Source organism: Pseudoalteromonas sp. AWH4_217, from assembly GCF_056161105.1.
Genome location: NZ_JBSWYM010000010.1, coordinates 1 through 57,296 on the forward strand (window position 1 = coordinate 1; position 57,296 = coordinate 57,296).

Sequence of the window (57,296 nt, forward strand, 5' to 3'; positions counted from 1 at the left end):
AGATCTACACTACCGTCATCCCGCACTTGATGCGGGATCTACCAACAGACCACATCGCAGGCATGACAAATACATCGAAGCAAACCTACTCCTTGCTTTCATGATGTATAGAGCTATTTCTGATGAAGTGTCACTATTTCTCCATTCATACAAGCCCTCACTATCTTCATCCCACATTAACTTCGAATGAATAGCAAAGACTATACGCCGTGTCCTTATGTTAGGTCTGACTCCATACTGTCATCTCACGTAACGACCCAGAAAATGATGGGAGCGCCAACACTGGAGCTATTCTTCGTCACACTTACACCTTTGGACAATAGGTCACTCGATCAATACTCATTTTAGGATGTTAAGCAATTACGGAGCGTGAAATGAAATATTCAACCCGCGTACTTAACATGAAAATATGGTGAGCTAAAGTTCCCCAGTATAGGGAAGTTCTGTAATGGAAGTAATATTTAAATTATAAAAATCAACAGTGTACCGATTAAATCATGAATATGAAAAATATTAATGTAAATTTAAATTTACATTAATTGTAAAGATAGTTAAATAAATGTTCCATTTTGTGTTTATTTTCTCTGCAATTGAGCTACATTTTGATTGGAAATTAACCAAACAACAAAAAAGGAACAAGTATGCGTAAACTAAACACACTCGCTTTTGCCATTCTGGCAGGCATTTCTGGACAGTCGATGGCTCAGGCTGAGTTACTGACTACAGACCAGAGCAAGGCCATTCCAGGCAAATATATCGTCGTGTTTAAAACGCCAACTGTACTTAATACACAAAGTGCAATGGCTATCTCAGACTATGCTACAACGCAGGCACAGGCATTAAGCAATGCTTACAATGTAAACGTTGCTAAAAGCTTCAATGGTGTGCTTAACGGTGTTGTGGTAAACGCGTCTGCAGGTGATGTAAAAGCAATGCTGAAAGACCCTAACATTGCCTACATTGAACAAGATCAAATAGTCACAGTGACGCCTCAGGCTTCAGGCGATCAGAGCAACGCGATTTGGGGTCTTGACCGTGTAGATCAGCGCGCATTGCCTCTGAATTCAAACTATCACTACGACTTTGATGGTTCAGGCGTTACGGCTTATGTTATTGATACTGGTGTTCGTATCTCGCATAGTGAATTCGGTAACCGTGCAAGCCACGGTTATGACTTTGTCGACAATGATGCAGACTCTTCTGACTGTAACGGTCACGGTACGCACGTTGCTGGTACCATCGGCGGTTCACAGTACGGTGTTGCGAAAAATGTTAATGTTGTCGGTGTTCGCGTATTGGGTTGTAATGGCTCCGGTTCATATTCTGGTGTGATTTCAGGAATTGACTGGGTTAAGAACAACGCTTCAGGCCCGTCTGTTGCGAACATGAGCTTAGGTGGTGGCGTGTCTCAGGCTGTTGATGATGCCGTTAATGCTGCCGTTGCTTCTGGTGTTACTTTCGTTGTAGCTGCTGGTAATGATAATAGCGATGCTTGTAACTACTCTCCAGCTCGAGCTGCCGATGCAATAACTGTTGGCTCGACAACTAGCAGCGATGGCCGTTCAAGCTTCTCAAACTATGGTTCTTGTCTTGATATTTATGCGCCAGGTTCCAGTATTAAGTCTGCGTGGTATAATTCTGACAGTTCTACCAACACAATCAGTGGTACCTCAATGGCTGCACCACATGTAGCAGGTGCGGTAGCATTGTATCTCGACCAGGATCCATCGCTTACTCCAGCGCAGATTGATTCACTGCTTAGTAGCAGAAGTACTAAAGGTGCGGTATCCGATGCCAAAGCAAGTTCACCGAATGAACTGCTTTATACGCTTGAAGGTGATGCGCCGCCTCCACCACCACCGCCAGGCCCTACTGAGCTTGTTTCAGGTGTAGGTGTGTCTGCGTCAGGTGCGTCAGGTTCAGAGACTTTCTATAAGCTTGCTGTTCCAGCTGGTGCAGCGTCGGTTTCGTTCACTCTGGCTGGCGGCTCGGGTGATGCGGATCTGTATGTTCAACAGGGTTCTCAACCGACTCAAAGCAGTTACGCGTGTCGTCCATATAAAAACGGCAACAACGAGTCTTGTGAATTTTCTAACCCAGCTGCAGGTGACTGGTACGTGATGCTACATGGCTATAGCCAGTATTCAGGCGCTACGCTGACAGGTACTTTTGGTGATGCTTCAGGCTGTGGTGCAAACTGCCTTGAAAACGGAGTGCCAGTAACAGGGCTGTCTGGTGGTACCAACACAGATACCCGTTACACCATCGAAGTGCCAGCAAATGTGACGCTGAATGTGAGTATTTCAGGTGGTTCAGGTGATGCTGACCTGTATGTACGCAAAGGGACTCAGCCAACGACAAACAACTATGATTGTCGTCCATATCGCTCTGGTAACAATGAAACTTGTACTCTGAGTTCAGGTACGGATGGTGGTACTTACCACATCATGGTTCGAGGCTACAGCAGCTATTCAGGCCTTACTTTGCAAGGCAGTTTCTAAATATAGTAAGTTAGAAATACGAGAAAGGCCGGTTTATACCGGCCTTTCTACTTTAATGATGACGATTAATACACTTTACAGATCAGGCCTTTTAGGTAAAACCCCTCCGGGTAACAGCCTGCTATAGGGTGGTCTGCTGCCTGATTAAGGCGCTCCATAATTAACAAGTCTTTACCTGCATCTAGAGCCGCATCAGCCACTACTTTTTGGAACAAATTCTGTTCCATAAGGCCTGAGCAAGAGAAGGTTAGCAAAGTACCACCTGGCTTAAGTAACTGCATAGCCAGCATATTAATGTCTTTATAGCCGCGGCAGGCACCATTGAGCTGTGCTTTACTCTCGGCAAATTTAGGCGGATCCATGACAATGGTGTCAAACTGACGGCCTTCCTCACGGTATTGTCTTAGCAACTTGAACACATCCTGCTTAACAAACTGAGCCCGCGACAAATCTAGTTCATTGTGTTCTACATTACGCTTAGCTGTATCCAGAGCAGGCTGAGAGACGTCGACATTGATGACTTCTTCACACTCACCACGGAGCGCATACAGACCAAACGTGCCTGTATAGCAAAAACAGTTAAGCACTGACTTACCTTTTGAGAAGCGTTCGAGTGCCGCACGGCTGTCTCTTTGGTCTAGGTAGAAGCCGGTTTTGTGACCAGATTTAATATCGACTTCAATTTTCAAGCCGTTTTCCATGATCACAACTGGCGCTTCAGGTTCGTCTCCCCACAATACACCGGTGGTTTTCTCAAGCCCTTCCTTTTTCCGTACATCTACATCAGAGCGCTCATAGATATGGCACTCGGGAAACAGAGTTCTGAGAGCTTGTACGATTTCGCCTTTGTGGCGCTCTGCGCCGGCACTTAACAGCTGACAAACCAAATAGTTGTCAAACTTATCAATCGTTATGCCGGGCAAACCATCTGACTCGGCAGCACATAGCCTGAAGCCGGTTAACTGTCCTTCTTCAATGACCTGCTCGCGCGCTGAGAGTGCTCGCGCTAGTCGTCGTTCGAAAAATGACTGATCGATTTGTTCAGACTGATCAAAGCTCCAGATCCGCGCTCGGATCTGAGAGTCTGGACTATATGCGGCTGTAGCCAGGTATTGACCGTCGTGACTATAAATGGTCACTGTATCGCCAAGTGCAGGTTTACCTTTGACTTTTTTGATCGCCTTAGAAAAGATCCAAGGGTGCTTTCTTTTTAAAGATTTTTCACGGCCAGGTTGTAAATACAGCGCGCAAGACATATAAATTCCTTACAGTAGATTATGGTGACATTTTAGTGAAGCCAATAACAACATACAATCAGAACCACGAGGTTAAGGGATAAATGACATTAAATACGATGGAATTTGAGGCTGCATGCAGAGATTTTATGCTAACAACTGAGTTTGCCGATACTGCCCACGATTTATCGCATATCTTGCGGGTAGTTAAAACCGCGAAGCAATTGTGTGCGGCCGAAGGTGCTGACCTTGAAGTCGTCTTGCCCGCAGCCTGGCTGCACGACTGTGTAGCAGTGGCAAAAAACCACCCGGATAGGCCAATTGCCTCTAAACTGGCAGCTGACAGGGCTGTCGCTTTTTTATCAACGCTAGACTACCCTAAAGACAAGTTACCCTCAGTACATCATGCAATTGTCGCACACAGTTTTAGTGCCAATGTGACCCCAGATACTTTGGAAGCTAAGGTTGTTCAGGATGCCGATCGTATGGACGCGTTAGGGGCAATAGGGGTGAGTCGGTGTATGAAAGTTGGCGGCGCGATTGCAAGGCATATGTATCATATCGGTGACCCTTTCTGTCAGGAGCGTGAGCCGGATGATAAAAAATATACGTTAGATCATTTTTACATCAAATTGCTTAATATTGCAGAGCAGATGCATACCCAGTCAGCTAAGAGAGAAGCGCAGAGACGCACTGAATTTATGCGCGGGTTTTTGCAAGAGTTGGGAAGAGAAATTGGTATCTCTGATTAGCGGGTCATGCGTTTTACAAATACGACAACGAACAAGGCCAGAGAAAAGCTGCCGGTAAATGCCTCAACCGTCGCGATTAACCGGGTGATGCCGGTCGGCGTTATGTCGCCATAGCCAAGTGTTGTAAAGGTAACCACACTGAAATAAATACAATTTAGCAACGTGCTTAGGTTTTCCGTCCAGGAGGCTTGGCTGGAAAACTGGATAAGCCCGTCATTGTAATTGATCCCGAACAGGAAGTAGCAGATTGCGCAGGCGATGATCATACCCAAACTGAAACGGATCACATTTTCGGGCTTTTCGCCGTAGCCGCACAACATATCGACAAAAGAGGATACCAAGCGGCGTTTGGAGAATTTGGGGTATTGCGCGTGTCGCATGCGTAGCTCGCTGTAGGTATATTTCCCGGCCATCTCAAATAGACCTTGCTGCTCGGCGCCTTTTCTTAGTAATCGATAGATTTCTTCAGACTGCAAAAATAAGTCGTTTGCTTCTTCCAGATCTTGCTGCTTAAGAGCTTCATTGGCTTGCTTTTCCTGCAAAAGCTTGTCACCGAGATAGAGGTTGTCGATGCGCGTCTTATCGAGCTTCATGCCTAACAGGTTTGTATCTCCAAGCTTGCAGCAGTGCAGATTGGCGTCACGCAAGTCTGCCTTCATTAAAGAAGCATTTTTAATTGTACTATTGAATAAATGAGCACCTTGCAAGTTAGCACGATAAAAGTTGCTGTATGACAAGTCATAGCCTTCGTGGTTGTCAAACTTGACCAGGTTGAGGCCTTCGAGGTTTGCACGTTTTAACTCCAGACCTTGCAAGAGACCACCTCTTTTGGCATATCTCTCCAGCTTTTGTGTCAATTCCAGACCGCTCTTGTCAAATTTGCTATCATGCCAAAAGCAATAGCCTGACCCCATATCTATTTCTTGGCATTTATGGCCATCGGGTGATTCATATTGGCAAAGAGGTTTGTTGTTCATAGTGCGCCAGATCAATCCTTCTTATAAGTAAGGGTAGCAGTATTTTTTCAGGGTAAATAAAAAATTGTATCTATGTCATTCGATTATCAATTAAGCATCAGTAAGCGCAGACAGAGTGTTGCCATTAAAGTAACAGCAGATGGCGTGAAAGTATTCGCGCCCTACGGAATCGACAAGCGTTGGCTGGATACGTGGCTAAAAAGCAAATCACACTGGGTCGAAAGTAAAAAATTGGCGATGTCTGCTCAGCAGCAGATCCAGATACCTTTTGACAGTAAGAAAATTCAGATATTTGGCGAGCAGTATCAGTTTGAGTTGTCACCAAGTTGCTCTTACATTGATCACGATGCGAAATGCATTGGTCTAAAAACGCATGCCAAACCCGACTCTGAAGGGGCGAGAAAAGCGCTGTTTGGGTATTTAAACCAGGTGTTACTTAGTTATGTGACGCCGGTACTGGCGGAGTATTCCGACCTGATGAGAAGTGAGTATCAAGAACTTAAAATCAGGGAATATAAACGTCGTTGGGGCAGCTTGTCATCAAGTGGCACTCTGGCACTCAATAGCTTGCTGGTAGGTGCACCTAAGTGGGTAATTGATTATGTTATTGTGCACGAGTTGGCGCATTTCCATGTCATGGCACACAACCAAGCCTTTTGGAAAATCGTTGCGCATCATTACCCTGAATATAAGAGGGCACAAACTTATTTAAGCCAAAACGCAGTGGTGTTGCAGATTAAAAAGTAGGGGCGTACGGTTTCGGTTGGAATCAATGAATCGAATTTTTCTGCCAGTAGTTATCATTCAAAAGCGTAAGCAAGAACGTATAGGTTTCCAAATGACAGAAGTGCTATCGTTGGGGAATGAGCATTTAAATATGAATGTCTTTTTGATATGAGTGGCTAACCAGACATTATTTTTAAATTGGTTTGATAGGAAAGTGGTGGAGGGGGCTGGATTCGAACCAGCGAAGGCAGTGCCGTCAGATTTACAGTCTGATCCCTTTGGCCGCTCGGGAACCCCTCCTAAGAGAAATACAAATTGTGATGTGGTGGAGGGGGCTGGATTCGAACCAGCGAAGGCAGTGCCGTCAGATTTACAGTCTGATCCCTTTGGCCGCTCGGGAACCCCTCCTCAACATGGGCGCTGATAATATCAAAGTTTTTAGTGAAGTAAAGAAATGTTCTAAAGAAAATTGAAAAAATGCCGATAAATTTTCATATTCCATAAATTGTGGCGATTTTACATGCAGATAGATGGCATTTTGTGCAAAGAGGCCCAGCTTGGTAGTGCGCTTAATCACAGTGTTCATGAAGCCCGGCGCGGTGACTTTGCATTGCTTTTATCTTTGTTGTCTCAGGATGCGTTAGATTTTAGCCAGTTTGACCTGCCCCATACTTCACCCGAGCAGCCGGATAAATCTGAAGCAGCGTTAAAATTGGCATTGCAGTTGGGCCCTCAAAAACCACTTGCACCCGAGCAGTTTAATATGCTCATCGGCCAGGACAATGGTTTTTTGGTTCAAGAGGGGGATCTAGCCAGCCTTCGTCTCAAAGAATGTCTACAGCCAGAGCCCTATGCCGTGCGTAATGACAAAAAGCACATTCCTTTGCATATTGTTGACAATCTTGAGCCAGCAGTAAGACAGAGGCTAGAAAAAACCAGAAACCCTCACATGATTGTTGATAATAAAGACATCGATGCAGCAGGGTTTTATGATCAGATAGCCGGCGGAGAAATGCAATCTATGTTGCAGGTTGCTGTTTAAAGAAGCACACCGACGGCATGGGAATACAAAAAGACGCTTTGGATAGGGCTACATGCTTGTATGCACCAGATGCAAATCTAAATGAGGAGAACATTTAGCTTTTGCTGAGTATCATTCTACGGCACTGATCCTGCTTTACAGAACGCTGCTTTGGCACCTGTAAAACGTAGAAACAAAAAATTAAGAGTAATACTCAAGCGCGGGAACATTACACTTTATGGATTATTGTGCATTCAATAACCCAAAAGTTTAGCCAGCCAACCTAGCCGTGGCATTTTTTGAACTTCTTCCCACTTTGGCAGGGACAAGGATCATTCCTGCTAATTTTTCTCTCAGGGCAGGCAAACAGGTCGCCATCTAGATAACGCCACAGCCCTGCTTCTTTTATAAAGCGAGACCGTTCATGCATTGTGACGCACACGCCGCCATCAAGGTACATCGCTTTAAACTCCACAAAGTGATAATCAGTAGACTCACTGCACTGGATAATCTCTAACCCGATAAAGGTGACCTGCTCGGCAAATGCTCGGATACTGGCTTCACTGTTTTCTGCACGCATGCTTTGTGCGTACGTATTATGTATGTAGCCTGTGTCTTTAAGACAATACGCACTATACCGTGAGCGCATCAGTTGTTGGGCGCTTTCAGGTTGCTTACGTCCTTCTATAAAAGGCAGACAGCACACTTGTGCTTCAGTTTCAGAACCGCAATAACACATATATTCTCATTTGGACTTAATGCGCAACGACGGATGTTCCATGGCCAGTAGAGCGAGTGAAGCAAAACAATTCAGTATCACTGTCTATCAGCTTAAACCGGGCAAGCTGCTGATCAGATACTATGTCTGTCCAGGTAACCACCGCTGCAAAGTTGCCTTTGCATAAAGCGCTGTTAATAACATACTCCAAGTTTATCAAATGTCTCTGTCGCAGCACCAGTAACTTGCTGCTGTCAATTGAGCTGTTATCCAGCAGTGCTTTGCTTGGGATGTTGTCTGGTGCAATGAGCAGTGTCCATTTATGTAACGAGTTACATCGATACAGAATCTTTAATAGTTCCAAACTGCTGACTATGTCATCTTCCGCATACACTAGCTGATAACGTTTATCGGCTGTATTGGTTTGAGATGAAGAAATATTTTGCACTTGAGTATGTAACATGAGCAGACCACTGATTTTCTATACAGTGGTTATACAGTATTTCATACAGTGCTATTTGGCAAGTAAAATATCGCGTATTTTTTGTTCTTTTCTATTAGTGCTTTGATTGTGTTTACTTTTATTATGAGATCGTGTCCTGATTAAAATGCATCATCTGGTGGATTTGCTCATACAGTGTTGCAGCATAACATTGAGCATCGATAAATCGTTTCGCAGTCAGATGTGTACGTACTTGCTCCAGTGTACCAGCTGCTGCCTGATTGCCCTGACTTTGCGCGAGTGACAGCCAGGCAATACCATGAAAAACACTTTTAGGCACACCCTGGCCTTTAATGAACAGCATACCCAGATAGAACTGTGCTTTATTGTCGCCTGACATGGCAGCCAGGCGTAGCCATTTTGCGGCGAGCGGATATTGTTTATTTTTCAGATAATAAAGCCCTTTTTTATAGGCAGCTTTGCTATCCGTGTCTGAGGGCCAGCGGTTTTCAGAGTCTGGTGTTGCGGTCACAAACTCCAATACATTGAGGAGTTGTTGTTCCAAGTCATTGCCGTTTGCAACTGCTAATTGGTTCTTTTTCATACTGATTTCACTTAATACGACCTAGATCAGAGTGTAGTTGATTTTTAACTATTTTGTCCGATTACACCAGAGATTTATGATAAAATCCGGCTTTCGTTTCTATATAAAATACAAAGACATGCTGGAAAAATTATTTTCGCTCCGTGCACAGCAGAGCACAGTCAAAACCGAGTTTATTGCCGGTCTGACGACATTTGTCACTATGGTTTACATCGTGTTTGTTAACCCGGCCATGTTGGCTGAAGCGGGCATCGATCATGGCGCTGCGTTTGTCGCCACCTGTTTAGCGGCAGCCATTGGCTGCTTTATTATGGGCCTGTGGGCCAATTATCCTCTGGCCCTGGCACCAGGGATGGGACTAAATGCCTTTTTTACTTACGGCGTTGTATTAGGTATGGGCCACACCTGGCAAAGCGCATTAGGCGCGGTATTTTTATCAGGCTGCCTGTTTTTACTACTGAGTGTTTTTAAAGTCAGGGAATGGGTGATCCAGGCAATTCCCCTGGTATTAAAACAAGCTATTGCTACGGGCATTGGAGCTTTTCTGGCACTGATTGCGCTGAAAAATGCGCAGATCATTGTCGCCAGTCCAGCTACCTTTGTTCAATTGGGAGACATCACCAGCCCAGGTCCTCTGTTGGCCATTCTGAGTTTTTTTGTGATTGCAGCTTTGATGTATCGTGATATGAAAAGTGGTGTGTTACTGAGTATTTTATTGGTAACGGTTTTGGCTTGGGCCCTTGGCTTGGTTGAATACTCAGGTATTGTGTCAGCACCGCCAAGCATTGCACCCACTTTGGCGCAACTGGATATTGCCAGCGCACTGGAAATTTCAATGCTGAGTGTCGTGTTTGCATTTTTGTTTGTTGATTTGTTCGATACCAGCGGTACTTTGGTTGCTGTTACGCAAAAAGCGGGGATTGCTGATCAGGAGGGGCGGATGCCGCGTCTGGGCAGAGCATTGTCTGCGGATAGTTCGGCGACCATTGCCGGCTCCTTCCTTGGCACGTCTACCACTACCTCTTATATCGAATCTGTGTCGGGTGTATCCGTGGGTGGCCGAACAGGTTTAACTGCTGTGGTCGTTGGGTTGTGTTTCCTGCTTATGATGTTCTTCGCGCCATTGGCCCAGATGGTACCAGCTTATGCTACAGCAGGAGCCATATTGTACGTAGCTGTTTTGATGTTACAAAATCTGAAGCTAGTTAACTGGGATGATATGAGCGATGCGATACCGGTGAGCGTTGTACTGTTAATGACGCCGTTGACTTTTTCCATTGCTCACGGCATCGCACTTGGCTTTATTTCTTACACAGCGGTTAAACTGGCCTGTAATAAGCGAGAGGAAATTTCTATCAGTGTCTGGGTATTAACCCTGCTGTTTATTGTGAAGTTTGCGATCAGCTGACGCTGATCACCACTTTTTCTTGGGTGCGAAAAGGACGTCGAGATCGTCCTTTTCTTTCTCGGCTTTCTTTTTCACCGCAGAGGCGTTAGAGGCTTTGAGCTCTGTGCTGATCTCACTCAAGTATCCTTCTAACAATGTTTTCTTTTCATTAATGTATTCATCTGAATAAGAAACACCGCAAATAATCGCATAGGCTTTTTCAAAGTATTGTCGAGCTGAGCCTACCATGTTGGCGCTTTTAGCAGACAACCCCCGCTTGATTTGGCTTTCAACGTTGATCCTAAGCTGCAACCGCTCCATTTTACGGTCTTCTTGCACGAATACCTGCGTGTCTACCTTGCCTTTACTATGCTCTGAACGCAGCAGGTGGCGTAATTTTTTAATTCCCTGAACCAGTGCAATGAGTTGTTTGTCGTTATCGGGCAGGGCTACTTTATCAGATTCGTTGGCATTTTGGGGCTCATTATTCATACGCTCCTGCGACTCATGCATACGGCTTTTCAATTCGCGAGAGGTAGGAGACAATTCAACCATAGCAACGAGCGCATCATGCACTCGACGTTGAATGATACGGATCATTGCGCCCGACATAGGAATATTGCTGCTGTTGAGGATGACGTCTTCGGCTTCTTCTATGATCCGCTTTTGTTTGGCCAGCTCTTTACGGCGCTCCGCTTCTTGTTTTTCTCTGTGTTGTTGAATAGCACTAACCCACACAGCAATTACAATGAGTGCTACAATCAACAAAATTATTACGGTAACAAACATACCCGGATCTCTTCGTAAATCATACAGCTGATAGTTTTTTTATATTACATCAAATAATTGCGGATTGAACAGTGTTAATAACAAGAGACTTGAAAATCCAGCAAATTCCATCATTTTTTAGTATAGCTTAATGACTGGAAGCTGGCTCTAATAGGCTGGGGAAAGTATTGTCCTATCGGATAGACTAGAATTATGCTAGGCTGAGTCATTATTTGCCTGTATCTAATGATAGCTGGCCTAGTCGTACACCAGATAACAATTAAAACAAACGCTTAGTTATGAAATTACAACAACTGAAATACATAGTTGAAGTTCTGAATCACAACCTCAATGTGTCAGCTACCGCAGAAAGCTTGTATACCTCCCAGCCGGGAATTTCCAAGCAAGTGCGTATGCTGGAAGACGAGCTTGGTGTACAGATCTTTGGCCGCAGTGGTAAACATCTCACGCATGTTACCAGTGCTGGCAATGAAATAATCAATATTGCTCGAGAGATACTGTCAAAGGTTGAGGGCATTAAAGCCGTTGCTAATGAACATACGCTGCCCGACCAGGGTAAACTAAATATTGCAACCACACATACGCAGGCGCGTTATGCACTGCCAAATGTGATCCAGGGGTTTATGCAAAAGTATCCGGCAGTCTCTTTGCATATGCATCAGGGGACGCCGCAACAGATCTCAGATGCTGCTGCCAGGGGCGATGCTGACTTTGCCATCGCAACCGAAGCACTACATTTGTATGGTGATCTGATTATGCTGCCTTGCTATCACTGGAATCGCAGCATTGTCGTCACGAAAGACCACCCGCTGGCTAAAAAGGGCAGCAATATCACGGTGCAGGATGTGGCAAAGTATCCTTTGATCACGTACGTATTTGGTTTTACCGGGCGCTCAGAGCTGGACAAAGCTTTTAATGCACACGGTTTATCACCGCATATAGTTTTCACAGCCACCGATGCGGATGTGATTAAAACTTATGTTCGATTAGGCCTTGGTGTTGGTGTGCTGGCAACCATGGCGGTCGATGAAGTGACAGACAAAGATCTGGTATGTATTGATGCCAGCCATTTGTTTGAGGCAAGTACGACTAAGATAGGCTTCAGAAAGGGCAGTTTCTTGCGCGGCTACATGTATGACTTTATCGAACGCTTTGCGCCTCATCTGACGAAAGACCTGGTCGAGCGGGCCAGCCTGATGCGCAATCAGGAAGATGTCGATGCGTTATTTGAAAACACAGAGCTACCAGTCAAGTAAGAGGTACCAATTTCACTTAATGCCTGTTCAATTTGAAAGAGCAAATATGATGCTAACTGTGTGAAAAATTTCTCATTTAGAGCAACTAAATAGCAAAATCTTTGCCTGGTTATCGACGATATTTTCTCGCCTCAGAATAGAAGACTTAATTAAGCAAATTGGTACGAATAGACAATAAAAAAGCCGCAATTGCGGCTTTTTTACGTACAGACCTTACTGGTTAACACTCGATAATATTAACCGCCAGACCACCACGTGCTGTTTCTTTATATTTTGTTTTCATATCATTACCCGTATCGAGCATGGTTTTGATCACTTTATCTAAAGACACTTTCTGCTCACCACTACCACGCATGGCAAGACGCGAAGCGTTGATGGCTTTTACTGCACCCATGGCATTTCGTTCAATACAAGGCACCTGTACTAACCCGCCAACCGGGTCACAAGTCAGGCCCAGGTTATGCTCCATGCCAATTTCCGCGGCATTCTCTACATGTACGACATTGCCACCCATGATTTCTGTCAGGGCTCCGGCTGCCATAGAGCACGCTACCCCTACTTCTCCCTGACAGCCTACTTCGGCACCAGAGATAGAAGCATTTTTCTTATACAGAATGCCAATCGCGGCAGCTGTTAGCAGGTAGCGTGTGGCAATTTCTGCGTCCACTTCTTTGATGAATGTGTGGTAATACATGAGCACCGCAGGCAAAATCCCGGCTGCGCCATTAGTCGGTGCTGTGACAACCCGACCGCCCGCTGCATTTTCTTCATTCACGGCCAGTGCGAACAGGTCAACCCAGTCCATAGCACGTAGCGGATCATTACTGTTTTCCACATTCAGTTTTAGATACAAGCTTGGAGCGCGACGTTTTACCTTTAATCCTCCAGGTAATATACCCTCAGTACGCATGCCGCGTTCAATACAGGCTTTCATTACTTCCCAGATATGGAACAGTTCAGCTTTTATTTCCTGTTCGCTGCGCAGCGTTTTCTCATTGTGCATCATCAGAGAAGACACACTCAGGCCCGTCTCTTTGCACATTTCCAGCAGCTGCTGGGCATTTTCAAAAGGATAGGGGGCCGGGTTCTGTTCACGTACATCCAACGCCGCTTGCTTTTCGTTGTCAAACTGTTCTTCGGTTACAATAAATCCACCACCGATTGAGTAGTAAACTTGGCTATGTACTAGCTCAGAACCAGAGAAAGCTTGCAGCTCCATCGCATTAGAGTGTTTTGGCAGGGTCTTACGACGATGGAAGACAATCGCCCCTTGTTTAGGGAAAGCGGCTTTGTGAGTCTTGTCCAGATAAATCACTTGCTCGCGCTCAATGGTATCCAGAATTTCTGGCACTTTGTCCGCATCTACTGATTCGGGATCGTATCCAGCTAAGCCCAGGATCACTGCTTTACCAGAGCCGTGGCCTATGCCAGTTTGGCCCAGCGAGCCAAATAGCTCCACTTTTACTGATGTGATCTGATCAATTATGTTGTTGTCCTGCAGGTCTTTCACAAACAGGCGCGAAGCGCGCATAGGTCCGACAGTATGGGAAGATGACGGCCCAATACCAATACTGAACATATCAAATGCACTAATCATAAATTCTACTCAACATTGCCTCTGAACGGGCGCACATCATAACGTTAATTATTGCATAAGTAACCCATTTCACAGCAAAATTGTATACAGTTTTGGTTGGGCTAGAAGTGGATATAGTCAATGAGCGGCAATAAGTACTCGAAAGCGTACAAACTCATTTGGTTATAGCGCAATTTTATGGCAAGTTTTAGACAGGTCAGGCCACTCTGGCAAGTAGCTGCTGAACGATTTTGGCAGTCGCTCCCCAGAGCAACCCGTGCTCTGTCATCAGGCCGTTAAACGTCACTGATTTGCCCCGCAACTGGGTCTGGACTGGCTGCCAGGCGCGTTGTTGTGCAAGCAGAGATAACGGCAGAGTAAATACCTGTTCTACTTCATCACTGTGTGATTCCCAGGTTGCATCGTGATTTAAAACTGCCAGGACAGGCGTTATCCGAAAGCCTGTCAGTGTGGTGTGTAAAGGCAATACGCCAACCGGGTTAACCTGCTGCGGATCAAGGGCAATTTCTTCCTGACTCTCGCGTAGTGCTGTGGTGATCACAGAGGCATCTTGCAATTCAACTTTGCCACCCGGAAAACATAGCTGACTAGGGTGGCTGCGTAGTTGAGCACTGCGTTTGCAAAGTAGCATTGAGGCTTGTCCATTCACCTCTAACAGTGGCACTAAAACGGCACTTTCCTGACCTTGTCCTAAAACAGGTGTCTGGTTTGAGTCGCTCAGGCTAAAGCGACTTATGACGTGTTGTAGATTCATAGGATGGGCAGTATCTTGTTCACCTTGTGATAAGTCTCCTGATACTCTAACTCACAGTCCGAGTCTGCGACAATCCCTCCACCGGCCCAGCAGTAAATTTTTTGCTGATGACACACTAATGTTCGGATGGTAATCGATGTGTCCATCGCACCACAGGCACTAAGATAGCCAACAGATCCACAATAGGCGCTACGTCTGTGCGGCTCTAACTCTTCAATGATTTCCATTGCGCGGATCTTTGGTGCTCCTGTGATAGATCCGCCGGGAAATGCGGCTTTAAGCTGGTCGACTGCGGTTTTACCTTCTGCGAGTTGAGCGGTAACAGTACTGACCAGATGGTGTACGGCAGGGAAGCTTTCAATTTCAAATAGTTTGGGAACCTGCACACTGCCTGGCTTAGCCACTTTGCCAAGGTCGTTGCGCAGCAGATCGACAATCATCACGTTTTCTGCGCGATCTTTGGGGCTGCACTGTAAAGCCGCTGCCTGCTGTGCATCCGCCTGCTGATCTTGTAATCTGGGTAAGGTACCTTTGATTGGTTTGGTCTCTACCTGGCCTTGACGCACTGAGATAAAGCGCTCTGGAGATACCGACACTATGGCATCTTCTCCAAGGTTAATAAACGCAGAGAAAGGTGCCTGGTTCTTAGCTCGCAAGGTTTTATAAGCACACCAGGGTGAGCCCTGGTACTCGGCACTAAACCTTTGTGCCAGGTTTATCTGATAACAATCACCGCTCCTCAGATAAGCATGGATACGGGCAAATTTGGCGGCATATTCGGTCTGAGTCATATTTGCCTGCCAATGACTGGTCAATGTAAATTTATCCCCTTCATGGCGATGTTGTTCAATGAGCGAGCGGTAAGTACTGAGTCGGTTGTAACCTGGCTGAGTAACAAAGTACCAACGATTAAGATGATTATCACGGATCAGTGCATCAGGATAAAGGCCGGCTACCATGTCTGGTATTGCAATGTCCTGTGCTGCACTTTGAGGTATACTTTCTATATACCTGCCAAGGTCGTAACCAAAGTAGCCGAGCCAGCCACCACAAAAGGGGAGGTCTGGGTGTGAAATGGCTTTCAGTTCAGCCAGTTTCTCTTGCATGATAGTGAAGCCGTCTCGTTCAACGCATTTGCCATCGAGATAAAATGCACCTTCTCTGGCTTCGAGTACGCACACCGGGTTGATACTCATGATATCAAACCGGCTATTCTCATGACTGGCATCGCTGGAGTCGAGCAATATTGCCAGTGGCTGAGAGGCAAGGGTGTCGAACACCTCAATGGTTGATAAAGAAATGTCTAGTTCAATGGTGTTACTACCTGGATTTGTCATTAACTGAACCCGAATGCTAGCCCGAAACGGGCGAGGAGGGTATCATAATTGTCATTGAATCCATAGCGTGTTTGATTGCATCCAGCTTGTGAATTTGGATAAGCACAGGACTTTAGTCGCTAATCTGTGATTGCGATACTCACTTTTCGCAAGATGGTATATAATCGCGCCTCTCAATAAACACCGGTTTACCTCGTCACAGACCGGAGAATAAAGGAACCGTCATGAGTACTATTCGTCAGCAAGACTTTATTGACAGCATCGAAGATGCGTTACAATACATTTCTTACTACCACCCATTGGATTTTGTTCAGGCTTTAGAAAAAGCGTACGACAAAGAACAAAGTAAAGCAGCTAAAGATGCGATTGCACAAATCTTGATTAACTCTCGTATGTCCGCAGAGGGCAAGCGTCCGTTATGTCAGGATACGGGGATCGTGACCTGTTTTGTAAAGGTCGGTATGGATGTTAAATGGGACAAGACGGACCTGACTGTACAGCAAATGGTGGACGAAGGTACACGTCGTGCTTACACCAATCCAGATAATCCGTTGCGTGCTTCCATAGTTGCAGACCCTGCTGGTGCGCGTAAAAACACCAAAGACAATACGCCTTCTGTTGTGCACATCGATATGGTACCGGGCGCTGAGGTTGAGGTGATGATCGCAGCCAAGGGTGGTGGGTCAGAGAACAAGACGAAAATGGTGATGCTGAACCCATCAGACGATGTTGCTGCCTGGGTAGAGAAAACGTTACCGACTATGGGTGCTGGCTGGTGTCCACCAGGCATGCTGGGAATAGGTATCGGTGGTACTGCTGAAAAAGCAGCGGTATTGGCAAAAGAGTCTCTGATGGACCCGGTTGATATCCACGAGCTTATGGAGCGTGGTGCTGAAACGGCGGAAGAAAAACTACGCCTGGAAATTTTCGAACGCGCGAACAAACTCGGTATTGGTGCGCAGGGCCTGGGCGGTCTGACTACGGTTGTTGACGTTAAGATCAAGTCTGCCCCAACACACGCTGCTTCTAAACCTGTGGTTATGATACCTAACTGTGCTGCAACTCGTCACGTACACTTTACGCTGGACGGTTCGGGTCCTGCTGATCTTAAAGCGCCGAAACTTGAAGACTGGCCTGAAGTGACCTGGGAAGTGGGTGAAGATACGCGTCGAGTTAACCTGGATGAAATCACCAAAGAAGATATCCAGGACTGGAAAATGGGTGAGACCGTGTTGCTATCCGGTAAGATCCTGACTGGCCGTGATGCAGCACATAAACGTTTGCAGGATATGATTAACTCAGGTGAAGGGCTGCCAGAGGGTGTTGACCTGACTAACAAGTTTATTTACTACGTGGGTCCCGTTGATGCAGTTGGTGATGAAGTAGTGGGTCCTGCTGGCCCAACAACATCGACGCGCATGGATAAGTTTACCGATCTGATGTTAGAGAAGACTGGACTGATCGGCATGATCGGTAAGGCTGAGCGTGGTCCAGCTACGGTCGAGTCTATTAAAGAAAACAAAGCCGTCTATCTGATGGCGGTAGGTGGCGCAGCTTATCTGGTAGCCAAAGCTATTAAGAAAGCCAGAGTGGTTGCGTTTGAAGATCTCGGTATGGAAGCCATCTACGAATTTGAAGTAGAAGACATGCCTGTGACTGTTGCAGTTGACAGTGACGGTGTGAATGCCCATACGCAGGGGCCAGCTATCTGGAAAGCTAAGATAGAAGAGCTGGATAGCAAGCTTAAGTAAGCGGTTATCAAGAGAGATTTAAAAAGAGGGCGCGGCCCTCTTTTTTTGATCTCCCGGCATTGGGACTGGCTACAGATATAGCTCACTTCAGGACGTTGGATATCCGCCACCTGGTCTCATCAGACCTGTTGGATTCGTAAAAATAATAGTACGCAAACAAGCCTGTTGACGTTTACGTAAAGATTAACCACCAGAAATTGTAAAAATTACGAAGAATTAAGCTCATTTGAATCGACTTAATGCATAATTAAGCCAATATATGGCTATTTAATGTATCATGCAGGCAGCTTTAACGCTTTTAGAGTCAATATCAACTCATATTGTGGATTGGATAGAGAGTTAGTGATACAGTTCGATGAATTTCAGCGCTATCTGACTCAAAGTCAGTCTATAACGGAGAACAAACAAAGTGGCTGTATTTAACCAAGTTGAATTTGATAACCACGAACAGGTGGTTTTTTGTTCTGATGAGGCTTCAGGCCTGAAGGCAATCATTGCTGTTCACAACACCAAACTGGGCCCGGCCGTTGGCGGTTGTCGCCTATGGGACTATGCAGACGATGCAGATGCTGTGTACGACGTACTGCGCCTTTCAAAAGGCATGACCTATAAGAATGCGGTTGCACGTTTGCCTTTCGGTGGTGGTAAATCTGTGATCATTGGTGATGCTAAAAAAATCAAATCTGAAGCGTTATTCAGAGCATTTGGCAGACACCTTGAGCGCCTTGGTGGTAGCTACTACTCAGCCGAAGACGTGAACATCACAACTGGTGATGTGATGACAATGCATAAAGAGACTAACTATGTAATGGGTCTTGAGGGCAAAAGTGGCAACCCGTCGCCGTTCACTGCGCTGGGCACATTCTTGGGTATTAAGGCTGCCTATCAGCATAAGCATGGTCATCAGGACCTGTCGGGCATAAAAGTGTCAGTGCAAGGTCTCGGTGCTGTTGCATATACTTTGTGTAAGCATCTGCACGAAGCGGGTGCAGAGTTATTCGTGACTGATATCAATCAGGCATCGATTGACAGAGTCGTGAATGACTTTGGCGCGACTGCCGTGAGCATTGACGAAATCTATGATCTGGATGTGGACGTTTATGCGCCTTGTGCTTTGGGTGCAACGGTTAACGATGAGACGATTCCTCGTATCAAAGCCAACATTATTGCGGGCTGCGCGAACAATCAGCTAGCTGAGTCGAGACATGGTGAAATCTTACGTGAAAAAGGCGTGCTTTATGCCCCTGATTACGTTATCAACGCCGGTGGTATCATCAATGTGTACTACGAAACTAAGCCGGAAGGTTATAGTGAAGAAGCAGCGACCAAGCATGTTGAAGGCATTTACGATACTTTGACAGAAATCTTTGCTCGCTCTGATGCCGAGCAAAAGTCAACTCACCTGATTGCCGACGAGCTTGCACAGGAGATCATCGCAAACGGTTTGTAATCACCGGACGATGTCATCAATATAGAGGGGGTTATCACTCCCTCTATATTAAACTATGAAACACATTACACCTTCAGACTGGCCTCGAGCTGAGCATTTTGATTTCTACCAGGGCTTTGAACAGCCTTACTTCAACATAACGACTCGCCTTAAAACGGGTGACCTTCATGCTTTATGCAAAAAGCGACAGCTTTCATTTACCTTTAGCTACTTATATTGTCTGAGCAAAGCTTGCCAGCATTATGCCCCGATCCGTTATCGGATAGTAAACGCACGTCCTTGCGTTGTTGATCAAGTTGACATGAGCTGCGTATTCTTGCGTGAAGACAGGAGCTTTCGATTTGTGCCTTTGGTTGCTTGTGAAGGTATCCACGACTACATTAAAGAGAATGAAGCACAAAAAAAAGTGTACCTTGAACAACCTTTGGTTAGTGAACACTTTTTGGAAACTTGTGACAATCCTCAACAACTTTATTTATCTATTTTGCCGTGGCTGGATTTTAGTAGTTTTAGTCACGCTCGTAGTGCAAAAGATAACCTGGGTATTCCCAAGTGTGTCTTCGGGCGCCTGGATAAACAAACCGGGGAACTGCCATTTTCAGTTGAGGTACATCATGGGTTGATGGATGGTTTGCATGTCGCTGAGTTTATTCAGCAAATAGAAACACAATGCAAATTACTGTGTGAACAGTTATTAGGCTAAGCATTCCTCCTTCCCTGAATCTGTTGTTGCGCGAAAGTGGATGCTTAGCGTCCAAAGAGAAATTAGCTCATTGATATTAAAAGCGAAATTAACTGCCAAATTGGTCAAGAGAAAGGCAGGGTGGAGGCGCTAAATTGCTGTAATAAAATGTAAATAAAGTTGCTTTGTGTATGAAATATAAGTGCTTAAGGTTTTTATTCTTGGTTTCCTTGTTAATACAATGTTTTTTTTCAATTTATTTCATCGCGACAAGCAAAAATTGTTTTAAACATGAAGTTGACATGGGCAATAGCATTTAGCATTATTGCACGGTTGATACTGCTAAAAGTATCCGGGGTACTCTCTAAGAGAGTGCAAAAATTATAAAAGTAACATTACTTAATTGGTTGGGAACTATGTCTGTTAAAATCAGAAAGAGCCTTGTAGCTTCAGCGCTTTTCGGCGCAGCGGCATTTGCAAGCAGCAATGTGATGGCAGATCCTTTGAATGACATACAAAAAGTAGGTCAGCAAACTCAAACGGCTGCTAAAAAGTCTCAAGACAAGATTGATGGTATCTACGGTCAAACTATCGAAATGGTAGCTGAGTACCGTGGAATTGTTGACGAAACAGAACTTCTGAAAGTTTACAACGACCACGTAGCACGTTTGGTTGCAGACCAAAATGCAAATATCGAATCTCTAGAACGTCAGATCGCGACGGTTGATAAAACTAAGCAAGACGTTGTGCCTTTGATGTATCGCATGATTGATACACTCGAGCAATTCATCAAAGCGGACGTGCCGTTTGATACTGAAAAGCGTCTAGAGCGTATTGAGAGACTACGTGAAACGCTAACTAACGCGAAAGTAACGACGTCTGAAAAATACCGTCAGGTACTTGAAGCATACAGCATTGAAACTAACTACGGTTCAGCAATGGTTGCTTCTCAAGGTTCGCTTGAAGTAGGCGGTAAGAACATTAATGTTGACTTCGCCCGTCTGGGTCGTATCGCTTATGTTGCTCAGTCTTTTGACCAGAAGCAAGCATGGGTTTGGAATACCAGCAGCAAGCAGTGGGATCAGCTAGGTGAGGAATACCTGAAGCCTGTCAAAGACATGATCCGTATTGCACGTGGTCAGGCTGCCCCAGAACTAGTTAAACTACCTATTTTCGGCGCGGAGTAATAAAACATGAAGAAACTATTTAAAGGTTTTGCCGTTGCTGCAGCATTAACAGTTTCTGCTGGTGGCGCGTTGAACGCACATGCAAATACTGATTCTCTAGACAAGATCCTAGAGCAGGTAAAGCAGAACCGTATCTCTGAAGGTAAAATCAACAAAGCTCGCGAACAAGAGTTCCTGTCAGATCGTGCTGACAAGCAAGCTTTGCTGAATAAAGCTAAGCGTGACCTAGCTGCTGAAAAAGCACGCGGTGAGCGTCTTAACAAGCAGTTCAAACAGAACGAAGTTACACTAGCAGAGAAAGAAACTGAACTACTTAACGCTCAGGGTACTCTGGGTGAGATGTTCGGTGTGGTACGTCGTAACGCAGCTGAAGCTATCGGTTCTATCGAAGCATCAATCATCAGTGCTGAAAAGCCTGGACGTTCAGAAGTTCTTCGTTCTCTGGCAGCAGCTAAAGAACTACCAACTACTCGCGAGCTGGAAGAACTTTGGATTGCTTTCCAAACTGAAATGACAGAATCTGCAAAGATCTCTACTTTTGAATCTGAAGTAGCAGAGCTAAGCGGTGACATCAATGTTAAACAAGTAACTCGTGTTGGTAACTTCAACCTGATTACTAAAGACGGCTACGTTGTTTACGATGCAGAAAACAAGCAAATCGTACCACTTGGTAAGCAACCTTCTTCAGACGTTCTGGCCACTGTTGCTGATCTTCTGAACACGCCTGCTAGCCAGTACACGCCTTTCGTTGTTGACCCAACGCGTGGTGCTATCCTACGTCTGAACACTCAGCGTGCAACTGTTGAAGAACGTTGGCACCAGGGTCAAGAAGTAGGTTACATCATCACTGCATTGTTGGCGCTGGGTGCATTAATCGCTGTTGTTCGTTTCATTGACCTAATGTTGGTTGGTGCGAAGATCAAGGCGCAAATCAAGAATGCTAACAACCCAACGGATAACAACCCACTGGGCCGCATCTTGAAAGTATACCACGACAACAAGAACCAAGACGTTGAAAACCTTGAGCTTAAGCTTGACGAAGCAATCTTGCGTGAAACGCCTCGCATCGATGCTGGTATCAACATCATCAAGATCCTTGCAGCTATCGCACCACTACTAGGTCTACTAGGTACGGTTGTTGGTATGATCATGACGTTCGAATCAATCACACTATTTGGTACTGGTGATCCTAAGATCATGGCAGGTAACATCTCTCTAGCACTTGTTACTACTGCGCTTGGTCTAATTGCTGCGCTACCGTTAATCCTACTTCACGCTATCGTTGCGGGTCGTAGTAAATCTATCCTACACATTCTTGACGAGCAAAGCGCGGGTATCGTTGCTGCGCACGCGGAGAAGGAGAGAGCATAATGCTAGTCCTGGTGGAGACGTGGGAATCTATCAGGGATTTTGTTGCTACAGGCGGCGATGTATTATACGTGGTCGCGATAGCACTCTTTCTAATGTGGGTATTAATGATTGAGCGCTATTGGTTCCTATTAGCTGAATTTCCTAAAATGAAAAAGGGAATAGTAAGCAGATGGGATGCCCGCCAAGATACTACATCTTGGTACGCACACAGAATCCGCGATGCATGGATTTCTGAAGCGTCTGAAAAATTAGATGAGCGCATGTTGATTATCAAAACATTGGTTGCAATGTGTCCGTTGATCGGTCTACTAGGTACAGTGACAGGTATGATTTCGGTATTCGAAACCATGGCTACACAAGGTACAGGTAACCCTCGATTGATGGCCTCAGGCATCTCAATGGCAACGATACCAACAATGGCTGGAATGGTTGCGGCACTATCAGGTGTATTCTTTAGCACCCGTCTGGAAGCGAGAGCTAAGATGGCTAAAGAAAAACTAATTGATAGCTTGCCACATCACTAGAGAGAGATTTTATTATGGCACGTAAACAACGTTTTCGTGAGGAAGAAGAAGCAGCAGTAGACATGACCCCGATGCTTGACATCGTATTCATCATGTTGATCTTCTTCATCGTTACCACCTCTTTTGTTAAAGAGGCCGGTATTGAAGTTAAAAAGCCAAAAGCTGCGCAGGCACAGCAAACTAAGAATGCGAACATCTTTATCGCTATCCGTGAAAACGGTGAGATCTGGATGGACAAGCGTCAGGTTGATGTTGAGCGTGTAAGTGCAAACCTTGAAAATCTGTTAGCTGAGCAACAAACCGAGACCGTTATTATCCAGGCGGATAAAGGCGCGAAACACGGTGTAGTTGTTAAGGTAATGGATCAGATTAAGGCAACTGACGACGCCTTGAAGATTTCAATAGCTGGAGCTAAGTGATGATTCGATTTCTGTTTTCACTTCTTGCAGGTGGGGCAGTAACCTTCGGCTTATTCTTCTTTATGTCCTATCTTATCTCAGGAGGAGCGGATAGGGCTGACAATAAGAAGGAAGAGATCATAGTCGAGATTATGTCGAATCCGCCTGAATCAGATGTGCAGGAGAGGAAGCGTGTACCGCCTCCGCCTCCTCCACCGCCTAAGCAGCCGCCTAAGCCGCAGCCGCCTCAGCCTGAGAATGCTAACCCGAACGCAGGTGCAATTGGCTTTAATATGCCTAGCATCGACATCGGTGGCACAGCTGGTGGTTTAAGTGGTCCTGGTGATTTCGGTCGTGACGGTGAAGCAACACCTATCGTTCGTATCGAACCTAAGTATCCGCCTCAAGCAGCGCGTGATGGTAAAGAAGGCTGGGTTCAGCTTCGCTTTACAATCAATGAGCTGGGTGGTGTAGATGATATTGAGATCATCGATGCTGAACCAAAGCGTATTTTCAACCGTGAAGCAAAACGTGCGCTTCGCAAGTGGAAATACAGACCTAAAATCGTTGATGGTAAGCCGCAGAAACAACCTGGTATTACTGTTCAACTCGACTTTAAACTTAACCAAGGTTAATAGGAGTAAGATATGAAGCAAATGTCTAAAGCAACAGCTCTTGCTCTGATGATGTCGTTGGCTGGCGGTGCGTTGAGCACCGCAGCATTTGCCGCTCCGGATCCTGCGAAGATCGAAGCGCGCAAAAACGCCAAAACCAAGGTTATGGGTGAGCGAGTTGGTAAAAAGGTTATCAAAGCGTTTGACCTGTATAACGAAGACAAAGTCGATGAAGCAATCGCGTTATTGCTTGAAATCGACGCGTCTGATGACTTCGACCGTGCTACGGTAAACCGTTATTTAGGTAACCTGTATGCTCAGAAAGAAGACTATCAAACAGCGATTAAGTACATCCGTCAGGCGATAGCGCCAGATGTGTTGAACTTTAAAGATCATGGCGATCTGATCAAGCTGTTAGGTGACCTTCTAATTGGTACTGAGCAATACGAAGGCGCGAAGAAAGCTTACTATGACTGGATGGATTTTACCGGTGAGCAAGATGCGAAGGTATATGGCCGTATCGCTCAAGCCAACTATGAACTTAAAAAGTTCAGAGATGTTATTGAGCCAGCGGACCAAGCTATCGCACTAAACAAAGAAGAGCCAAATAAGTCATTTTATATGCTTAAAATTGGCTCTTACTTTGAACTTAAACAGTTCAACAATGCCGTTAAGGTTGCTGAAGAACTGGTTAAATTGTTCCCTGAAGATCCAGAGTCATGGACTCGTTTAGGCTCCTTCTATATGCAAACGGAAGACTATAAAAAAGGTCAGACCGTGATGGAAGTTGCATATCGTAATGGCTATTTTGAAAAAGAAAACCATTACAAGATTTTGAGTAGCTACTACTCACTGAACGAGACACCTTGGAAAGCCGCTCAAGTTATGGAAAAAGCGGTTAAAGAGGAAAAGGTTAAGCGTACGAAGCAAAATGTCACAGCGATTGCTAGCTACTTCCACCAAGCCAAACACATTAGTGAAGCGGCAAAGTATTATGAAGAAGCTTCTAAGTTTGAAGACGATGCAGAGTTAATCCGCAAAGCGGGTAGTTTGTTACTGCAGGACCAACAGTATAGTGCAGCCGTTGTTCGCTTGAACAAAGCGCTGGAGCTTGGTTCTAAGAAAACAGGGACAATCTACTCTGATCTGGCAGAAGCTTACCTGTATCAGGAAAAGTATAAGCAAGCATATAGTGCGATTATCAAGGCTCAGGAAGATCCTAGAACGCGCAAATTCGCTCGCAGCTGGGCCTCTTTCATCAAAGAGAAAGCACAGCGTAAAGGCATCAGCCTTTAATTAGAAAGCCCCGAAAGGGGCTTTTTGCTTTTTATTACCCGCCAAAACATTGTGGCCTTTATTTGTATCACTCGCGAGGCTTCTACATTAGAACTTTGATTTAAATAACAAAACCTTCCATCAATTTTGATATACTCAAACTACATATGGACCTGAGTGCTAGGTGCACGTCCGCATAGTTGAACAAGGTTGGATAAACGTAAATGAAAATCTCTCGACGTAATATAGTCTGCGCGCTAGTAGCACTGACGATGGCAGCTTGTACAGAGCCACAAGTACAGATCTCATACGAAAACCTGTTGAAACAACTTAAACAGCTCAATTGGTTCGCTTACCAAAGCCGTTCAGAGCAGGCAGATACATTGTTGGAACTACCTTTTACAGAGCGTTACCTTGAGCAAAGGCATTATCTACTAACGCGTGCGGATCTGGATAGTCTCACCGAGGCGGCAGAGCAAGAATTACAATATCTGTCGATACAACAACGTTATCCAGAACGATTCCAGCCCTGGCCTGCCCATCTAAACATGGCAAAAATCGGACAACAACAGCTTACCTCGTCCCAGCTAGATGATTGGTACAGCTATGTTAAGTCACGTTTGAACGAAGCGCGCGAAAGTAAAATTGTACTTAACCGGATAGAAAAGCAACAGCTACTTGATTACCTAGCGCCTGATGTAACCAGGCATTCAAGTGCAGCGCAAGAGCTTGTCACGTATCTAGAAAGTTATCGGGTCAGGTCCTCTTTGGGAATGTATCAGCTGCCTAACGGAAAAGAATGGTATCAGAGCAAACTCAATTTTTATAGCGGCTCTGTTCGAGCGCCGGAAACATTGTTTGGCGAGTTGCAATCTTTGGCGGGTAAAACGAATGAGACGCCAGTGAAAATTAATGTTGGTACGCATGAGCCCGCTGTGCACCAATTGCTGTCAAACTGTGACAAGATGCCCGGGTTAAACTGGAGGGATGGATTTGTCTCTCTGAGACAAACAGTGAGTCAGTGTAAAAAGATACTTACAAAAGGTGAAGCTCAAGTTGCGTTATCTATGATGGAAGTCGATTTGGGTGTGCATTACTTTGCCTGGTCGCAGAAACAAGCTCTGTTGGCACTGCAATCTAGGTTAGCGCTGAATGAAGACCAGGCCTTCGTCGTGCTTAAGAATATCCTTTTCTATCCTGCAACCAGTTTTGTGTTGTTAGATTCAGTTATTTCTGTTTAGCCAGACATTCCAGACACCTTTGTGCGGCAGGATCGGCTGCTAGCAAGGTGTCTTCTATTTTCTTCTCACAATCACAGCAGTAGCCAAACTGGCCTATGTCCATCTGGCAAATTGCCGCCTCAACCTTTACCAGGCGTTCAAAATTAGGAAACTGGCCCGGACAGATGCGATCGGTTGCGATATCAACCCATTCATGTGGCGGTGATGATTGGAGGGTATCGATCAACGCCTCGGTTGCATGATTACTGGCTTGTTTTAAATCCGCAAGGAACTCGTGCCTGATCTGGTCGAGTTCAGTCTGCAATTTTACCTGATAGTGGTTCTTTAAATTCTCATTCATGGCGCTCTTCTCCTTTTCTGAGCATCCATTATCTATTAGGCTGCAGGCTCATTGTTATGATTTGAATCAAGCGCTGGGGACTTTGCGTATTTATCCAGCACAGATACCACGTCATCTTTGCTTTTCAGGCGCTTTATTTCATCAAATAAAGTGTAGGCCTGAGGGTACTGTAACTTTAAGTAACCAAGCCACTGTTTGGTGCGAGACGAGAAATATTTTTCGCCGACTTCGGGGTCCTGGTGCATAGAGGAGTGCAGGATATGATAGACCACTTCTTGCCATTCAAGCGGGCGGTATTCGCGCCCTTCCACATGTGCTTTTATTTTAGCTGCCAGGTCAGGCGTTGCCAGGGCACCACGTCCCAACATCAGGTTGTCACAGGCACTGCGTTGTTGGCAACGCATGGCATCTTCTACTTGCCAAATTTCTCCATTGGCAACCACTGGAATACTAAGTCGTTCCAAAAGTGGCGGGATTTTCTCCCAGTAGGCAGGCGGTTTATAGCCATCGCGTTTGGTTCGGGCATGGATCACCAAGCTGGATGCTCCTGCGCTCTGGACAGCATCGACGATTTCAGTGCTGTTTGCATCGTCATCGAACCCGAGTCGAATTTTCGCACTGACCTCATGTTCCAGAGGTACAGCCTCACGCACAGCACGAATAATCTGATAGATTTGCTCGGGCTCTTTAAGCAACACCGCGCCGCCTCTACTCTTGTTGACGGTTTTTGCAGGGCAGCCAAAGTTAAGATCGACACCATGTGAACCCAGTTTAACGGCTTTTCTGGCATTGGCCGCCAGTGCATGGGGCACCTGACCAAGCAATTGAATACGTACCGGCGTACCCGCTCGTGTCAGGCCACCATTAAGCAGCTCAGGGCAATAACGGACAAACACACGACGAGGCAAGGTTAAATCAACAACACGGATAAACTCAGTAACACACATATCGAACCCACCCAGGTCCGTGAGTAGCTCACGCATTTTGAAGTCGACAACGCCCTCCATTGGGGCTAAAAATAGTTTCATTATTACCGCACCAGAAAAAATTCGCGCTATTCTATACGAGAGAAGATGATTTATTAATAGGGAAATGGAGATAAAAATTTCTCAAATGCTGAAATAAATATCTTCGGTCCGTGGTCTACTAGGCGAATCATTCATTTTATTGCTACCGATTGAGAGAGAACAACATGAAATCAGTAAAGAAAACGAACACACTTGCAATGACACTGGGCGCGGCTGTAGTGACGGCTGCAACATTTAGTGCTCCTGAGGCCGCGGCGAATCCGTTTAGCTTTGAGCAAATGACAGCGGGTTATCAGCTAGACGCTGGAGAGGGCAAATGCGGTGAAGGTAAGTGCGGCGGTGACGCCAAAGGCAAAAAAGAAGGCAAGTGCGGCGAAGGTAAATGTGGCGGTGACGCCAAAGGCAAAAAAGAAGGCAAGTGCGGCGAAGGCAAATGTGGCGGGGACGCCAAAGGCAAAAAAGAAGGTAAATGCGGCGAAGGCAAATGTGGCGGTGATGCCAAAGGCAAAAAAGAAGGTAAATGCGGCGAAGGCAAGTGCGGCGGTGATGCCAAAGGTAAAAAAGAAGGTAAATGCGGCGAAGGTAAGTGTGGTGGTGATGCCAAAGGTAAAAAAGAAGGAAAATGCGGCGAAGGTAAGTGTGGTGGCCACGCTTAATTGATAACACGGCTAAGGAGTGATAATGACTAAACCATTTGGCAGGGTTGGCATGGGCCTGAGGCGAGAAATGTTAGATGATATCTTGACTACTCCCCCTCAGCAGGTCGACTTTTATGAGGTCGCGCCCGAAAACTGGATGACGCTCGGTGGCAAATTCGCTGCTCAGTTTTCGGAGTTAACAGCCATGCACCCGTTTGTTTGCCATGGCTTGTCATTATCACTCGGCTCCCCAGCACCATTAGACATCGAATTTGTAAGCGAGTTGAAAACCTTTTTCTCGACGCATAATATTCGTTGCTACAGCGAACACTTAAGTTATTGTTCCGGTGATGGTCATATGTACGACCTGATGCCTATCCCCTTCACGGAAAAGGCTGTAAAGCATACTGCGGCACGGATCAAAGAAGTGCAAGACAGACTAGAGCGCCGTATAGCTGTGGAAAACGTCTCGTATTATGCCGCGCCGGGTCAACAGTTATCTGAGCAGGACTTTACCTTAGCAGTGCTCGAAGAAGCTGACTGTGATCTGCTCTTAGATGTGAATAACATCTACGTCAATTCAATCAATCATGGTTATGATGCCAGTGCATTTTTAGCGGCGATGCCCAGTGAGCGTATCGCTTATGGTCACATTGCCGGGCATTATGTCGAAGCAGAGGATTTGCTTGTAGATACCCATGGCGATGCAGTGTGCGGTCCTGTTTGGCAATTATTGCAAGAAGCCTACCGCCTGCATGGTGTTTTTCCAACCTTACTGGAGCGTGATTTTAATATTCCTCCATTACCTCAACTTCTTGAGGAAGTTGATCAGATCCATACTGTGCAGAGCGTTGATAAGCTAAAAAGAGGGATTGCCTGATGTCGTTTCAGCAAATTCAGGCTGAGTTTATGGCTCATATTAAAGATCCCGATGTCCATCCAGCGCCTGAGGGCATTGAAGACCGCCGTATGCAGATTTACAGGGAGTTGTTTTTTAATAACATAGAGGGGTTTGTTGCTTCCACTTTTCCCGTATTAAAGAGTCTATATGAGGAGCAAACCTGGTTAACTTTGGTGCGTGAATTTTTCCGTCAGCATGATTGCCAGTCTCCTTATTTTTTAGAGATAAGTCGTGAGTTTTTGTTCTTTTTGCAAGAAGAGTACACAGCAACTCCGTCTGATCCTCCGTTTATGCTTGAGCTGGCTCACTATGAGTGGACAGAGTTAGAAGTGGCAATTGCGCAGGAAGTGACAGAAGAAGTGCCTATTCCACTGCCTTTATCAGAATTATCTGGGTTGCACCTTGCTCAGAGCGCACGCAGTGTAAGTTATCAGTATCCGGTACACCAGATAAGCGTTGAGCATCAACCTCATGAACCGTCAGGACCCCATTGCTTTATTGTTTACCGGGACCGTGCGTTTGAAGTGCAATTCATAGAAACAAACCCAATGACCGCACTTCTTATTCAAAATATTGTTGTTAACCCAGGGATAACTATAGGGGCGTTGGCAGGGATGTTGGCCGAACAGTTTAGCCAGTTTGACGAGCAGACCTTGATCAATGGGGCAATTCAAACCTTAAGCCAGTTTGTCCGCCTTGGCATATTGGTCGATAAAAAAGCATAATACCCCTTTATCGGGCATCTAAGTTCGATTATTATGGGCGCCGTTTTGTCGTGCTTATGCTGAGTGACAGACAAGCGGCAGATCCTGACGTGCCACACCTCAGACCAAGCTGCTTGCGCACCCGGCGCTTAAAAAATAAAGGTAGTAATATGTCTAAAGGTGATTTCAAAGATCCGTTTAACGCTAAGTATTTCCTGGCTTTTGTTGCTGTATTCGCTGGCATTGGTTGCCTGAATGCAATTCTGGGCTGGGCAACGGCACTGAGCGCTTAATCGCTGGTAATAACCTTCTGGTCATACAGAATTAAAAGCCACCTAAACTTTGGGTGGTTTTTTTCTACCCGAACATCACGAATTTATTGTGAAATCTGCCCAGCTGGCATTTCATGTGGTTGCTTTCTTGTTATAATCGAGCTCTTTGATATTTAAACTTATTAAGCAATTGATTATGACACAAGCAAACTTGTCACTGATTAAAGACAGCATCGCAACGGTTCCTAACTACCCTAAAGAAGGGATCATGTTCCGTGATGTGACTACCTTATTAGCTAACCCAGCAGCCTTCAAAGCAACTATGGATTGCCTGGTCGAAGCCTATAAAGAGCAGGGCTTCACCAAAATCATTGGTACAGAGTCACGTGGTTTCATCTTTGGTGCACCGCTGGCCTATGAACTAGGCTTACCGTTTATCCCTGTCCGTAAGCCAGGTAAATTGCCGCGTGAAGTGATTAGCCAGTCTTATCAACTTGAGTATGGCGAAGATGTACTGGAGCTGCATGTTGATGCCATCGAAGAGGGCGATAAAGTCTTGTTAGTTGACGATTTATTGGCAACAGGTGGCACCATTGAAGCAACCGCTAAACTGGTAGAGCGTCTCGGCGGTAAAGCTACTGACGCTGCGTTCGTGATTTCATTGCCTGAGTTGGGCGGTGAAAAACGCGTTGCAGATATGGGCATCAAAGTGTTAAAACTGGTCGAGTTCGACGGCGAGTAACCGACTATGAGTTATCAGGTTCTGGCGCGTAAATGGCGTCCACAGTCGTTCCACGAGATGATGGGACAGGAGCATGTCAAGCAGGCACTCATCAATGCTCTGAATGAGCAACGTCTGCATCATGCCTATCTGTTTACCGGGACTCGGGGAGTGGGCAAAACTACTATTGCCAGGATCTTCGCCAAGAGCCTGAACTGTGAGGTGGGGATCACCTCCACTCCGTGTGGCCAGTGTAGTGCGTGTGAAGAGATCGAAGCAGGTAAATTTATTGATCTTATTGAGATTGATGCTGCATCGCGTACTAAGGTCGAAGATACGAGAGAAATTCTGGACAATGTGCAATATGCCCCAACGCGCGGTCGCTACAAGGTCTACCTGATAGACGAAGTGCATATGCTGTCCAAGCACAGCTTCAATGCTTTGCTAAAAACCCTGGAAGAGCCACCTGAGCATGTTAAGTTTCTGCTGGCAACGACAGATCCGCAAAAATTACCGATTACGATTCTATCGCGCTGTTTGCAGTTTAACCTTAATGCCATGGCACAAAGCCAGATAGTGACTCAATTGTCGCAGATCCTGCCTCAGGAATCCGTCAATTTTGAAGAGACGGCACTGGAAGTTCTGGCCAAAGCTGCAGACGGCAGTATGCGTGATGCACTGAGCCTGACCGATCAGGCCATTGCACAAACCAATGGTGAGCTGACCTTACCAGCCGTACAGCAGATGCTTGGTTTGATGGACAGTAGCCACGCCGTTTTGCTTATGGCTGCGGTGTTATCGCAAGAGGGTGAAACCCTGTTGGCAGAAGTGGCCAACATAGCCCTGAAAAATGGTAACTTCAGCAGTGTGCTGGATGATCTCATCAGCCTGTTGCATCTGGTTCAACTAACTCAGCTGGTGCCTCAGGCCGCTAATTTTGGTCAGTTTGAAGCCGAGCAAGTTAAGACTCTGGCACAGCAGTTATCACCCCAAGACACCCAGTTTATGTATCAGCTGCTGCTTACCGGCAAGAAAGATCTCAGCTGGGCGCCAGAGCCTAAACTGGGCTTTGAAATGATCATGTTGCGGTTGCTGGCATTTGAGCAAGCCGACTTCAGCCAGGCATCAGGCCCGACGCCTGCTACTGCAAAGGATCCGGGTAAGGTTGGTAAGCTCAGAGATATGCTGAGCGTAAAGCAGCGTGGTCCGCAAGCTCAGACGAGCGCGGCAGCACCAGACCGCCAGCCACAAGCTGCACAAAATCAACCGGTTGCACCTGAGCCCCAGTCTGCGTCGGGTCAACAGAATGCGTCTGTGGTTAGTCCAGTGCAAAATAGGGCGCCTTCTCAACAGAAGGAGCCAATGGAGCAAGTCCCGGCTCAGAGTACAGCTCAGCAGGCAACGAGCCCTGTGCAGCAAATGCCTGAATCGCGGGTCGCACCTCAAGCAATTGAACCTCCTGCACAACATACAGAAGCGGCTTTGCAGCAACCTTCTCCTTCAGCACCTCAGCCATCACCTGAGGATGTCTCGACTGAACAACAATATCAGGACATCATGGCACAGGCTGAATCACAAGGATATGAGCAACACCAGAGCGAACCACAGTCTCAGGCTACACCTCCTCACCATCAGCATAGTGAGGTGTCTCAGCAGAGTGAACAAACACACGCACCGGTTCAGCAGTTGGCACAGAAGCAGCAGCAAGCTCAATCGGCAATTGCTCGAATTTTACAAAACCGACAAATCTCAGGTGCTGGTAAATTGCTTGCAGGAGATGACGAAGCAAAAAAGTCTGAGCCGCAGCAGGGCAGAGGTGCTGCACCTAGCGCTGTTGCGTCAGGCAGGACTTTTCCGCCGGCCTCGCCGTCAGTTGATAGCCAGACTGGCGGAACGAATGATACTCAGGGACAGAGCCTGCCACAGCAAGACTTTCAGCCAGTAGCGCCGCTTCGTAAAGCCAAAAAGCCGGATATGGCTGAGCGCTTTAAAAAAGATGAGAGCAAACTGGCACCTGAGTTATTAGAACAATTAGCGCCTCAGGTGTCGGACGATCAGCAGAACCAGGACAGTACACTTATTATTCCTGCGCCAGAGAATTTTGTCAGCCCGATCAGCGATATTAAATACGCGCATCAAAAAGATGATTGGGCACAGATGATAGAACACATGCAGCTGGGTGGTCGGGTAAGGCAGTTTGCGCTGCATGCTATGTTCAATCGCCAGGGCCAGCAATGTACTTTGCAGGTTGAGCAAAGCCAGCAGCATCTGGATTCAAATATGCTGAGAGAAAAACTACACGAGAGCCTGGTTGAAAACTTAAGTGAGCCGGTTGAACTCAATATCGAATTTGTAGATGCAGTGACTAATACGCCGTTTCTTATCCAGCAGGATATAGATCAGCAAAGATATCTTCAGGCGGTCGAAGCAGTGAATGACGATCCCGTGATCCAGGCCTTTGCTCGCGAGTTTGAGGCCTCAGTAGACGAAAAATCGGTAAGGGCATTGTAATTGTGTAAGTAAGCCCTTATCTTGTATCCCATAGAGTTTTAATTTTTTTGAAGTGTAAGAGAGCAGACTATGTTTAAAGGTGGAATGGGCAATATCATGAAGCAGGCGCAGCAAATGCAAGAGCGCATGGAAAAAGCCCAGGAAGAGATCAAGAACCTTGAAGTCGTTGGTGAAGCCGGCGCAGGCCTGGTTAAAGTCACTATGCTGGGTAGCCACAATGTGCGCCGCGTAGAGATCGACGAAAGCCTGATGGAAGACGACAAAGACATGATCGAAGACTTGCTCGCTGCGGCAGTGAACGATGCTGTTCGTCGTGTAGGTGAAGAGTCACAAAAGCGCATGGCAGACGTCACAGGTGGTATGCAGATGCCGCCGGGCTTCAAGATGCCTTTCTAATTGAAAGTTAGAAAAAATGGCGCCTGATGGCGCTATTTTTTTGCTTAAAATCTGACAACTTCCAATAGAAAATAACAAGGATATCAATGAGTACGCGAGCGCTGGTTTTTCCAGCCAATTTTAAGCTGGTTTTATATGCAATGGTTGCGATGGTTCTGGTGCAGCTGTTGGGGAGCGTAATTGGGTTGCCAATTGGGCGACTCGGGATTATCCCACATAATGAATATTATCTGAGTGGCATTATCACCGCCCCTTTTGTGCATGGCAGCTGGGGTCACTTAATGAGTAACCTGGTGGGTCTCACTATCAGTGGTTATCTGGCCGCGAGGCTACCCAAGTTTAAAAGCGCGACGCTGCTGATCGTGGTTACAACTGGGTTGCTCGTCTGGCTGTTTGCCGGTTCAGGTAATCACATTGGTGCATCCGGTCTGGTCATGGGATATTTTGGTCTGTTGCTTGGTGCTGCGTTGTTTAATCGCAACGTACTGGCCGTGCTCAGTTTTATTGCCTTACTGATACTCACTTATTATGCCAATATCAGCTTTTTAGCGACTTTGCTCGATTTCTCAGCGCAAACCAGCAGCTCGAGCCATATCTTTGGTTTTATCAGCGGGCTGGGCGCGGCTTATTTGACCAGGACAAGTCGCAAGCGGGTGCTGAATAAGTAGGTTCGCTGCTTGTTGACTACACCAATCGTCGATTTACCAATGAGTACCGCAAATTTGGTTTTGTAAGAAACATAACAACTTGTAACGCAGGGAAAAAGTGGTTCTAATAGACTTCTAAAAGTTGTTTAGGCCGAGAGTGAGTTGTGTATCGGCTCGAATTAAAAATTTGGATTATGTCTTGTGACGGGACTCAGTCGCAAAAGGAGTTTTACATGTTGAGAGTGAGTATTGTCATACTGCTTTTTTTAGTGTCATCTGTGGCCAATGCCGCGAGTTTTACCATAGTGGAAATGCCCAAGTCGAAATACCTTGCGGAAGCACCCAAGATCACGGTGGCATTACCCGCTTCATATTCCTCACATCCGAGCAAAAGATATCCCGTGTTTTACCTGCTTGATGGTGAACTGAATGGTGAATTAGTTCATGGCATGTTGCAAAGGCTGCATGAATCAAACGGGTCTTACGAACACATAATTGTTGGCATAACCAGTCAAAATCGAATAAAGGATTTTGCGCCAACAGTAAATCAGGACCCGAGAGGGCCTGTTGGCGAAGGGGGTGGGGGAGATGCTTTCTTAGATTTCATTGAAAAAGAGCTCATGCCAACCATCGCTGAAAATTACCGCACGAATCAATTCAATTCACTTGCTGGACACTCTATCGCGGGCTTATTAGTGATCCATAGCTTTCAGTCTCGACCTGCATTATTTCAAAGCTTTTTTGCATTCAGCCCTGCTGTTTGGTGGGGCGCTCGTGAAACCGCCGAAGCAACCAAGAAATATGTTGCATCAAAAGGGCGGATGCAAAACTATCTCTATATGAATATAGGCAGCGAAGGCGGTGAAATGCGCGAGGTCTATGACTCCCTGGCACAAACAATATTAAGAAATCGTCATTTAGACTCACAACTGCAGTTAGACGAGTTTGATGATGAGCCGCACGATTTTACACTGGCCGTTGGCTTGTATAATGCACTAAAAGGGCTGTTTCAGTACCAACAGCAGCAGGCCTTTTAGCAAGGGAGAAGATTATGTATGAATATCTAGTCGGGTTAGAGGTAACGGACGATGAGGTGTACGGCCAGTACCGTGCTGCGATGAAGCCTATTTTAGGCAGGTATCAGGGTGGGTTTGGTTTCGACTTTATCGTCAGCAAGGTGCTCAAGTCAGAGACGAGTGAACCGATCAATCGGGTCTTCACCATTTATTTTCCAAGCAAAGAAATCGCGGATGACTTTTTCAGTGACCCCGAATATGTAAAAGTAAAAGCATGCTACTTTGATGCATCTGTTGCGCATACGACCATAATTTCTGGCTATGAGAAGCACAATTGAAGTGTGTGTTATTAACCACAAGAATAAATGAATAAGAAGAATAATATGATTTTCAGGCAAATAGTAAAAACGACCCTGGTCGCCTTTCTCTTATTGAGTTCTGGCGTGTATGGGGCAGTAGCTCACTTATCGATGGAGAAAGACGGACTGGTTGGTAAGTTCTATTCTTCAGACTCGACAGAGCAGCGAATTGGTGTCCTTGTTCTTGGTGGCTCGGAGGGGGGATTACCCGAAAAGCTTGCTCAGCCAGTAATCGAAGCTGGCCATCCCACTCTGGCATTGGCCTATTTCAAATCCAAAGGCTTGCCTCAAGAGCTGGAGAAAATTCCGCTGGAGTATTTCACCAAAGCCAAATCCTGGTTACAAAGTCAGCGTAAAGTCTTTCCGGATAAGTTAATTGTGGTTGGCTGGTCAAAGGGCGCTGAAGCTGCATTATTACTGGCAACCCGAGATCCGCAGATCTCGAAAGTGGTTGCTATTGCACCAAGTTCAGTTGTTTGGGCGGGAATTCTAAAGGACTGGCAGAAAGTTCCTGCATCGAGCTGGACTGAGCAGGGGAAAGCGTTGCCTCATGTGCCTTTCAAACCCAGTGGACCAGTGAACGGCTTGCGAGATTTATACACTCAGTCGTTGTCAAACCGTGCTGACGCTGACCAGGCAGATATACCCGTTACAGCTATTCATGCTCAGGTTACCTTAATGTCTGGTGAGAAAGACACTATCTGGCCTGCACCTCAGATGGCTGAAACGATTTGCAACAAGATGAATGCAAAACGCGCCGGGCAGTGCGAGCATCTTTACTACAAGGGCCTGGATCACTTGCTGAATTATCAGTTTATTGAGGAAGGTACAGATATGCATCGGTTATTTATTAAAAAGCTCTCTGGTGGCTTTTAGTATGGTCCACTAGTTCAGTGCTGGCTGCACTATTTTGACTATCTAAGCGACGCACAGCGTAGAGCTTTCAGCAAAAGGCATTGTGGTAACGAACTCTACCAGGCAGATGATCTTTTAAGCGATTTAAAAAGCAATAGATAAGGTTTTTAAAGATGCCCGCTGTTTTGGCATTCAGTCGTAGCCAGCACAGAGCCGGTAAGTCGATCCAGGCCTGTATTGTTTGACTGTGTGGCGGCGGGCTTTGTTAAGGAGCAACAGAGAAATGTTTTGGAAAATAATGTTTTGGGCCACAGCCCTTTTGTTGATCGTGCCTTTACCATTCAAGGTCGGTGCGCTCGTATTAGGTCGGGATACACGATCCCCGTTAGTTATTATTGAAGAGCTATCTAACGCCGTATTTCTTGGCATAGGTTTAATCGCGTTCTGGCAATACGCCTATACCAACGGCATAAGTAATATTCCTCAACTATGGAATGGGTGGCTTTTTATTGCTATTGCTTGGTCAATATTAGCGGTATTTAAGTCGCCTAAACTTAGTTATGCGCAGGAAAAAATTGGCAAAACTACAACCGTTGCTGTGAGTGTGCTGAGCACGATCTTTTTTCTGCCTATGTTTGTTGCTGTTTTTAATTACGCAAACTGACTAACACCTAGGTTTTTATATAACGAGCTAGGTGCCAAGAATTAAAGAACACATTGAGCCAGAGTGATTGTCATGGAAAGCGTACTGCTCAATTTATAAATGTTGATTCAGAGTGCAATTACGATAACAAAGTCGACGGTGAAGGCCTGCCCCAAAGACGCGTATTGCCGAAATGGCCACTTGAGTGGCCATGCTTATCATTACTGATTGGTCAGGTCGAGATGTGTTTGTTTACCAAAACACTTTGGTAACTTTGAGCCTGCCGCCATCGTTTTCACAGGTTGCACCCAGTGTCGGGTTGTAAGTCTGCGAAATTTTGAACCACAGCTGAACCTGATTACTGTCCAGGCATTGGAAGTGATAGTAGCGGAAATCCCCCGGGTTGCTGCCGCGGGCGTGAGTTGTTGTGCTGAGTGTAAACAAACAGGCTGCAACAGCAGCCAAGGTCATAAGCTTTTTCATTTTAGTTTCCTTCATACATTGTTTTGCTCCTTCCACAGATAACGACTTGTTTGTCATTTTATATCGTTAAATGTGAACAAAATTAATAATACGTTACCAGTTCGGTTTTTGTCCACATACTAATTTTGTTCATAACATTCAAATGTCAGACTGATTTTTAAGTCGCAGATATATATAGCTATTTTTTCTTTTCTGCAATCAGTATGGCTATCTCAACTTGGTGTGATAAAGAAAACAGTGGCTGAAGAGTCAGTTTTTTTGCAAATTGATTCGTTTTTAGGTACGTTTAATTAGCACTTAATAAACAAATCAAGAGTGCATAAGTGCAGAATAATAAAAAAGCGCATATCTGTCATTGACAGCTTTACCTGACCCAAGGAGGAAGCGGATGTTTGAATTCTTTGCAGCATTATTAGGCCTGGTTGCTACCGTCTGGATTACATTCGGTGTGTACATTGCTGGTCGATTTTACCCTGACTACGATCACTTTAATCAGTTCTGCAGCGAACTGGGTGCATCGGGAAGCCCGACACAAAAGTTGTCTCCCTGGATTAATAACTACCCACTGAGCGTGATGTTTGTGATTTTTGGCTGGCATGTGACTCAGCTGCCGGATGCGAGTATCGCGTTTTATATTACGGGCGGATTGATTGTGTTTCACGGTATAGGTACCTGGTTCGCTGGCTATTTCCCCATGGACAAAGACCCCTATACACTTACGCCGAGCCGACATTGTCAAATCCACTCAACGGCCGGTTCAGTCGTGATGTTAACTTTGCTGGTTGCGCCCGTTATTATCACAATCAGTCCCGACTCTGAACTGATCACGCCGTGGTTTCGTGTATTCTCTGTTTCAGTGGTATTAGCATCGATTTTTTTCACTATCAAGTTGGTTAAAGCATATAAAGCCAGGCAAGGGGCAGGTTTGTACCAGCGTTTGTCCTACTGGACTCAACTTATGTGGTTGAGTGTATTTTCTTTGATGTTGGCGTAATGAATGATGGTGCCCGGATAAAACATCGGGCACCTGCTGCTTTAACATTTTAGTGCTTCAACAACCAAAAACTCCCCTTCATGAGTGCTATGTACTGCGTGCGATAGTTGAGAAAAGCCACTGCCTTTGAGCAAGGCATTTATACCATCGAGCGCCTTTAGTTGTGAATGCACCTCCATATCTCCCTCCGCTGGTGCATTGAGATCTTCACATAACCATAGTCGCCCACCTGATTTGAGTGCAGAAAAAACCAGTCCCATTGCGTAACTTGGGTTTTGCCAATGGTGGACGGAAAATGCAGCGATGACTAAGTCTTGCGTATTATCGGAGACATCCAGTGCTTCAGCACCGGCCTCAAAAAATTGCAGCTGAGCAAGTGACAGCCCGGCTTTTTTCTGGCGCGCTTTTGCTAAAGCGATCATTTTAGGTGTGGGATCAAGTGCCGTGACACGCACGTTGGCTGCAGACTGCGCCAGGCACAGGCTTAAAAAGCCGCCGCCACAGCCAATCTCTACGATGTTGTAACCGGGTTGCACTTTCGCAAGTTGCGGAATTTGCTGGTGGAACGCCAGCTCCCCCCATTGCTCGTCGTAGCTGATTGCATGTTCGTCATTCCAGTGGCTCATAACTATTCCTCTTGTAACTTGTGGTATGGGATCAGTATGCAGGCAAGATGCAGGGCAGAGCAGAGCGCAGTTTAAGCGAAAATCGGCTTATTCTAAGATTTGAGTATCGGCACAGTTTGTAACGTAAGAAATATTTACAGACACTTTTTTAGTCCACATTTTGACAAATTCCGTATTAACTAAAGAGACTAACAACACGGACTATGGATACGACAATGAGAAAGCTTTTGATGGTGCTGGCGTTGCTCACAATGACTGGCTGTTCAACTAAATTTATTTATAAAAACGCCGACTGGCTGAGCTATTGGTATCTTGATGACTATGTTTCGCTTACCGATGAACAGGAAGCGCAGTTTGACGAGCGCTTGCTTGCCTGGCTGGACTGGCATAAGTCACAGGAGCTGACACAGTACGCCCAGCAGCTTACTATGCTGAAATCAGATATAGAAAATGACAAAATTACGCTGGAGCGGATTGGCTACCACCGTGCACAAATGCTTGAACATTGGCATCGCTTGCGCAACAAAGTGGTGCCAGATCTGGTCGAAATGGCCCCAATGCTCAGTGATGCGCAGGTCAGTGAACTATTTGATGAAATTGCCGCAGGAGAAGTTGAGCGGACAGAGAAAAGAGCAAAGCGTTCAGAGCAGAAAAAACACAAACGCTGGCTAAAAGAGCGTAAGAACAACCTTAAGCGCTGGATCGGTAGATTGTCTGCTGAACAGGAAGGGCGCATTGAGCAGTTGTATGAGCAGCAAGTCAGCACCGCCGCGTTATGGTCAGACTATCGCGCGCGTTATCAGGGAGAGCTCAGAGCTTTGTTTGCTCAGCCCGAGCGCGGTGATGTGTTCAAAGCCAGGCTGTCTGAGTTACTGATGGCTCCAGAAGTCTATCGTTCTGAGCAGCTGAACCTGGCTAATGAGCAAAATAGCAAAGCCAACCATCAATATTTGCTGGATGTATATCAAAGCCTCAGCGAAAAACAGAAAAAACGGCTGGTTGCGGAGTTGGATGACCTGATTGAGGATATCGAGTCTCTTGCTGAGGACGAGTAATCACAAAGGCGACGCATATAGCGTCGCCTAACTTTCCTGCCTACCAGATTAATCCAACAGAGTCAGTTCGGTGACATTGCGTACACCAGGCTGACTCATATAGTCATTTTTAACACCAGTTACACGCAGTTTTTTACCCAATAAAGCAGGGTTCAGCTGAGGGCTGTATGTCGCACGCTGTGATGATTCCAGCTTGATGTACAGCTTGTTACCTGGCGCGTTTGGATCGCTCAGCTCCAGGGCGTAAATGTTGTTGATGGCTGAGGTAATGGTGCCAGCCACAACAACGGGTGTGCCATTGCTTTTTGCCAGTACTTCGCTAACCGTCATATCCAGGTTAGGATCCGGGTCTGGTGAAGTTGACGACGCCTTGGCAATTTCAGAGACATTACGGATACCAGGCTGACTCATGTACGAGTCGCGCTTACCTGTGATCACCAAAGTCTCATCCAGTATGCTTGGGTTCAGTTGCGGGCTGAACTCGGCGCGCTGGCTGGATTCAAGCTTGATGTTGATGGTGGTGCTGTCGTCAGATAAGTCAGACAGAACCAAAGCATAGATGCTGTTCAGCGGTGCTTTGACCTTACCGGTTAAAGTAATGGTTTCACCCTGAGCGGTGGCCAACGCCTGAGAAACGGATAGCGCGCTCGGTGCGATAACCAAATCTGTAACGTAGCGGATCCCTGGTTCACCCATGTAGCTGTTGCGCTTGCCGGTCACTAACAGAGTTTTACCCAGAATTTCAGGGTTCAATTGCGGGTTGAAGTCAGCGCGTTGATTGGACTCTAACTTGACGTTGATGCTGACAGCCGGGTTATTTAAGTCTGTCAGTAGCAGGCCATAGATACCATTGACGGCGTCAGTTACTTTACCCTGAACAACTAACTCAGTGCCGGTTGTCGCCGCCAATGCGTCAGCAACAGACACCGCAGTGCCTGGTGTTGGATCCGGGTCAGGATCAGGGTCTACCTGGCCCTGGCCATACGGTGCATTGAAAGAGTTGTCTTTGTAGGTATCAGTATCCCATGGGTTAAAGCCGTTACTTGGATTACTCCAGGGCTGACCATTGTTGGGGTCGAACATTTCCTCAGAGGTCATGGGGGTGGGCGTAACGCGACCTGGTGTGCGACCATTGGCACCATCGAAATGGGTGTAGCTTTCAGGTGTAGCCAGCCAGTTGATGATATTAACTGATAAGACAGAGGCGTGACCTGGATCTGTCCAGCCCGGGTAAGTTTTTTTGGTGTTCCCGTTGTCCTGTCTACGATATTTAGGAGTTGCATCTTCGATGGGGGAGGAGTCACCAATGAATGCTGCTTTACCAGCACCAGACTTAGCGATGGCAACGTAAGGGCCTTCGGCCTCGCCACCAAAATACAGGCCAGAGTCTTTGGCATATTTCCATTTAGTTGGATTGTCTGTTTCAGCAAAGTAAACCAGGCCTTTGGCTTTTTGACCATCAACGATGGCCAGAGTCGCACCAGCAGCCATTAAAATTGGCGCCACACCCTGGGTCAGACCTTCTGTCTGATTCGCCGGCTCTACACCACTGACACCTTGCTTATAGTCAACACCGTTAAAGCGAAAACGAATACCAAAGTTTTCTACCAGCCAGCCTTGCTGAGCACTCTTTGGGTTACGCCAGTCACCGTAGGCGCCGCCGAGATTATATTTGCTCAGATCTGAGCGGTTGTAGCCGTTGAAGACTTCGGTAGCATCCCAGGTGTTGAGGTTACGGTCCGCGTCATAGTGGTCGGCGATAAAGAAAATACCTTTACCCGCAGCAACGAAGGTTTCCAGTGCCTGTTGCTCTGCAAGGGTAAAGGGACGGTTAGTTTCCGCGAGGACAAAAACATCGGCATGTTTGATGGCATCATAAGTAATGATGGCTTCGTTGGCCTGAGTTGAGATGTTGCGATCGTCATAAAAGCGAATTTTACCGTCATTGTTTAAATCGACGCCGCGATATTCTTCGACACGATAACCTTCAGCGACCAGCGCATCGGCGAAGTCAGAAAAGGCGCCGTCAATAACCCAGTCGGCATTACCTTCAACACCGCCGTGTGAGACGTCGAATAATACGGTTTTGCCATTACTTTGTTGTGCACTCGGTACTTTAACCGGTGCGGTATTGTTCCAGTTGTACGGTGTGGCAGCCTGCAAAGCAGTTGCTGATAGTGCAAACGCTACACCAAGGCCTAAGACTGTGAGTTTAGATAGTTTCATCATCAATTCCCGTTGTGAATATCAACCAGACCTTCAACCTATGCTTTGTAAGCGCGCTCACTCAGAGAGTCAAATTGTCGCGAACGTCGCTAAACAATCGTATTTAACTCACCAAGTCGCCAAGCTTCCCTGGCAAGCACACAGTCCTTTGGCCGTAAAGTCGCGCACTGAGTTCAGGTGGTTGATATGAAGTTGCCGCATACTGCCTGTGATTACGGCGCGATATAAAAGCCACGCAAGTGCGTGGCTTTTAATTTGTTTATCGCTCTGACACTCAGTTTGCAGGCTGAGTCAGGTCGATTTGATAGATTGCAAAACCATCTTCTGTGGTTTGATTTAAAGGCGTGATATGGGCAAAGCGTGCACTGAATGCTGTTGCCTTATCCGATGGTGAGCTGTAAAACACAACGTTAGCCCCCGCTACCGGAGCAAATGACCAGTTACCATCTGCGCTTGGGTCCATGCCGGTTTCAGGGGTTTTGTTTGACTGCAATGAAATATAATCAGCGACCACCTGACGGTTTTCGTTTGGTGAGTCTACTGCGATTTTTTCACCAGAGATCCCCGGGAAGTTACCACCACCTGAAGCACGATAGTTATTGGTTGCCACCAGGAATACCTGCTCATCGGTTACCGGCTCGCCCTGATAGGTAAGCGCTTTAATACGGTTTCCGTCAGACACCTTGTTGCCCTTAGTGTCATATCTTGCGGGCTCTGTGACATCAATTTGATAGCTCACACCGTCAAGGACATCAAAGTTGTAAGAAGGGAAATCCGGATTGACCAGCACTTGAACCGTATCCGTGTTAGGCGTGATCTGATTGAACTGACCCGCTGACATTTCCAACCACTGCTTGACTTCAGCACCATTGAGTTTGAGCACTTTCAGCACGTTAGGATAAATATACAAGTCCGCCACATTGCGATAAGCGATGTCACCTTTATCAACCGCTGTGAAATCATCGGCGCCGCCCCGGCCAGCTCTGAAAGGGGCACCCGCTGAAAGGACCGGAAGGTCATCCAGTTCAGTCCCTTTTACAATGGCCTGTGTGTACCAAAGTTGCGCGTCGGTGACTATCTGGATAGACGGATCGTCGTTAACCAGTGCAAAGTAGCTGTTTACCTCGTCAGAGATTTTGGCAAACGGCTCATTAACCCAGGTTTTGGTTTCATCGTGTGCGGCCATTGCCGCGTTTTCGACCTGTGCATCGTTAACGGCTAAAGACGTGACAGTACGATCTGGGTTGGTGATAGAAATAGGTTCCAGCGTCGACTGAGTGTCTTTTACCTGCCACCCGTCAGCACCGTATTCTAAGGTCATGTCGATGATACCCAGGTTATTACCCCAAAAACCGGGCATGACGGCCGCGATGCCATTAATAGTACCTTTCTCATTGTCGACACCATGTTCTTCTAGGCCTGCATAGCGTGGACCCGGGAAGTTCGCATGGGCATGACCAAACATAATGGCATCAATGCCGTCGACTTTGGACAAGTAGTAGCTGGCATTTTCAGCCAGAGGTTTTTTCTCTGCCGTTTCCAGTCCAGAGTGCGGAATAGCTACTATGATGTCTGCACCGGCTTCCTTCATTTTAGGCACATAGTGTTTGGCCATATCGACAATGTCTTTGGCTATGACCTGGCCTTCCAGATTGGCTTTGTCCCACTGCATAATTTGTGGCGGCACAAAACCGATGTAACCGATTTTTAGTGTTTGTGTGTCGCCATTTTTATCAATTACCTGCTTGTCTTTAATGATGTAAGGGGTGAACAGTGGTACATCGTTGTTTGGATCATCGTCACCATCATCTTTAAACACATTGGCTGAGATATACGGGAATTTGGCATCGTCTATTGCTTCGTCCAAAAATTCCAGGCCAAAGTTAAATTCATGGTTACCAATGTTGGCCACATCGTAATCCAGTGTGTTCATCGCACCATAAATCGGGTGGACATCACCGTCTTTAAGGCCTTTAATTTTGGCCATATAGTCGCCAAGCGGGCTTCCCTGGATCAGGTCACCATTATCAACTAATACTGAGTTTGTAGCGGCTTCTCGTGCCTGACGGATCAAAGTGGCGGTTTTTACCAGACCGACCTTGTTGTCTTCTTTGTTCGAGAAGTAGTTAAAGTTCATCAGGTTCGCATGCAGATCCGTTGTTTCCATGATGCGCAGCTCTAGTAAGGTGCCTTCGGCTATCGTGGGCTCTTCAGGTTCCTCAGGGTCTTTGTCATCATCCTTTGGCTTATCATCGTCTACCGGCTGCTTGTCATCGGTCGGTTGTTGGTCGTCTGTGGGTTGTTTGTCTTCATCCGCCTGCTGTTCTTTAACCGGCGGCTTGATCACAACTTTGTTATCGTTATCTGAACAACCAGTGATCAATGCGGTTGTGCCGCAAAACATTGCGAGTGTTAGTAATTTTAATTTCATAGTCCTGACTCTGTAATTGTTTCAGGGGCAGTACTATAGAAACCAAAAAAGACAAAGAGGCTAAGAATTAATGGCATCTCTGTGCCAGATATATGGCTAAAAAAAGACTTTTATTCTTCTGTTAACATTTTAAGCCACGACCGATTTATTAAATTAAGTATCTGATATTTATTAGGTAAATTCAGTTTGTCGAAAGCAATTCATGACTCTTTGTGAAATGGCACTATTGATAAGAGTAAAGTATGGCATTGGTGGAAAATTGCACAAGATGCTTTGCACTCCAGCGCTGGAGCGCCAAGCAGGTGTTTTCAACTTGTGTTCTGCCACTGTCATTATTGACAATTTTGAATGAGTAGAAAAGCGCCCGTCTGGAGCTATTATTTTGCTTTAGGCTGATAAAGTTGCTCTATTCCGGGAATATTCAGCTCCCAGCGCGGCTTATGCTCGCCGATATAATGTCGTGCCGCGTCCAAAAATAATCGGGTTCTGACCGGCAGATCCCGGTGCGGGTAAACGGCATACACCGCACTGTAATCGGGCAGGTTGACATGGGTCAGCAGGGGGACCAGCTGGTCGGTATCTACTCCGTCGGCGAAGAAGAAGGCCGGTGCAGTAAAAAACGCGGTGTGCGATAGTACTTTGCTCATCAGGGCCTCTGCGTCATTGGAGCGAAACACTGGCGTAATGGGCTGCTCCTGCGGCTTGCCATCTTCGTCGATATAGCTGATAGCTTCAAAGCGCAGGTGCGAGCTGCTGTAAGAGGCTGCGGGCAAGTCTGCCAGGTCGGCCATGGTCTTGGGCTCGCCATAGGTGTCGATAAAGCGTTGGGTTGCCAGGATCAGCATTTTATTACGGGCAATTTTTCTGGCCACCAGAGAGGAGTCGCGGGGTTCACCAACCCGAAACGCCAGATCATAGCCTTCCGAGATCATATCCACCACCCGGTCATCCATACGTATCTCAACACTGACCTGAGGAAAGCGTTTCTGGAAATCGTTGATGACTGGCATCAGGTAATGTTGGCCGATATAGCTCGATGCGGTAATGCGCAATAAGCCCCTGGGCTCCTGGTGATAGTTTTCCGCCAGTTGCACCGTATCCTGTAACAGCAGGCGTAAGTCTGCGGCCTTTTTTACCATTTCAGCGCCGGCCGCAGTCAAAGAAAATGACCGGGTTGTGCGATTCAGTAACCGAACGCCCAGTTCTTCTTCGAGCTTGCCTATCTGTTTGGAGATCACTGAACGGTCTATATTTCTTAGTTCAGCTGCCTTAGAAAACGACCCCTGCTCAACAACTTCGAGCAACATAATCAACCGGCTGGTGGTATCCATAATCTGTCCTTTCAACACAAAGAAAAGTTTATTGGTGCCATTCTGGCACTAATGTTTTTAAAAAACTACCATTTTTCTTCACGGTAATTCTTCGTACCATCATAGCAACTCATACTGTCGGAGAATGTCATGAATAAAATTAGCTATACACTCAGTGCGGTCGCACTTGCTTTGGTGCTCAGCGGTTGTAGCCAGCCAAATGCACAGGAAGGGCAGCAACAGCCGCCACCGCTGACCATTGACGTGGCGCAGGTCAAAATGGCCCCGGTGCAGTCATGGCATACCTTTACCACGCGTTTGCAAGCGCCGGAGCGGGTCGTGCTTAAGCCTCGCGTATCTGGTCAGGTAGAGCAGATGACATTCAAAGAAGGTGAAAGAATTGAAAAGGGCCAGACGTTGTTCAGACTCGACCCGCGCCCGTTTGAAGTGCAGGTTGAAACCCTGAACGCACAGCTGGTCAGTGCTGAGGCTGCGCTGATGCAGGCTAAAAGCGAAGCACGCCGTGCTAAACAGCTGGTGGCTGAAAAAGCCATGTCAACCGAGCTTGCCGAGCAGCGTGCGGCGACATTGCGTCAGGCACAGGCCAATCGTGATGCTATCGCCGCACAGCTGAAAAAAGCGCGCCTTGATTTAGAATTTAGCCAGGTTGAAGCGCCCATCAGTGGCGTTATTTCGCGTGCTATCGTGACCAAAGGTAACTATGTGAGCGCCGGTGAAACCACGCTGGCAACCATAGTTTCAGATCAGCAGATCTATGCTTACTTTGATGTGGACGAGCGCACCTGGAGCAACAAGTTTGCCGGTGTTGATGCTACTGATGCGGTAACCGTGCAATTACAGCGTATCAATGGTGGGGCATCGGTGCCTGGCGTGGTTGATTTTATCGATAACGAAATTAACCCCAATACCGGCACTTTAGGCGTACGCGCAGTGTTTGATGCGCAGCAACACGGCCTGAAACCAGGTGCCTTTGCGCGCATCTCTTTGGGCTCGGCTGATGCTGCAACCATGCCTTTGGTGCCTGAGCGTGCCATTGGAACGGATCTGAAAAACCGCTTTGTACTCACGGTAGACGCCAATAACACGCTGCAATACCGCCTGGTAGAGCTGGGTGAGCGCTACGGAGCATTCCGTGCGATTAAATCGGGTCTGGAAGCGGGCGATAAAGTTGCTGCCAATGGTCCTGCTCGCGTTGGCCCGGGCATGCCTATCACCCCAAACATGGTAACGCTGAACCTGGATGATACCCGTCTTGTGATTGCACAGCGCGACACTCAGCTTAGCGCTGCAAACTAAGAGGCCATTATGAACTTTTCTCACTTTTTTATCAGCAGGCCGATTTTTGCGGCCATGCTCTCGCTGGTGTTTGTAATCACCGGCGCCATCTCGCTGTTTCAGTTGCCGGTCAGCGAATACCCAGAGGTTGTCCCTCCAACAGTGGTGGTCAACGCCAGTTACCCGGGAGCGAACCCCAAAGTGATTGGTCAGACCGTTGCAACGCCGCTTGAGCAGGAGCTCAATGGCCTGGAAAACATGCTGTACCATTCATCGCAGGCAACCAGCGATGGCCGTCTTACCCTGACTGTGACCTTTGCTTTGGGCACAGATTTGGATCAGGCACAGGTTCAGGTGCAAAACCGGGTGAACAATGCCTTGCCACGCCTTCCTCAGGAAGTACAACGCCTGGGTGTGACAGCGCAAAAATCGTCACCTAACCTGGCACTGGTGGTGCATTTAGTGTCTCCGGATGGTCAGCAGGATACCTCTTACATGGCCAACTATGCCGACATCTATATCAAAGATGAGCTGAAGCGCTTGCCGGAAGTGGGCGATTTGCAACTATTCGGTGGTGCTAAATACTCTATGCGTGTGTGGCTAAACCCCGATGCACTGGCAGCACGTAACCTCACTGCGGGTGATGTTATCAATGCGTTACGTGCGCAAAACCAGCAGGTAGCCGCGGGCTCTTTGGGCGCTCAGCCTTCACCGGATGAGAACCAGTTTCAGGTATTGTTGAACGTAAAAGGGCGCTTAACTCAGATTGATGAATTTGAGCAGGTGATCATCAAAGTGGGCGAGCAGGGCCAGATCACACGCTTGCAGGACATTGCACGTGTTGAACTGGGTCAGGAAAACTATGCGCTGCGCGCTATGCTGGACAACCAGCCAGCGCTGGCGATGCCGGTATTTCAGCGTCCGGGCTCTAATGCCATTGCCTTGTCTGACAATGTGCGTGCGACAATGTCGCGTCTGGCGAAAGACTTCCCTGCAGGCATGACCTATGAAATTGCTTATGACCCTACCGTATTCGTACGTGGCTCAATTGATGCCGTTATCCAGACGTTACTGGAAGCCATTTTGCTGGTAGTTGTGGTTGTGGTGGTGTTTCTGCAAACCTGGCGCGCGTCTATCATTCCTTTAATTGCCGTACCGGTGTCGTTGATCGGTACTTTTGCCATCATGCAGATGCTAGGCGTGTCGATTAATACGCTGTCTTTGTTTGGTCTGGTACTGGCTATCGGTATTGTGGTGGACGACGCCATTGTGGTGGTCGAAAACGTAGAACGTAATATTGCCGACGGCTACAGCCCGTTTGAGGCAACTAAAATTGCCATGACTGAAGTAACCGGGCCGATTATTGCCATTGCCTTTGTATTGTGTGCGGTGTTTATTCCAACGGCCTTTATTACCGGACTGTCGGGCCAGTTTTATAAGCAATTTGCCCTGACGATCACCATTTCAACTTTGATCTCAGCCTTTAACTCGCTGACCTTATCGCCTGCGCTTTCGGCCTTGCTATTAAAGTCGCATGATGCGCCGAAAGATGGCCTGACCCGCGTGCTCGACAAACTGTTTGGCACCTGGTTATTCAAACCCTTCAACCGCATGTTCGACAAAGGTGCGCAGGGTTACGAGAAGCTGGTACAAAAACTGATCCGCATGAGTGTGGTTGTCGGTGTGGTGTACTTAGCGCTGGTGGGTTCAACCGTTGGCCTGTTTAACTCAGTGCCTGGTGGCTTTATTCCTCAGCAGGATAAGCAGTACCTGGTTGCGGTAGCGCAACTACCGGATGCGGCCAGTCTGGACAGAACCGAAGCCGTGGTCAAACAAATGCAGGCAATTGCACTGGAAGTACCTGGTGTGGCACACACCGTGGCGTTCCCGGGCTTGTCGGTGAATGGGTTTACCAACAGCACCAACAGCGGCATTGTGTTTACGCCATTGACTGATTTTTCTGAGCGTCAGGATCCCAGCCTGTCTGCCCATGCGATTGCGATGCAGTTAAACATGCGTTTTGCTGAAATTGATGAAGCCTTTGTTGCTGTGTTCCCGCCACCGCCAATTCTTGGCCTGGGTACCACAGGTGGCTTTAAATTACAGCTTCAGGACAGAGGCAATAAAGGGTTCGAAGCCTTGTTTGCGGCACTTCAGAATACCATTGGTCAGGCACAACAACATCCGGCACTGACGGGTCTGTACTCCAGCTTCCGTATTCAGGTGCCACAAATGGACATTAATGTTGACCGTGAGCAGGCACTATTGCAGGGCATCCCGCTGGATGAAGTGTTCAATGCACTACAGATTTACCTGGGCTCTGTGTATGTGAACGACTTTAACCTGTTTGGCCGTACTTATCAGGTCAAAGCGCAGGCCGATGCTGAGTTTCGTGCCAAACAATCGCAGATCAACAACCTGAAAGTGCGTAACGCCGCCGGCAACATGGTGCCGCTGGGCTCTGTGGTTACGGTGACACCCACCACAGGTCCGGATAGGGTGATGCACTATAACGGCTATATGACCGCAGAGCTGAACGGCAGCCCGGCGCCGGGGTACAGCTCAGATCAGGCCAAAGAAGCGATTGAATCAGTACTGGCCGAGAGTTTACCGGAAGGGATCAGCTATGAATGGACTGAGGTAACCTATCAGCAAATTCTGGCGGGCAATACTATGGTGTATGTGTTCCCTCTGGTGGTGGTACTGGTCTTCATGGTGCTGGCAGCCCAATACGAGAGCCTGCGTTTACCACTGGCCATTATATTGATAGTACCGATGACGATATTCTCTGCGCTGGCGGGTGTGTACATGCTGGGCGGCGACAATAATATCTTCACCCAGATTGCGCTGATTGTACTGGTGGCACTGGCCTCTAAGAATGCGATTCTGATGGTTGAGTTCGCCCGAGATAAGCATAAATCCGGTGCGACGCACCTGGAAGCCATCATGGAAGCGTGTCGTTTACGACTGCGTCCTATCCTGATGACCTCGATTGCGTTCACGGCCGGTGTGGTCCCTCTGGTACTGGCATCAGGCGCTGGTGCAGAGATGCGCCAGGCGATGGGTAATGCGGTGTTCTTTGGTATGATTGGGGTAACGGTATTCGGCTTGCTATTCACGCCCGTGTTCTATCGCTTACTTACCCTGAACGATAGCGCGAAGGAAGGTTTGCAGGACAGCGCAAGCGAGCCTGTGATTGAAAAATAGCCGTTAACAGGATTTAAACACCTGTCACAATATTGAGTTGTTTGACAGAGACCAAGATGGTTTAATAGCAACAATTGCGAAGTTTTGCCCATAATCGGAAAGTTAAAGTTATGGGCAATCCGGCCTAAAAAGGGTCGAAAAGTGGAGAAAACCACCATGTCAGTCGAAAAAACCACCATGCGAGCACTGGAGCTGCTTCAATGTGGCGCTGAGTTTGACTTAGCGATGGCAGAGCACGCCATGCCAGTGCCGGGAGATAACGAGTTACTGGTTGCCATAGATTATGTGGCCCTGAATCACCTGGACGCACGGATGGCGAAAGACGGATTTTGCCAGTGGCAATACCCGCACATTTTGGGACTGGATGCCGTCGGCACTGTGGTCTCAGCTGCTAAAGGGGTATTTCCCCCCAAAGGCAGCCGGGTTTTGTTTAATGCCAGTCTGGCAGAGCAGGGGATGCTGAAAGAATACGCGGTTGTACCCAGTCACGCGGTGTCCGAAGTACCCGATGGCATGAGTGGCGAAGTGGCGGTGTCACTACCCAACGCGGGCATGGCGGCACTGCTGGCTTTGGATAAAATGCAGGTGCAGGACGGCGACTCGCTGGCCATCAACAGCGCACAAGGCGCTGTGGCCCATTTTGCTGTGCAATACGCCAAACAGCGCGGTGCTCAGGTGTTTGCTTTTGCACAGAAAGAACACCATAAAAGACTGAGCAAGCTCGGAGCAGACTGGGTGTTCGACTGTGAGTCGGAGTCGGTGTGTGAACAAATCAAGCGAGAAATGGGCCCGGGCGGTTTTGACTGTATTTTAAATACACAAGGCGGCGACTCCTTTTTGGACGACCTGCGTCATTTGCGGTTTTGCGGTCGCATTGCCTGCCTCAATGGCTTTGGCACCATTCCCGAAGAGCTGCTCTTTGAGAAAGCGCCCAACATTGGCGTGGTCTCAGTCGCCGGCGCCTGGATGGCCAACAGCCTGTGCGCCCAGCAGCACCTGTGCTTTATGGGCCGCCAGTTACTTGATGACGTCAGCAACGGCCGCATCAAAGCCCCTGAGGTCAAACTGCTCGACTTTAGCGTTGATACCGTACGTGATGCACTAAGCTGCTTGCTTGGGAAAACCTGCCAGCAACGCCCGGTGATCCGCATTACGCACGATTAGACCGAAACGATATTTATGAGTTACAAAGCCCGGCTAGGTTAGCCGGGCTTTTTTTCCCTGACGCTTTCTATTAGGTGGCTTGGTTTGATTTGAACAGAGAGCGAAATGAAACAGCGCCTAACGGATTGGCATGAATGCGGCCAAGTCTTCACTGCAAGAGGTAACATTTTTAATCCAGTGCAGGTAACTTTTTTCTGTTTTCAGACTGTAGTGTCTGGTTCTGAGCTCAACGCGTACAGACTCCAAAAAAGGTGAATAAGACATCTTTACTCCGAGTGCTGTTTATTTACACAGTCATAAGTGAATGCGGTCAATTATCAAGTCAAATTTCTCGCTTTCTCCGTGCTTAAAGGTCTCGTTTAAGTGAAACTCTGATTTAATTTGAATTGATTCAATAGGTTAGTGGTTTTACATAACGAGACTTCAAGTCTCGCTATGAACAAGGCTCGGTTTTAACAGAGCCGTTTTGGCTTGAGTGACTAGTACAATAGTGGTAGGTTATTGTTCTTATTATGAATAAAATTATTTAGCCGTGGGTCTGTAGGGGTTCAGGAACTGGATCTAACCGGTATTCACGCTAATAAGCGTTATACGGCTTAGGAGTCAATGTCACATGAATCAAGATGAACTAAATGCTGTTTTTGATAAACAAGCCACAAGCTATGAAGAGCAGCAAAAGAAGCTGGCACCAGTTCATGATGGTCTCTATTTTCAACTCGAATGGATTTTTTCGGAGTTACCACAGAATGCCAGAATTCTTTGTGTTGGTTTAGGCGCTGGTGTTGAACTTTCTTATTTAGCTAACAGGTTCCCCAAATGGAAGTTTACTGCTGTTGAGCCTGCGGGGGCAATGCTTGACATATGCCGTCAAAGGGCAGAGAAAGAAGGTTTTATTTCTCGCTGTACATTTCATGAGGGTTATGTGGAATCATTGCCAGATGTTGAGCTTCACGACGCGGCTACATGTTTTATGGTTTCACAATTTATTCTCGACAATGAGGCCCGTTCAAACTTTTTCCGTGCCATATCAGAAAGACTGAAACACAACGCCATCTTGGTTAGTGCTGATCTTTCTTCATCTGTAGGCACACCGGAATATCAAGCCTTGCTCAAGGTCTGGGTAAGCATGCTCCACGCCGCAAACGTACCCACGGATGCCATAGAAAAAACACATTCTGCATGGGCAAAAGACGTGGCGATTTTGCCTCCTGATGAGGTTAAATCAATTATTGAACGTGGCGGTTTTGGCTCACCTGTTCAGTTTTACCAGGCGGGTTTTGTTCATGCTTGGTTCTCTAAGAATTCGCCTATCAATACCGTATAACAAGTTGCTGCACACGGAAAAATTGCTCGCTGCGCTCCCAATTTTCCGGTGAGCAAAGCGTTATGCCTTCAGTATGCCAATGACATGTGATTGAATGAAATAGGATGTTAAATGAAGAAGGAAGAAATGCTTGAAAGGTTGGTTGATAATGGAATCGACTTTCTTAATAAAGCTATAGATGATTTGCAGGAGCACCCGAAATTCTCTGTAATACACTTTCATGCTGCCGTTGAATTATTCCTAAAAGCACGATTAATGGAAGAACATTGGTCGTTGGTTATTTCTCAAAGACAAGATCCAGATTGGAATAAATTTATTTCTGGTAACTTTCAATCTGTATCACTCGACGGTGCAGCAGACAGATTGGAAAAAGTTGTTAGGAGCGGCCTAACTAAATCTGAGTTGAAGTCATTTCGAGAGATCACAAAGCATAGAAATAAGGTTGTACATTTCTTTCATGAAGCTCATTCGTCTGAAGAAAATAACGAGAAAGTTAGAGATATTGTTAAGCAGCAATTGACAGCTTGGTATTTCCTTCACTATATATTAACTACGCGCTGGAAAGATGTATTTAGTCATTGGAATGAATCCCTTCTAGAGGTAGATAAAAAGCTTCGTTCCTTGCATACATTTTTACAAGTGGTTTACGATCAAATTAAGCCTGATATAGGAAATAGAAAAAAGGAAGGGGAAATATTTCAATGTTACCCGTCCTGTGGGTTTGAATCTCAACACCATGCAACGGATCAAAAAGTTGTTTATGAGGCAAGCTGCTTAGTTTGTGGTTTGACTGAAAAAGCACTGAAGATAGATTGCCCGTCCTGTGGGGAGGAGGTAACGTTCATAAATGAAGGCTTCGGACAATGTGACAATTGTGGCGAAAGTTTCGAACCTGATGACTTGGTTGATGAATTAATTGATGAGGGAGCTGCGTATATAGCAGCCAAGGAAGCTGATTCATCATGGGATTTAGGTAATTGTAGCGACTGTGATGGTTACCATACCGTTGTGCGTACTGAAGATGATTCATATATCTGTACGAGCTGTTTTCTCACACTGGATTATCTCCAGTCCTGCGGATGGTGTAATGAACCTAATACAGGGGATATGGAACATAGTTCTTGGGGAGGTTGTAATCATTGTGATGGAAGAGCTGGGTGGGACAAAGATGACTAGCCAGTATCGTAGGCATAACAAGGCGCAGCTATCGGAAGAACAAGCGACATATATGGACGCTCCAGCGATGTCAAGCAGAGTAGGCCTGCGGGGTAGCGAGTTTTCGTTATCCCGTTCGTTATGTTACCCGTGTTGCCATGCCTGATGTTTGGTCCAGTCCGCTATAAAATGTGTTGCTCTGACATATATCCGGGCTTAACTGATTGTTCAGCGCCCCAAATGAGTTCCGAGCCTGCACACCTTAAAATTAATACACCCACTCGGTCTGTAACGACCGTGCCGTCGTCGGGTTTTGGGCAGGCAGGGTTGGACCTTTTTTCATCGTACTATGGCAAACAGATAAGCGGTTGTCAGTGGCTCACAACACCCACACGGGTTCAGTGACCCTTGTCCATGCCGAGCTCACTGACAACCAAACCCTAGATGCATTGTGTCGCCCCCGATTGTGTATATTGAGGCTGATACGGTTCATTTTTCTGTAGTAATATCCACATCAACCTGGCCAGCCGGTGGGCAGTGGCCACAATGGTTTTATTGACCCCAACACGCTCTCGCAAAGCGGCAACCCAGCGATTTAAATCATCGTCTTTTTTATGTGCGTGTGTGACTACAGTACGAGCACCGTGGATTAATTGCTTGCGCAGGTACCTGTCCCCTCGCTTGGTGATATGGCTCAGAACGCTTTTATCGGCGGAAGCATATTGTATGGGCGTGAGCCCTAACCAGACACCGAACTCTTTGGCACTATTAAATGCCTGGCCTTTATCTATGCTGGCACTAAAAGCAGACGCAATGATAGGGCCTACACCTGGCAGGGATTGCATGATTTCAGCAGCCGGACTGCGTTGGTTTGCATCTCGAAACGGCGTTGTTTCCTAAATCATTGAACTAATTTAGTCTCGTGTGATCAGATCTCAAAAGCAAACACCGAGACTGAATTTGAAAGAAAAGCATCACTAACTGGCGTGATTACAACAAAGCCCTTATCGCCAGAGGCAACATCCAACTTTGGTTTTCCGAGGATGCAATTACTCAGTGGAACAACACGCAACATCACGGCGGTAAAGGGCGAGTTAATCATTTCTCTGAGCTGGCGATTGAGACTTGCCTGACTTAGCGGGCTGTATTTCGCTTGTCTCTTCGAGCTGCGCAGGGGTTTGTTTCTTCTTTGATATCAATGATGAAGCTTGATTTGGATACGCCAACTTATAGTTGTTTGTGCAAGCGAAGTGCAGAGCTGGCTGTTCATTACAGACCAAACTCCAGTACTTCCGGAGGCATTGATATCGCGGTTGATAGTACAGGTTTGAAGGTATACGGAAATGGCGAGTGGCACGCAAGAAAACACGGCGCAAACAAACGCCGGACATGGCGAAAGTTACATCTGACCATTGATGCAAATACACACCAAATCGTGGGGGCTGAGTTATCTACAATCTCCGTAGCTGACTCAGAAGTTCTGGGCGACTTACTCAGGCCATTGTGCAGGAAAATCAGTTCGGTAAAAGCGGATGGCGCATGTGATACAAGGGGCTGTTATGCTGAAGTAGCAGCCAAAAAGGCCGACGCAGTGATCCCTCCAAGATGTAACGCGCAGTTGTGGGAGGATGGACATGCTCGCAACAGCGCGGTTATTTTAACAAAGCATATAGGCAGCAGTGAGTGGAAAAAGTGTGTGAACTACCATCAACGTTCACTGGCTGAAACAGCAATGTACCGGTATAAACAGCTGAAATTACGGTGTTACCTAAGCAATCTGTATTTGATCAACAAGGACGATAAAAGCTATGATTAAGCAAAAAAAGAATATTAATTAACTTTTCAAGTATGTAGCTTAGTAGGGTCGATCTCTAATTGAAACTATTAACTTTACTTCAAAGGAATCTTACATTGAGTAAAAAAAAGACGGTAGCAGTAGTGTTTGGCGGTTCTAGCCCTGAACATGATGTAAGCGTTGTGAGTGCACAGCAATTTATGGATGCAATGGATCAAAGAAAGTACAAAGTTGTACCTGTTTACTTAGATTTCGAAAATAGTTTTTATACCGGTACTAATTTGAGAAATACCAATCTTTTTAGGCCTTTTCCAAAAGGATTGAAAAAAATAAGCTTTAATTGGGGGGACGATGGACCGTCATATAAAATAGCTGGGTTTGAAGAAGAAAACTGCCTAGATTGTGTGGTACCTATTTGTCACGGTGCTTTTGGTGAAGATGGTCGGTTGCAGGCTTATTTTGAGTTAATAGGTGTGCCTGTTGCTGGTTTTATTTCATCGAATGCAGCATTTGCAATGCGAAAAGATGTTACAAAGCTTATTGTAAAAGAGAGCGGTGTTAATGTTCTTCCTCATGTTGTCGTTAAGAGCTGCCAAAATCTCAACCTCAA

The 57,296-nt window shown here is 46.6% G+C and carries 52 protein-coding genes, 2 tRNA genes and 2 pseudogenes (1 of these 56 running past the window's edge); 37 read left to right on the top strand and 19 right to left on the bottom strand.

Annotated features, from left to right (window positions below):
• The first annotated feature begins 641 nt into the window (after positions 1-641).
• Entirely contained in the window at positions 642-2,501 is a 1,860-nt protein-coding gene (locus tag ACXAH1_RS13515) for a S8 family peptidase (RefSeq protein WP_138553329.1), read from the top strand.
• Positions 2,502-2,566: 65 nt separating this feature from the next.
• Here ACXAH1_RS13515 and ACXAH1_RS13520 read toward each other — a convergent pair whose 3' ends face one another.
• Positions 2,567-3,757, bottom strand: coding sequence for a class I SAM-dependent methyltransferase (locus ACXAH1_RS13520; RefSeq protein ID WP_475197388.1), 1,191 nt, complete (start codon positions 3,755-3,757; stop codon positions 2,567-2,569).
• Positions 3,758-3,840: 83 nt separating this feature from the next.
• Between ACXAH1_RS13520 and ACXAH1_RS13525 the strand changes: the two genes are divergently transcribed.
• The gene (locus ACXAH1_RS13525) at positions 3,841-4,488 is read left to right on the top strand and encodes an HD domain-containing protein (RefSeq protein ID WP_475197390.1); all 648 of its coding nucleotides are present in this window, start codon (positions 3,841-3,843) and stop codon (positions 4,486-4,488) included.
• Here the strand turns inward: ACXAH1_RS13525 and ACXAH1_RS13530 are convergent.
• Positions 4,485-5,465, bottom strand: a complete 981-nt coding sequence (locus ACXAH1_RS13530) for an ion channel (RefSeq protein ID WP_253046184.1) — start codon at positions 5,463-5,465, stop codon at positions 4,485-4,487. The genes ACXAH1_RS13525 and ACXAH1_RS13530 overlap by 4 nt on opposite strands.
• A 72-nt stretch (positions 5,466-5,537) precedes the next feature.
• Between ACXAH1_RS13530 and ACXAH1_RS13535 the strand changes: the two genes are divergently transcribed.
• Entirely contained in the window at positions 5,538-6,212 is a 675-nt protein-coding gene (locus tag ACXAH1_RS13535) for a M48 family metallopeptidase (RefSeq protein ID WP_475197391.1), read from the top strand.
• A gap of 194 nt (positions 6,213-6,406) precedes the next feature.
• Here ACXAH1_RS13535 and ACXAH1_RS13540 read toward each other — a convergent pair.
• Both ACXAH1_RS13540 and ACXAH1_RS13545 read right to left on the bottom strand, forming a co-directional pair.
• Positions 6,407-6,491, bottom strand: a tRNA-Tyr gene (locus tag ACXAH1_RS13540).
• Positions 6,492-6,514: 23 nt separating this feature from the next.
• Positions 6,515-6,599: transfer RNA gene (locus tag ACXAH1_RS13545), tRNA-Tyr, on the bottom strand.
• Positions 6,600-6,711: 112 nt separating this feature from the next.
• On the opposite strand from ACXAH1_RS13545, the gene ACXAH1_RS13550 reads away from it, so the two are divergent.
• Entirely contained in the window at positions 6,712-7,233 is a 522-nt protein-coding gene (locus ACXAH1_RS13550; protein WP_475197393.1) for a VC2046/SO_2500 family protein, read from the top strand.
• A gap of 262 nt (positions 7,234-7,495) precedes the next feature.
• On the opposite strand, the gene ACXAH1_RS13555 is transcribed toward ACXAH1_RS13550, so the two are convergent.
• The 3 genes from ACXAH1_RS13555 to ACXAH1_RS13565 all read right to left on the bottom strand — a co-directional run bounded on the left by ACXAH1_RS13555 (position 7,496) and on the right by ACXAH1_RS13565 (position 8,976).
• Positions 7,496-7,951 carry a YchJ family protein gene (locus ACXAH1_RS13555; protein ID WP_475197394.1) on the bottom strand — a complete coding sequence of 152 codons (456 nt, stop codon included), beginning with the start codon at positions 7,949-7,951 and terminating at the stop codon, positions 7,496-7,498.
• Positions 7,952-7,967: 16 nt separating this feature from the next.
• Complete coding sequence (locus tag ACXAH1_RS13560; RefSeq protein WP_475197396.1) at positions 7,968-8,393, bottom strand: SulA-like leucine-rich domain-containing protein; 426 nt, start codon at positions 8,391-8,393, stop codon at positions 7,968-7,970.
• Between the two features lie 121 nt (positions 8,394-8,514).
• Positions 8,515-8,976 carry a tetratricopeptide repeat protein gene (locus ACXAH1_RS13565; RefSeq protein ID WP_475197398.1) on the bottom strand — a complete coding sequence of 154 codons (462 nt, stop codon included), beginning with the start codon at positions 8,974-8,976 and terminating at the stop codon, positions 8,515-8,517.
• Between the two features lie 118 nt (positions 8,977-9,094).
• Between ACXAH1_RS13565 and ACXAH1_RS13570 the strand changes: the two genes are divergently transcribed.
• Positions 9,095-10,384, top strand: a complete 1,290-nt coding sequence (locus tag ACXAH1_RS13570; RefSeq protein ID WP_253046496.1) for an NCS2 family permease — start codon at positions 9,095-9,097, stop codon at positions 10,382-10,384.
• Between the two features lie 6 nt (positions 10,385-10,390).
• Here ACXAH1_RS13570 and ACXAH1_RS13575 read toward each other — a convergent pair whose 3' ends face one another.
• A complete protein-coding gene (locus tag ACXAH1_RS13575; RefSeq protein WP_253046190.1) occupies positions 10,391-11,152 on the bottom strand; it encodes a hypothetical protein in 762 nt (253 codons plus the stop codon).
• Between the two features lie 278 nt (positions 11,153-11,430).
• Between ACXAH1_RS13575 and cysB the strand changes: the two genes are divergently transcribed.
• Entirely contained in the window at positions 11,431-12,408 is a 978-nt protein-coding gene (gene cysB, locus ACXAH1_RS13580) for an HTH-type transcriptional regulator CysB (protein ID WP_130245836.1), read from the top strand.
• A gap of 220 nt (positions 12,409-12,628) precedes the next feature.
• On the opposite strand, the gene ACXAH1_RS13585 is transcribed toward cysB, so the two are convergent.
• From ACXAH1_RS13585 to pabB, 3 genes are all read right to left on the bottom strand, one after another.
• Positions 12,629-14,005: an L-serine ammonia-lyase gene (locus ACXAH1_RS13585; RefSeq protein WP_138546675.1), complete on the bottom strand. Its 1,377-nt coding sequence runs from the start codon at positions 14,003-14,005 to the stop codon at positions 12,629-12,631.
• A gap of 196 nt (positions 14,006-14,201) precedes the next feature.
• Complete coding sequence (locus ACXAH1_RS13590; protein WP_475197401.1) at positions 14,202-14,759, bottom strand: CoA pyrophosphatase; 558 nt, start codon at positions 14,757-14,759, stop codon at positions 14,202-14,204.
• Positions 14,756-16,096, bottom strand: a complete 1,341-nt coding sequence (gene pabB, locus ACXAH1_RS13595; protein WP_475197402.1) for an aminodeoxychorismate synthase component I — start codon at positions 16,094-16,096, stop codon at positions 14,756-14,758. The genes ACXAH1_RS13590 and pabB overlap by 4 nt, the downstream gene beginning before the upstream one ends.
• A gap of 224 nt (positions 16,097-16,320) precedes the next feature.
• Between pabB and ACXAH1_RS13600 the strand changes: the two genes are divergently transcribed.
• The 10 genes from ACXAH1_RS13600 (at position 16,321) to ACXAH1_RS13645 (ending at position 26,589) form a co-directional block, all read left to right on the top strand.
• Positions 16,321-17,847, top strand: a complete 1,527-nt coding sequence (locus tag ACXAH1_RS13600; protein WP_475197404.1) for a fumarate hydratase — start codon at positions 16,321-16,323, stop codon at positions 17,845-17,847.
• Positions 17,848-18,256: 409 nt separating this feature from the next.
• Positions 18,257-19,297: a Leu/Phe/Val dehydrogenase gene (locus tag ACXAH1_RS13605; protein ID WP_253046194.1), complete on the top strand. Its 1,041-nt coding sequence runs from the start codon at positions 18,257-18,259 to the stop codon at positions 19,295-19,297.
• 55 nt (positions 19,298-19,352) lie between these two features.
• Positions 19,353-20,000: a CatA-like O-acetyltransferase gene (locus ACXAH1_RS13610; protein ID WP_475197406.1), complete on the top strand. Its 648-nt coding sequence runs from the start codon at positions 19,353-19,355 to the stop codon at positions 19,998-20,000.
• Between the two features lie 395 nt (positions 20,001-20,395).
• Positions 20,396-21,166, top strand: a complete 771-nt coding sequence (locus ACXAH1_RS13615) for a DUF3450 domain-containing protein (RefSeq protein WP_475197407.1) — start codon at positions 20,396-20,398, stop codon at positions 21,164-21,166.
• Positions 21,167-21,172: 6 nt separating this feature from the next.
• Positions 21,173-22,537 (top strand): MotA/TolQ/ExbB proton channel family protein, encoded by a 1,365-nt coding sequence (locus ACXAH1_RS13620; RefSeq protein WP_475197409.1) that lies wholly within the window; start codon positions 21,173-21,175, stop codon positions 22,535-22,537.
• Positions 22,537-23,061, top strand: coding sequence for a MotA/TolQ/ExbB proton channel family protein (locus ACXAH1_RS13625; protein WP_125784483.1), 525 nt, complete (start codon positions 22,537-22,539; stop codon positions 23,059-23,061). The genes ACXAH1_RS13620 and ACXAH1_RS13625 overlap by 1 nt, the downstream gene beginning before the upstream one ends.
• A 14-nt stretch (positions 23,062-23,075) precedes the next feature.
• Positions 23,076-23,480 (top strand): ExbD/TolR family protein, encoded by a 405-nt coding sequence (locus ACXAH1_RS13630; protein WP_010381814.1) that lies wholly within the window; start codon positions 23,076-23,078, stop codon positions 23,478-23,480.
• Positions 23,480-24,094, top strand: coding sequence for an energy transducer TonB (locus ACXAH1_RS13635; protein WP_253046497.1), 615 nt, complete (start codon positions 23,480-23,482; stop codon positions 24,092-24,094). The genes ACXAH1_RS13630 and ACXAH1_RS13635 overlap by 1 nt, the downstream gene beginning before the upstream one ends.
• Before the next feature lie 12 nt (positions 24,095-24,106).
• On the top strand, positions 24,107-25,369 hold the full coding sequence (locus tag ACXAH1_RS13640; protein WP_475197413.1) for a tetratricopeptide repeat protein: 1,263 nt from the start codon (positions 24,107-24,109) through the stop codon (positions 25,367-25,369).
• 203 nt (positions 25,370-25,572) lie between these two features.
• A complete protein-coding gene (locus tag ACXAH1_RS13645) occupies positions 25,573-26,589 on the top strand; it encodes a hypothetical protein (protein WP_475197415.1) in 1,017 nt (338 codons plus the stop codon).
• Here the strand turns inward: ACXAH1_RS13645 and ACXAH1_RS13650 are convergent.
• Both ACXAH1_RS13650 and ACXAH1_RS13655 read right to left on the bottom strand, forming a co-directional pair.
• Positions 26,576-26,929 (bottom strand): TraR/DksA C4-type zinc finger protein, encoded by a 354-nt coding sequence (locus ACXAH1_RS13650; RefSeq protein WP_138553350.1) that lies wholly within the window; start codon positions 26,927-26,929, stop codon positions 26,576-26,578. The genes ACXAH1_RS13645 and ACXAH1_RS13650 overlap by 14 nt on opposite strands.
• 35 nt (positions 26,930-26,964) lie before the next feature.
• Entirely contained in the window at positions 26,965-27,957 is a 993-nt protein-coding gene (locus tag ACXAH1_RS13655) for a tRNA-dihydrouridine synthase (protein ID WP_475197418.1), read from the bottom strand.
• A 164-nt stretch (positions 27,958-28,121) separates the two neighbouring features.
• Between ACXAH1_RS13655 and ACXAH1_RS13660 the strand changes: the two genes are divergently transcribed.
• From ACXAH1_RS13660 to ACXAH1_RS13715, 12 genes are all read left to right on the top strand, one after another.
• Complete coding sequence (locus ACXAH1_RS13660) at positions 28,122-28,613, top strand: HvfA family oxazolone/thioamide-modified RiPP metallophore (protein ID WP_125718752.1); 492 nt, start codon at positions 28,122-28,124, stop codon at positions 28,611-28,613.
• 25 nt (positions 28,614-28,638) lie between these two features.
• Positions 28,639-29,475: an HvfB family MNIO-type RiPP peptide maturase gene (locus ACXAH1_RS13665; RefSeq protein WP_475197421.1), complete on the top strand. Its 837-nt coding sequence runs from the start codon at positions 28,639-28,641 to the stop codon at positions 29,473-29,475.
• The gene (locus ACXAH1_RS13670; protein ID WP_475197424.1) at positions 29,475-30,221 is read left to right on the top strand and encodes an HvfC family RiPP maturation protein; all 747 of its coding nucleotides are present in this window, start codon (positions 29,475-29,477) and stop codon (positions 30,219-30,221) included. The genes ACXAH1_RS13665 and ACXAH1_RS13670 overlap by 1 nt, the downstream gene beginning before the upstream one ends.
• A 149-nt stretch (positions 30,222-30,370) precedes the next feature.
• On the top strand, positions 30,371-30,493 hold the full coding sequence (locus tag ACXAH1_RS13675) for a hypothetical protein (protein ID WP_268795172.1): 123 nt from the start codon (positions 30,371-30,373) through the stop codon (positions 30,491-30,493).
• A gap of 175 nt (positions 30,494-30,668) precedes the next feature.
• The gene (apt, locus tag ACXAH1_RS13680) at positions 30,669-31,214 is read left to right on the top strand and encodes an adenine phosphoribosyltransferase (RefSeq protein ID WP_054016775.1); all 546 of its coding nucleotides are present in this window, start codon (positions 30,669-30,671) and stop codon (positions 31,212-31,214) included.
• A gap of 6 nt (positions 31,215-31,220) precedes the next feature.
• A complete protein-coding gene (gene dnaX, locus ACXAH1_RS13685; RefSeq protein ID WP_475197426.1) occupies positions 31,221-33,704 on the top strand; it encodes a DNA polymerase III subunit gamma/tau in 2,484 nt (827 codons plus the stop codon).
• Between the two features lie 69 nt (positions 33,705-33,773).
• Positions 33,774-34,100, top strand: a complete 327-nt coding sequence (locus ACXAH1_RS13690; protein WP_138553356.1) for a YbaB/EbfC family nucleoid-associated protein — start codon at positions 33,774-33,776, stop codon at positions 34,098-34,100.
• Between the two features lie 86 nt (positions 34,101-34,186).
• Positions 34,187-34,768 (top strand): rhomboid family intramembrane serine protease, encoded by a 582-nt coding sequence (locus ACXAH1_RS13695; RefSeq protein WP_475197427.1) that lies wholly within the window; start codon positions 34,187-34,189, stop codon positions 34,766-34,768.
• A gap of 212 nt (positions 34,769-34,980) precedes the next feature.
• Positions 34,981-35,784: an alpha/beta hydrolase gene (locus ACXAH1_RS13700; RefSeq protein ID WP_475197428.1), complete on the top strand. Its 804-nt coding sequence runs from the start codon at positions 34,981-34,983 to the stop codon at positions 35,782-35,784.
• A gap of 14 nt (positions 35,785-35,798) precedes the next feature.
• Positions 35,799-36,101: a DUF1330 domain-containing protein gene (locus ACXAH1_RS13705; protein ID WP_475197429.1), complete on the top strand. Its 303-nt coding sequence runs from the start codon at positions 35,799-35,801 to the stop codon at positions 36,099-36,101.
• A 45-nt stretch (positions 36,102-36,146) separates the two neighbouring features.
• Positions 36,147-36,998, top strand: a complete 852-nt coding sequence (locus ACXAH1_RS13710) for an acyl-CoA thioester hydrolase/BAAT C-terminal domain-containing protein (protein ID WP_475197430.1) — start codon at positions 36,147-36,149, stop codon at positions 36,996-36,998.
• A 262-nt stretch (positions 36,999-37,260) separates the two neighbouring features.
• Positions 37,261-37,641 (top strand): hypothetical protein, encoded by a 381-nt coding sequence (locus tag ACXAH1_RS13715; RefSeq protein WP_475197432.1) that lies wholly within the window; start codon positions 37,261-37,263, stop codon positions 37,639-37,641.
• Positions 37,642-37,872: 231 nt separating this feature from the next.
• Here the strand turns inward: ACXAH1_RS13715 and ACXAH1_RS13720 are convergent, their stop codons facing one another.
• A complete protein-coding gene (locus tag ACXAH1_RS13720; protein ID WP_138546720.1) occupies positions 37,873-38,103 on the bottom strand; it encodes a hypothetical protein in 231 nt (76 codons plus the stop codon).
• A 388-nt stretch (positions 38,104-38,491) separates the two neighbouring features.
• Here ACXAH1_RS13720 and ACXAH1_RS13725 point away from each other — a divergent pair, with 388 nt between their 5' ends.
• Positions 38,492-39,097: a DUF998 domain-containing protein gene (locus tag ACXAH1_RS13725; protein WP_475197433.1), complete on the top strand. Its 606-nt coding sequence runs from the start codon at positions 38,492-38,494 to the stop codon at positions 39,095-39,097.
• 41 nt (positions 39,098-39,138) lie between these two features.
• Here the strand turns inward: ACXAH1_RS13725 and ACXAH1_RS13730 are convergent, their stop codons facing one another.
• The gene (locus ACXAH1_RS13730; protein WP_475197435.1) at positions 39,139-39,723 is read right to left on the bottom strand and encodes a class I SAM-dependent methyltransferase; all 585 of its coding nucleotides are present in this window, start codon (positions 39,721-39,723) and stop codon (positions 39,139-39,141) included.
• 215 nt (positions 39,724-39,938) lie between these two features.
• On the opposite strand from ACXAH1_RS13730, the gene ACXAH1_RS13735 reads away from it, so the two are divergent.
• Entirely contained in the window at positions 39,939-40,778 is an 840-nt protein-coding gene (locus tag ACXAH1_RS13735) for a DUF6279 family lipoprotein (RefSeq protein ID WP_475197436.1), read from the top strand.
• Between the two features lie 48 nt (positions 40,779-40,826).
• Here the strand turns inward: ACXAH1_RS13735 and ACXAH1_RS13740 are convergent, their stop codons facing one another.
• The 3 genes from ACXAH1_RS13740 to ACXAH1_RS13750 all read right to left on the bottom strand — a co-directional run bounded on the left by ACXAH1_RS13740 (position 40,827) and on the right by ACXAH1_RS13750 (position 46,766).
• Positions 40,827-43,004 carry a DUF6359 domain-containing protein gene (locus tag ACXAH1_RS13740; RefSeq protein WP_475197438.1) on the bottom strand — a complete coding sequence of 726 codons (2,178 nt, stop codon included), beginning with the start codon at positions 43,002-43,004 and terminating at the stop codon, positions 40,827-40,829.
• 274 nt (positions 43,005-43,278) lie between these two features.
• Positions 43,279-45,435, bottom strand: coding sequence for a bifunctional 2',3'-cyclic-nucleotide 2'-phosphodiesterase/3'-nucleotidase (locus ACXAH1_RS13745; protein ID WP_475197439.1), 2,157 nt, complete (start codon positions 45,433-45,435; stop codon positions 43,279-43,281).
• 377 nt (positions 45,436-45,812) lie between these two features.
• Positions 45,813-46,766 (bottom strand): LysR family transcriptional regulator, encoded by a 954-nt coding sequence (locus ACXAH1_RS13750; RefSeq protein WP_054016786.1) that lies wholly within the window; start codon positions 46,764-46,766, stop codon positions 45,813-45,815.
• Between the two features lie 129 nt (positions 46,767-46,895).
• Here ACXAH1_RS13750 and ACXAH1_RS13755 point away from each other — a divergent pair, with 129 nt between their 5' ends.
• The 5 genes from ACXAH1_RS13755 to ACXAH1_RS13775 all read left to right on the top strand — a co-directional run bounded on the left by ACXAH1_RS13755 (position 46,896) and on the right by ACXAH1_RS13775 (position 54,912).
• A complete protein-coding gene (locus tag ACXAH1_RS13755) occupies positions 46,896-48,062 on the top strand; it encodes an efflux RND transporter periplasmic adaptor subunit (protein ID WP_253046215.1) in 1,167 nt (388 codons plus the stop codon).
• Positions 48,063-48,071: 9 nt separating this feature from the next.
• Entirely contained in the window at positions 48,072-51,248 is a 3,177-nt protein-coding gene (locus ACXAH1_RS13760; RefSeq protein ID WP_475197441.1) for an efflux RND transporter permease subunit, read from the top strand.
• A gap of 156 nt (positions 51,249-51,404) precedes the next feature.
• Positions 51,405-52,412, top strand: coding sequence for a zinc-binding dehydrogenase (locus ACXAH1_RS13765; RefSeq protein ID WP_475197442.1), 1,008 nt, complete (start codon positions 51,405-51,407; stop codon positions 52,410-52,412).
• A gap of 613 nt (positions 52,413-53,025) precedes the next feature.
• Entirely contained in the window at positions 53,026-53,736 is a 711-nt protein-coding gene (locus ACXAH1_RS13770) for a class I SAM-dependent methyltransferase (protein WP_475197443.1), read from the top strand.
• Positions 53,737-53,847: 111 nt separating this feature from the next.
• On the top strand, positions 53,848-54,912 hold the full coding sequence (locus ACXAH1_RS13775; RefSeq protein ID WP_475197444.1) for a hypothetical protein: 1,065 nt from the start codon (positions 53,848-53,850) through the stop codon (positions 54,910-54,912).
• Between the two features lie 419 nt (positions 54,913-55,331).
• Here ACXAH1_RS13775 and ACXAH1_RS13780 read toward each other — a convergent pair.
• Positions 55,332-55,733: pseudogene (locus ACXAH1_RS13780) on the bottom strand (transposase); the annotation flags it as partial.
• Between the two features lie 131 nt (positions 55,734-55,864).
• On the opposite strand from ACXAH1_RS13780, the pseudogene ACXAH1_RS13785 reads away from it, so the two are divergent.
• Positions 55,865-56,707 (top strand): annotated as a pseudogene (locus tag ACXAH1_RS13785) (IS5 family transposase).
• A 95-nt stretch (positions 56,708-56,802) separates the two neighbouring features.
• Positions 56,803-57,296: the beginning of an ATP-binding protein gene (locus ACXAH1_RS13790; RefSeq protein WP_475197446.1), read on the top strand. 661 nt of this gene lie beyond the right edge of the window; only the first 494 of its 1,155 coding nucleotides appear in the window; its start codon is at positions 56,803-56,805; its stop codon lies off the right edge, out of view.

What these genes read in the sequence shown, in the direction of transcription:
- ACXAH1_RS13745 (WP_475197439.1), bottom strand. Translation starts at nt 45,435, where the DNA reads ATGAAATTAAAATTACTAACACTCGCAATGTTTTGCGGCACAACCGCA.
- ACXAH1_RS13530 (WP_253046184.1), bottom strand. Translation starts at nt 5,465, where the DNA reads ATGAACAACAAACCTCTTTGCCAATATGAATCACCCGATGGCCATAAA.
- ACXAH1_RS13765 (WP_475197442.1), top strand. Translation starts at nt 51,405, where the DNA reads ATGTCAGTCGAAAAAACCACCATGCGAGCACTGGAGCTGCTTCAATGT.
- ACXAH1_RS13720 (WP_138546720.1), bottom strand. Translation starts at nt 38,103, where the DNA reads ATGAAAAAGCTTATGACCTTGGCTGCTGTTGCAGCCTGTTTGTTTACA.
- ACXAH1_RS13635 (WP_253046497.1), top strand. Translation starts at nt 23,480, where the DNA reads ATGATTCGATTTCTGTTTTCACTTCTTGCAGGTGGGGCAGTAACCTTC.
- ACXAH1_RS13725 (WP_475197433.1), top strand. Translation starts at nt 38,492, where the DNA reads ATGTTTGAATTCTTTGCAGCATTATTAGGCCTGGTTGCTACCGTCTGG.
- ACXAH1_RS13730 (WP_475197435.1), bottom strand. Translation starts at nt 39,723, where the DNA reads ATGAGCCACTGGAATGACGAACATGCAATCAGCTACGACGAGCAATGG.
- ACXAH1_RS13670 (WP_475197424.1), top strand. Translation starts at nt 29,475, where the DNA reads ATGTCGTTTCAGCAAATTCAGGCTGAGTTTATGGCTCATATTAAAGAT.
- ACXAH1_RS13770 (WP_475197443.1), top strand. Translation starts at nt 53,026, where the DNA reads ATGAATCAAGATGAACTAAATGCTGTTTTTGATAAACAAGCCACAAGC.
- ACXAH1_RS13565 (WP_475197398.1), bottom strand. Translation starts at nt 8,976, where the DNA reads ATGAAAAAGAACCAATTAGCAGTTGCAAACGGCAATGACTTGGAACAA.
- ACXAH1_RS13775 (WP_475197444.1), top strand. Translation starts at nt 53,848, where the DNA reads ATGAAGAAGGAAGAAATGCTTGAAAGGTTGGTTGATAATGGAATCGAC.
- ACXAH1_RS13655 (WP_475197418.1), bottom strand. Translation starts at nt 27,957, where the DNA reads ATGAAACTATTTTTAGCCCCAATGGAGGGCGTTGTCGACTTCAAAATG.
- ACXAH1_RS13735 (WP_475197436.1), top strand. Translation starts at nt 39,939, where the DNA reads ATGAGAAAGCTTTTGATGGTGCTGGCGTTGCTCACAATGACTGGCTGT.
- ACXAH1_RS13645 (WP_475197415.1), top strand. Translation starts at nt 25,573, where the DNA reads ATGAAAATCTCTCGACGTAATATAGTCTGCGCGCTAGTAGCACTGACG.
- ACXAH1_RS13550 (WP_475197393.1), top strand. Translation starts at nt 6,712, where the DNA reads ATGCAGATAGATGGCATTTTGTGCAAAGAGGCCCAGCTTGGTAGTGCG.
- ACXAH1_RS13690 (WP_138553356.1), top strand. Translation starts at nt 33,774, where the DNA reads ATGTTTAAAGGTGGAATGGGCAATATCATGAAGCAGGCGCAGCAAATG.
- apt (WP_054016775.1), top strand. Translation starts at nt 30,669, where the DNA reads ATGACACAAGCAAACTTGTCACTGATTAAAGACAGCATCGCAACGGTT.
- ACXAH1_RS13750 (WP_054016786.1), bottom strand. Translation starts at nt 46,766, where the DNA reads ATGGATACCACCAGCCGGTTGATTATGTTGCTCGAAGTTGTTGAGCAG.
- ACXAH1_RS13555 (WP_475197394.1), bottom strand. Translation starts at nt 7,951, where the DNA reads ATGTGTTATTGCGGTTCTGAAACTGAAGCACAAGTGTGCTGTCTGCCT.
- ACXAH1_RS13515 (WP_138553329.1), top strand. Translation starts at nt 642, where the DNA reads ATGCGTAAACTAAACACACTCGCTTTTGCCATTCTGGCAGGCATTTCT.
- ACXAH1_RS13615 (WP_475197407.1), top strand. Translation starts at nt 20,396, where the DNA reads ATGTCTGTTAAAATCAGAAAGAGCCTTGTAGCTTCAGCGCTTTTCGGC.
- ACXAH1_RS13625 (WP_125784483.1), top strand. Translation starts at nt 22,537, where the DNA reads ATGCTAGTCCTGGTGGAGACGTGGGAATCTATCAGGGATTTTGTTGCT.
- ACXAH1_RS13715 (WP_475197432.1), top strand. Translation starts at nt 37,261, where the DNA reads ATGTTTTGGAAAATAATGTTTTGGGCCACAGCCCTTTTGTTGATCGTG.
- ACXAH1_RS13675 (WP_268795172.1), top strand. Translation starts at nt 30,371, where the DNA reads ATGTCTAAAGGTGATTTCAAAGATCCGTTTAACGCTAAGTATTTCCTG.
- ACXAH1_RS13570 (WP_253046496.1), top strand. Translation starts at nt 9,095, where the DNA reads ATGCTGGAAAAATTATTTTCGCTCCGTGCACAGCAGAGCACAGTCAAA.
- ACXAH1_RS13610 (WP_475197406.1), top strand. Translation starts at nt 19,353, where the DNA reads ATGAAACACATTACACCTTCAGACTGGCCTCGAGCTGAGCATTTTGAT.
- ACXAH1_RS13760 (WP_475197441.1), top strand. Translation starts at nt 48,072, where the DNA reads ATGAACTTTTCTCACTTTTTTATCAGCAGGCCGATTTTTGCGGCCATG.
- ACXAH1_RS13650 (WP_138553350.1), bottom strand. Translation starts at nt 26,929, where the DNA reads ATGAATGAGAATTTAAAGAACCACTATCAGGTAAAATTGCAGACTGAA.
- ACXAH1_RS13620 (WP_475197409.1), top strand. Translation starts at nt 21,173, where the DNA reads ATGAAGAAACTATTTAAAGGTTTTGCCGTTGCTGCAGCATTAACAGTT.
- ACXAH1_RS13740 (WP_475197438.1), bottom strand. Translation starts at nt 43,004, where the DNA reads ATGAAACTATCTAAACTCACAGTCTTAGGCCTTGGTGTAGCGTTTGCA.
- cysB (WP_130245836.1), top strand. Translation starts at nt 11,431, where the DNA reads ATGAAATTACAACAACTGAAATACATAGTTGAAGTTCTGAATCACAAC.
- ACXAH1_RS13575 (WP_253046190.1), bottom strand. Translation starts at nt 11,152, where the DNA reads ATGTTTGTTACCGTAATAATTTTGTTGATTGTAGCACTCATTGTAATT.
- ACXAH1_RS13695 (WP_475197427.1), top strand. Translation starts at nt 34,187, where the DNA reads ATGAGTACGCGAGCGCTGGTTTTTCCAGCCAATTTTAAGCTGGTTTTA.
- ACXAH1_RS13630 (WP_010381814.1), top strand. Translation starts at nt 23,076, where the DNA reads ATGGCACGTAAACAACGTTTTCGTGAGGAAGAAGAAGCAGCAGTAGAC.
- ACXAH1_RS13640 (WP_475197413.1), top strand. Translation starts at nt 24,107, where the DNA reads ATGAAGCAAATGTCTAAAGCAACAGCTCTTGCTCTGATGATGTCGTTG.
- ACXAH1_RS13560 (WP_475197396.1), bottom strand. Translation starts at nt 8,393, where the DNA reads ATGTTACATACTCAAGTGCAAAATATTTCTTCATCTCAAACCAATACA.
- ACXAH1_RS13525 (WP_475197390.1), top strand. Translation starts at nt 3,841, where the DNA reads ATGACATTAAATACGATGGAATTTGAGGCTGCATGCAGAGATTTTATG.
- ACXAH1_RS13665 (WP_475197421.1), top strand. Translation starts at nt 28,639, where the DNA reads ATGACTAAACCATTTGGCAGGGTTGGCATGGGCCTGAGGCGAGAAATG.
- pabB (WP_475197402.1), bottom strand. Translation starts at nt 16,096, where the DNA reads ATGACAAATCCAGGTAGTAACACCATTGAACTAGACATTTCTTTATCA.
- ACXAH1_RS13705 (WP_475197429.1), top strand. Translation starts at nt 35,799, where the DNA reads ATGTATGAATATCTAGTCGGGTTAGAGGTAACGGACGATGAGGTGTAC.
- ACXAH1_RS13590 (WP_475197401.1), bottom strand. Translation starts at nt 14,759, where the DNA reads ATGAATCTACAACACGTCATAAGTCGCTTTAGCCTGAGCGACTCAAAC.
- ACXAH1_RS13520 (WP_475197388.1), bottom strand. Translation starts at nt 3,757, where the DNA reads ATGTCTTGCGCGCTGTATTTACAACCTGGCCGTGAAAAATCTTTAAAA.
- ACXAH1_RS13710 (WP_475197430.1), top strand. Translation starts at nt 36,147, where the DNA reads ATGATTTTCAGGCAAATAGTAAAAACGACCCTGGTCGCCTTTCTCTTA.
- ACXAH1_RS13585 (WP_138546675.1), bottom strand. Translation starts at nt 14,005, where the DNA reads ATGATTAGTGCATTTGATATGTTCAGTATTGGTATTGGGCCGTCATCT.
- ACXAH1_RS13600 (WP_475197404.1), top strand. Translation starts at nt 16,321, where the DNA reads ATGAGTACTATTCGTCAGCAAGACTTTATTGACAGCATCGAAGATGCG.
- dnaX (WP_475197426.1), top strand. Translation starts at nt 31,221, where the DNA reads ATGAGTTATCAGGTTCTGGCGCGTAAATGGCGTCCACAGTCGTTCCAC.
- ACXAH1_RS13535 (WP_475197391.1), top strand. Translation starts at nt 5,538, where the DNA reads ATGTCATTCGATTATCAATTAAGCATCAGTAAGCGCAGACAGAGTGTT.
- ACXAH1_RS13755 (WP_253046215.1), top strand. Translation starts at nt 46,896, where the DNA reads ATGAATAAAATTAGCTATACACTCAGTGCGGTCGCACTTGCTTTGGTG.
- ACXAH1_RS13660 (WP_125718752.1), top strand. Translation starts at nt 28,122, where the DNA reads ATGAAATCAGTAAAGAAAACGAACACACTTGCAATGACACTGGGCGCG.
- ACXAH1_RS13700 (WP_475197428.1), top strand. Translation starts at nt 34,981, where the DNA reads ATGTTGAGAGTGAGTATTGTCATACTGCTTTTTTTAGTGTCATCTGTG.